This is a genomic window from Actinomycetospora sp. NBRC 106378 (assembly GCF_030269685.1).
Classification (GTDB): Bacteria; Actinomycetota; Actinomycetes; order Mycobacteriales; family Pseudonocardiaceae; genus Actinomycetospora.
This window is the reverse complement of record NZ_BSTT01000011.1, coordinates 1-55529: the sequence shown is the minus strand read 5'-3', so window position 1 is coordinate 55529 and position 55529 is coordinate 1. Positions and strand designations below refer to the sequence as shown.

Annotated in this window: 58 protein-coding genes and 1 tRNA gene (1 of these 59 running past the window's edge); 42 read left to right on the top strand and 17 right to left on the bottom strand. The window is 73.2% G+C overall.

All coding sequences use genetic code 11. From position 1 onward, the window contains the following. From QSK00_RS21950 to QSK00_RS21935, 4 genes are all read left to right on the top strand, one after another. Positions 1 to 598: the 3' portion of an MFS transporter gene (locus QSK00_RS21950; RefSeq protein WP_285594094.1), read on the top strand. It extends 755 nt beyond the left edge of the window; 598 of the gene's 1353 nt are visible here — the last part of the coding sequence; its start codon lies beyond the left edge, outside the window; the stop codon is at positions 596 to 598. 80 nt (positions 599 to 678) lie between these two features. Next, positions 679 to 1302, top strand: a complete 624-nt coding sequence (locus QSK00_RS21945) for a nucleoside/nucleotide kinase family protein (RefSeq protein ID WP_285594093.1) — start codon at positions 679 to 681, stop codon at positions 1300 to 1302. A 70-nt stretch (positions 1303 to 1372) separates the two neighbouring features. Next, positions 1373 to 1957 carry a hypothetical protein gene (locus QSK00_RS21940; protein WP_285594092.1) on the top strand — a complete coding sequence of 195 codons (585 nt, stop codon included), beginning with the start codon at positions 1373 to 1375 and terminating at the stop codon, positions 1955 to 1957. A gap of 62 nt (positions 1958 to 2019) precedes the next feature. After that, positions 2020 to 3270: a CoA transferase gene (locus QSK00_RS21935; RefSeq protein WP_285594090.1), complete on the top strand. Its 1251-nt coding sequence runs from the start codon at positions 2020 to 2022 to the stop codon at positions 3268 to 3270. Here the strand turns inward: QSK00_RS21935 and QSK00_RS30435 are convergent. Both QSK00_RS30435 and QSK00_RS21925 read right to left on the bottom strand, forming a co-directional pair. After that, entirely contained in the window at positions 3261 to 3740 is a 480-nt protein-coding gene (locus tag QSK00_RS30435; RefSeq protein WP_352231162.1) for a hypothetical protein, read from the bottom strand. The genes QSK00_RS21935 and QSK00_RS30435 overlap by 10 nt on opposite strands. Positions 3741 to 3853: 113 nt before the next feature. Further along, positions 3854 to 5719, bottom strand: coding sequence for a glycoside hydrolase family 15 protein (locus QSK00_RS21925; protein ID WP_285594088.1), 1866 nt, complete (start codon positions 5717 to 5719; stop codon positions 3854 to 3856). 66 nt (positions 5720 to 5785) lie between these two features. On the opposite strand from QSK00_RS21925, the gene QSK00_RS21920 reads away from it, so the two are divergent. Continuing rightward, positions 5786 to 6574, top strand: coding sequence for a siderophore-interacting protein (locus QSK00_RS21920; RefSeq protein ID WP_285594086.1), 789 nt, complete (start codon positions 5786 to 5788; stop codon positions 6572 to 6574). A gap of 461 nt (positions 6575 to 7035) precedes the next feature. Here the strand turns inward: QSK00_RS21920 and QSK00_RS21915 are convergent, their stop codons facing one another. Genes QSK00_RS21915 through QSK00_RS21905 form a run of 3 tightly spaced genes read right to left on the bottom strand, consistent with a single transcriptional unit; the run spans position 7036 to position 8662 of the window. Then, positions 7036 to 7887 (bottom strand): alpha/beta fold hydrolase, encoded by an 852-nt coding sequence (locus tag QSK00_RS21915; protein ID WP_285594084.1) that lies wholly within the window; start codon positions 7885 to 7887, stop codon positions 7036 to 7038. 12 nt (positions 7888 to 7899) lie between these two features. Continuing rightward, positions 7900 to 8289, bottom strand: a complete 390-nt coding sequence (locus QSK00_RS21910) for a hypothetical protein (protein WP_285594082.1) — start codon at positions 8287 to 8289, stop codon at positions 7900 to 7902. Position 8290: 1 nt separating this feature from the next. Beyond that, positions 8291 to 8662, bottom strand: coding sequence for a hypothetical protein (locus tag QSK00_RS21905; RefSeq protein WP_285594080.1), 372 nt, complete (start codon positions 8660 to 8662; stop codon positions 8291 to 8293). A 43-nt stretch (positions 8663 to 8705) separates the two neighbouring features. Between QSK00_RS21905 and QSK00_RS21900 the strand changes: the two genes are divergently transcribed. The 3 genes from QSK00_RS21900 (at position 8706) to QSK00_RS21890 (ending at position 11562) form a co-directional block, all read left to right on the top strand. After that, positions 8706 to 10379 carry an ABC-ATPase domain-containing protein gene (locus QSK00_RS21900; protein WP_285594078.1) on the top strand — a complete coding sequence of 558 codons (1674 nt, stop codon included), beginning with the start codon at positions 8706 to 8708 and terminating at the stop codon, positions 10377 to 10379. A gap of 121 nt (positions 10380 to 10500) precedes the next feature. Continuing rightward, positions 10501 to 10644 carry a hypothetical protein gene (locus tag QSK00_RS21895; protein WP_285594076.1) on the top strand — a complete coding sequence of 48 codons (144 nt, stop codon included), beginning with the start codon at positions 10501 to 10503 and terminating at the stop codon, positions 10642 to 10644. Between the two features lie 45 nt (positions 10645 to 10689). Continuing rightward, positions 10690 to 11562 carry an amidohydrolase family protein gene (locus QSK00_RS21890; RefSeq protein ID WP_285594074.1) on the top strand — a complete coding sequence of 291 codons (873 nt, stop codon included), beginning with the start codon at positions 10690 to 10692 and terminating at the stop codon, positions 11560 to 11562. A 16-nt stretch (positions 11563 to 11578) separates the two neighbouring features. Here the strand turns inward: QSK00_RS21890 and QSK00_RS21885 are convergent, their stop codons facing one another. Further along, positions 11579 to 12760, bottom strand: a complete 1182-nt coding sequence (locus tag QSK00_RS21885) for a CaiB/BaiF CoA transferase family protein (RefSeq protein WP_285594072.1) — start codon at positions 12758 to 12760, stop codon at positions 11579 to 11581. A gap of 18 nt (positions 12761 to 12778) precedes the next feature. Between QSK00_RS21885 and QSK00_RS21880 the strand changes: the two genes are divergently transcribed. From QSK00_RS21880 to QSK00_RS21870, 3 genes are all read left to right on the top strand, one after another. Next, complete coding sequence (locus tag QSK00_RS21880) at positions 12779 to 13792, top strand: CobW family GTP-binding protein (RefSeq protein WP_285594070.1); 1014 nt, start codon at positions 12779 to 12781, stop codon at positions 13790 to 13792. 294 nt (positions 13793 to 14086) lie between these two features. Next, on the top strand, positions 14087 to 15043 hold the full coding sequence (locus QSK00_RS21875; protein ID WP_285594067.1) for a DNA polymerase domain-containing protein: 957 nt from the start codon (positions 14087 to 14089) through the stop codon (positions 15041 to 15043). Between the two features lie 61 nt (positions 15044 to 15104). Further along, positions 15105 to 15296, top strand: coding sequence for a hypothetical protein (locus QSK00_RS21870; RefSeq protein ID WP_285594065.1), 192 nt, complete (start codon positions 15105 to 15107; stop codon positions 15294 to 15296). On the opposite strand, the gene QSK00_RS21865 is transcribed toward QSK00_RS21870, so the two are convergent. After that, positions 15297 to 16199 (bottom strand): SAM-dependent methyltransferase, encoded by a 903-nt coding sequence (locus QSK00_RS21865; protein WP_285594064.1) that lies wholly within the window; start codon positions 16197 to 16199, stop codon positions 15297 to 15299. A 61-nt stretch (positions 16200 to 16260) separates the two neighbouring features. Between QSK00_RS21865 and QSK00_RS21860 the strand changes: the two genes are divergently transcribed. Then, complete coding sequence (locus tag QSK00_RS21860) at positions 16261 to 17229, top strand: alpha/beta fold hydrolase (RefSeq protein WP_285594063.1); 969 nt, start codon at positions 16261 to 16263, stop codon at positions 17227 to 17229. Between the two features lie 28 nt (positions 17230 to 17257). Further along, positions 17258 to 17692, top strand: coding sequence for a PPOX class F420-dependent oxidoreductase (locus QSK00_RS21855; RefSeq protein WP_285594061.1), 435 nt, complete (start codon positions 17258 to 17260; stop codon positions 17690 to 17692). A gap of 36 nt (positions 17693 to 17728) precedes the next feature. Here the strand turns inward: QSK00_RS21855 and QSK00_RS21850 are convergent, their stop codons facing one another. From QSK00_RS21850 to QSK00_RS21830, 5 genes are all read right to left on the bottom strand, one after another. Continuing rightward, a complete protein-coding gene (locus QSK00_RS21850; RefSeq protein ID WP_285594057.1) occupies positions 17729 to 18625 on the bottom strand; it encodes a hypothetical protein in 897 nt (298 codons plus the stop codon). 131 nt (positions 18626 to 18756) lie between these two features. Then, the gene (locus QSK00_RS21845; protein ID WP_285594055.1) at positions 18757 to 20061 is read right to left on the bottom strand and encodes a glycosyltransferase; all 1305 of its coding nucleotides are present in this window, start codon (positions 20059 to 20061) and stop codon (positions 18757 to 18759) included. A 30-nt stretch (positions 20062 to 20091) separates the two neighbouring features. Beyond that, positions 20092 to 20163, bottom strand: a tRNA-Arg gene (locus tag QSK00_RS21840). A 120-nt stretch (positions 20164 to 20283) separates the two neighbouring features. After that, complete coding sequence (locus QSK00_RS21835; protein WP_285594053.1) at positions 20284 to 20988, bottom strand: DUF305 domain-containing protein; 705 nt, start codon at positions 20986 to 20988, stop codon at positions 20284 to 20286. Next, positions 20985 to 21815 carry a thioredoxin-like domain-containing protein gene (locus tag QSK00_RS21830; protein ID WP_285594050.1) on the bottom strand — a complete coding sequence of 277 codons (831 nt, stop codon included), beginning with the start codon at positions 21813 to 21815 and terminating at the stop codon, positions 20985 to 20987. The genes QSK00_RS21835 and QSK00_RS21830 overlap by 4 nt, the downstream gene beginning before the upstream one ends. Positions 21816 to 21918: 103 nt before the next feature. Between QSK00_RS21830 and argS the strand changes: the two genes are divergently transcribed. The 6 genes from argS to rho all read left to right on the top strand — a co-directional run bounded on the left by argS (position 21919) and on the right by rho (position 30909). After that, positions 21919 to 23571 (top strand): arginine--tRNA ligase, encoded by a 1653-nt coding sequence (argS, locus tag QSK00_RS21825; RefSeq protein ID WP_285594048.1) that lies wholly within the window; start codon positions 21919 to 21921, stop codon positions 23569 to 23571. A 4-nt stretch (positions 23572 to 23575) separates the two neighbouring features. Continuing rightward, the gene (lysA, locus tag QSK00_RS21820) at positions 23576 to 25033 is read left to right on the top strand and encodes a diaminopimelate decarboxylase (protein ID WP_285594045.1); all 1458 of its coding nucleotides are present in this window, start codon (positions 23576 to 23578) and stop codon (positions 25031 to 25033) included. Next, positions 25030 to 26382, top strand: coding sequence for a homoserine dehydrogenase (locus tag QSK00_RS21815; protein WP_285594043.1), 1353 nt, complete (start codon positions 25030 to 25032; stop codon positions 26380 to 26382). The genes lysA and QSK00_RS21815 overlap by 4 nt, the downstream gene beginning before the upstream one ends. Before the next feature lie 56 nt (positions 26383 to 26438). Next, positions 26439 to 27455, top strand: coding sequence for a threonine synthase (gene thrC / locus QSK00_RS21810; protein ID WP_285594311.1), 1017 nt, complete (start codon positions 26439 to 26441; stop codon positions 27453 to 27455). Next, complete coding sequence (gene thrB, locus QSK00_RS21805) at positions 27452 to 28369, top strand: homoserine kinase (protein ID WP_285594042.1); 918 nt, start codon at positions 27452 to 27454, stop codon at positions 28367 to 28369. Before thrC ends, thrB begins: the two co-directional genes overlap by 4 nt. Before the next feature lie 404 nt (positions 28370 to 28773). Next, positions 28774 to 30909 (top strand): transcription termination factor Rho, encoded by a 2136-nt coding sequence (gene rho, locus QSK00_RS21800; RefSeq protein WP_285594309.1) that lies wholly within the window; start codon positions 28774 to 28776, stop codon positions 30907 to 30909. 72 nt (positions 30910 to 30981) lie between these two features. Here rho and QSK00_RS21795 read toward each other — a convergent pair whose 3' ends face one another. Together QSK00_RS21795 and QSK00_RS21790 are read right to left on the bottom strand one after the other, a co-directional pair. Beyond that, positions 30982 to 31674, bottom strand: coding sequence for a class F sortase (locus tag QSK00_RS21795; protein WP_285594040.1), 693 nt, complete (start codon positions 31672 to 31674; stop codon positions 30982 to 30984). Between the two features lie 76 nt (positions 31675 to 31750). Then, positions 31751 to 32554 (bottom strand): GVDTG sorting domain-containing protein, encoded by an 804-nt coding sequence (locus QSK00_RS21790; RefSeq protein WP_285594038.1) that lies wholly within the window; start codon positions 32552 to 32554, stop codon positions 31751 to 31753. A gap of 304 nt (positions 32555 to 32858) precedes the next feature. Between QSK00_RS21790 and rpmE the strand changes: the two genes are divergently transcribed. The 20 genes from rpmE (at position 32859) to QSK00_RS21690 (ending at position 49943) form a co-directional block, all read left to right on the top strand. Next, complete coding sequence (rpmE, locus tag QSK00_RS21785; RefSeq protein ID WP_018335047.1) at positions 32859 to 33071, top strand: 50S ribosomal protein L31; 213 nt, start codon at positions 32859 to 32861, stop codon at positions 33069 to 33071. Positions 33072 to 33159: 88 nt separating this feature from the next. Continuing rightward, positions 33160 to 34257 carry a peptide chain release factor 1 gene (prfA, locus tag QSK00_RS21780; RefSeq protein WP_502872066.1) on the top strand — a complete coding sequence of 366 codons (1098 nt, stop codon included), beginning with the start codon at positions 33160 to 33162 and terminating at the stop codon, positions 34255 to 34257. Next, complete coding sequence (gene prmC / locus QSK00_RS21775; protein WP_502872065.1) at positions 34254 to 35105, top strand: peptide chain release factor N(5)-glutamine methyltransferase; 852 nt, start codon at positions 34254 to 34256, stop codon at positions 35103 to 35105. The genes prfA and prmC overlap by 4 nt, the downstream gene beginning before the upstream one ends. A 191-nt stretch (positions 35106 to 35296) precedes the next feature. Next, entirely contained in the window at positions 35297 to 35941 is a 645-nt protein-coding gene (locus QSK00_RS21770; protein ID WP_285594035.1) for an L-threonylcarbamoyladenylate synthase, read from the top strand. 38 nt (positions 35942 to 35979) lie between these two features. Continuing rightward, positions 35980 to 36441, top strand: a complete 462-nt coding sequence (gene tsaE / locus QSK00_RS21765; RefSeq protein WP_285594033.1) for a tRNA (adenosine(37)-N6)-threonylcarbamoyltransferase complex ATPase subunit type 1 TsaE — start codon at positions 35980 to 35982, stop codon at positions 36439 to 36441. Further along, positions 36438 to 37718, top strand: coding sequence for an L-threonylcarbamoyladenylate synthase (locus QSK00_RS21760; protein ID WP_285594031.1), 1281 nt, complete (start codon positions 36438 to 36440; stop codon positions 37716 to 37718). Before tsaE ends, QSK00_RS21760 begins: the two co-directional genes overlap by 4 nt. Further along, positions 37711 to 38721 (top strand): tRNA (adenosine(37)-N6)-threonylcarbamoyltransferase complex transferase subunit TsaD, encoded by a 1011-nt coding sequence (tsaD, locus tag QSK00_RS21755; protein WP_285594029.1) that lies wholly within the window; start codon positions 37711 to 37713, stop codon positions 38719 to 38721. The genes QSK00_RS21760 and tsaD overlap by 8 nt, the downstream gene beginning before the upstream one ends. Before the next feature lie 100 nt (positions 38722 to 38821). Then, complete coding sequence (gene glyA, locus QSK00_RS21750) at positions 38822 to 40108, top strand: serine hydroxymethyltransferase (RefSeq protein ID WP_285594027.1); 1287 nt, start codon at positions 38822 to 38824, stop codon at positions 40106 to 40108. A 14-nt stretch (positions 40109 to 40122) separates the two neighbouring features. Then, positions 40123 to 41277, top strand: a complete 1155-nt coding sequence (locus QSK00_RS21745) for a glycosyltransferase family 4 protein (protein ID WP_285594025.1) — start codon at positions 40123 to 40125, stop codon at positions 41275 to 41277. 15 nt (positions 41278 to 41292) lie between these two features. Beyond that, the gene (locus QSK00_RS21740; RefSeq protein ID WP_285594023.1) at positions 41293 to 41748 is read left to right on the top strand and encodes a Cg1360 family ATP-synthase-associated protein; all 456 of its coding nucleotides are present in this window, start codon (positions 41293 to 41295) and stop codon (positions 41746 to 41748) included. Between the two features lie 101 nt (positions 41749 to 41849). Continuing rightward, positions 41850 to 42167, top strand: coding sequence for an AtpZ/AtpI family protein (locus tag QSK00_RS21735; protein WP_285594021.1), 318 nt, complete (start codon positions 41850 to 41852; stop codon positions 42165 to 42167). Further along, entirely contained in the window at positions 42164 to 42985 is an 822-nt protein-coding gene (atpB, locus tag QSK00_RS21730) for a F0F1 ATP synthase subunit A (protein WP_285594018.1), read from the top strand. The genes QSK00_RS21735 and atpB overlap by 4 nt, the downstream gene beginning before the upstream one ends. 58 nt (positions 42986 to 43043) lie before the next feature. Next, positions 43044 to 43253 carry an ATP synthase F0 subunit C gene (gene atpE, locus QSK00_RS21725; protein ID WP_018335035.1) on the top strand — a complete coding sequence of 70 codons (210 nt, stop codon included), beginning with the start codon at positions 43044 to 43046 and terminating at the stop codon, positions 43251 to 43253. A gap of 50 nt (positions 43254 to 43303) precedes the next feature. Continuing rightward, on the top strand, positions 43304 to 43888 hold the full coding sequence (gene atpF / locus QSK00_RS21720) for a F0F1 ATP synthase subunit B (protein ID WP_285594015.1): 585 nt from the start codon (positions 43304 to 43306) through the stop codon (positions 43886 to 43888). Between the two features lie 28 nt (positions 43889 to 43916). Next, positions 43917 to 44771 (top strand): F0F1 ATP synthase subunit delta, encoded by an 855-nt coding sequence (locus tag QSK00_RS21715; RefSeq protein WP_285594013.1) that lies wholly within the window; start codon positions 43917 to 43919, stop codon positions 44769 to 44771. A gap of 47 nt (positions 44772 to 44818) precedes the next feature. Next, on the top strand, positions 44819 to 46519 hold the full coding sequence (atpA, locus tag QSK00_RS21710; protein ID WP_502872064.1) for a F0F1 ATP synthase subunit alpha: 1701 nt from the start codon (positions 44819 to 44821) through the stop codon (positions 46517 to 46519). Between the two features lie 9 nt (positions 46520 to 46528). Then, positions 46529 to 47548, top strand: a complete 1020-nt coding sequence (locus tag QSK00_RS21705) for a F0F1 ATP synthase subunit gamma (protein ID WP_285594011.1) — start codon at positions 46529 to 46531, stop codon at positions 47546 to 47548. A gap of 26 nt (positions 47549 to 47574) precedes the next feature. Then, the gene (atpD, locus tag QSK00_RS21700) at positions 47575 to 49029 is read left to right on the top strand and encodes a F0F1 ATP synthase subunit beta (RefSeq protein WP_285594009.1); all 1455 of its coding nucleotides are present in this window, start codon (positions 47575 to 47577) and stop codon (positions 49027 to 49029) included. A 2-nt stretch (positions 49030 to 49031) separates the two neighbouring features. Continuing rightward, positions 49032 to 49436: a F0F1 ATP synthase subunit epsilon gene (locus QSK00_RS21695; protein ID WP_179794488.1), complete on the top strand. Its 405-nt coding sequence runs from the start codon at positions 49032 to 49034 to the stop codon at positions 49434 to 49436. 42 nt (positions 49437 to 49478) lie between these two features. Beyond that, complete coding sequence (locus QSK00_RS21690; protein WP_285594003.1) at positions 49479 to 49943, top strand: DUF2550 domain-containing protein; 465 nt, start codon at positions 49479 to 49481, stop codon at positions 49941 to 49943. A gap of 86 nt (positions 49944 to 50029) precedes the next feature. Here QSK00_RS21690 and QSK00_RS21685 read toward each other — a convergent pair whose 3' ends face one another. Continuing rightward, a complete protein-coding gene (locus tag QSK00_RS21685) occupies positions 50030 to 50614 on the bottom strand; it encodes a cob(I)yrinic acid a,c-diamide adenosyltransferase (protein WP_285594001.1) in 585 nt (194 codons plus the stop codon). Positions 50615 to 50690: 76 nt separating this feature from the next. Between QSK00_RS21685 and murA the strand changes: the two genes are divergently transcribed. Continuing rightward, entirely contained in the window at positions 50691 to 51965 is a 1275-nt protein-coding gene (gene murA, locus QSK00_RS21680; RefSeq protein ID WP_285593999.1) for a UDP-N-acetylglucosamine 1-carboxyvinyltransferase, read from the top strand. Positions 51966 to 52002: 37 nt separating this feature from the next. Here murA and QSK00_RS21675 read toward each other — a convergent pair whose 3' ends face one another. Then, complete coding sequence (locus QSK00_RS21675) at positions 52003 to 52296, bottom strand: hypothetical protein (RefSeq protein ID WP_285593998.1); 294 nt, start codon at positions 52294 to 52296, stop codon at positions 52003 to 52005. Between the two features lie 111 nt (positions 52297 to 52407). Here QSK00_RS21675 and QSK00_RS21670 point away from each other — a divergent pair, with 111 nt between their 5' ends. Further along, positions 52408 to 54477 (top strand): ethylmalonyl-CoA mutase, encoded by a 2070-nt coding sequence (locus QSK00_RS21670; RefSeq protein ID WP_285593997.1) that lies wholly within the window; start codon positions 52408 to 52410, stop codon positions 54475 to 54477. Here QSK00_RS21670 and QSK00_RS21665 read toward each other — a convergent pair. Beyond that, positions 54474 to 55076, bottom strand: a complete 603-nt coding sequence (locus QSK00_RS21665) for a lipoprotein (RefSeq protein WP_285593994.1) — start codon at positions 55074 to 55076, stop codon at positions 54474 to 54476. The genes QSK00_RS21670 and QSK00_RS21665 overlap by 4 nt on opposite strands. A gap of 254 nt (positions 55077 to 55330) precedes the next feature. Between QSK00_RS21665 and QSK00_RS21660 the strand changes: the two genes are divergently transcribed. Then, positions 55331 to 55529: helix-turn-helix domain-containing protein (locus QSK00_RS21660; protein WP_285593991.1), on the top strand; the 199-nt coding region annotated here is incomplete at its 3' end.

The following is a 55529-nucleotide window of genomic DNA, read 5'->3' as shown; positions in this document are numbered from 1 at the left end:
CGCCGAGCAGGCGCCGTTCTACCTGTTCACCTCGTTCGTGCTGGTCTACGGCACGCAGCAGCTGAAGCTGGCGCGGGCGGACCTGCTGCTCTACCTCATCGTCGCGGCCCTGATCGGCATCGTCTCCGTGCCGTTCTTCGGCTGGCTCTCCGACGTGCTCGGCCGGCGGCTGGTCTACGGCGCGGGCGTGGTGCTCACCGGGCTCTACGCCTTCCCCTACTTCGCGCTGCTGGACACGCGCGTCGGGGGACTGGTGATCCTGGGGATGATCCTGGGCCTGGTCTTCCACGACATGATGTACGGCCCGCAGGCGGCGCTGATCTCCGAGTCGTTCGGCACCGGCGTCCGCTACACCGGCGCCGGCCTGGGCTACCAGCTCGCGTCGATCACCGCGGGCGGCCCGGCGCCGCTGATCGCGACCGCCGTGCTGGCCTCGACCGGCGGGACGTTCTGGATCTCGATGTACATCATCGCCTGCGCCGTGGTGTCGCTCATCGCGCTCGCCACGATGCACCCGCGCCCGCCGGACGAGTTCGACGAGCACTCCGAGGAGGACGCGGCGATGCCCGTGGCCGAGGGGGAGGGGGCGAAGGCCTGAGCCCGGGCGTCCGCCGTGTGCCACCGCTGACACCCGGCGTCAGCAGGTCGCCACGCCCGCGGGGTGGGATCCTGGGCGCGATGTCGATCGCTCCCCTCACCCCGGACGCCCTGCTCGACCGGCTCGCCGAGGCCGTGCACGCACGCAGGCCCGACGACGGGTCGGTGCGGGTGCTGCTCGACGGGGCGGCCGCGGCGCGGCCGGACCGGTGGGCCGACGGGCTCGTCGACCGGCTGCAGCGCTTGTCGCGGCCGGTCCTGCGGGTGTCGGCGTGGGACTTCCTGCGCCCGGCGTCGGTGCGGCTCGAACGCGGCCGCACCGATCCGGACGCCTTCTACGACGACTGGCTCGACGCCGGGGCCCTCGTGCGCGAGGTGCTGGCGCCGGCCGCCGTCGGGAAGCCGCTCCTGCCGCGGTTGTGGGACGTGGCGACCGACCGGGCCATCCGCGCCGAGCGGGTGCCGCTCGGGGCCGGCGGCGTGGTGATCGTCGACGGGCCGCTGCTGCTCGGGCGCGGGCTGCCGGCCGAGCTCGAGGTGCACGTGGCGATGTCGTCGGCGGCCCTCGCGAGGCGGACCCCCGACGACGAGGCGTGGACGCTCGCCGCCTACGCGCGCTACGACGAGGAGGTCGCGCCGCAGGACCTGGTGCCGTTCGTGATCCTGGCCGATCATCCGGACCGCCCGGCCCTGAAGACGCCCTGAGCCCCCGCCCCCGTGGCAGGAAAGCGTCGTTGCTTGCATCCAGTGGCAGGAAGGCCACATCGTCGTCGGCGTGCAGATCGCGTTCACCTTCACCCGCCTGGCCGTGATCGTGCGGCGGTGGTTCGAGATCGGGCCCGACGCGACGATGGAGCACGGGACCCGCGTGGAGTTGCGGCTGCTGGTGCCGCAGCCGCACCGGGGCACCGAGTCGGCCGCGCAACCGATGGTGGTCGACGACGCGGTGTGGCGCGCGGACCTGTTCGACCGGCTCGACCGCCCGCCCGGCTCCTTCTCGGCGGCACACCACCACCCGACGTTCGACGGGGTCGAGCCCTCCGACCGGGTCTGGTCCGACGCCCTGACCGCCGACCCGTGGGGGTGGCTCGCCGCGCAGCTCTCCGACGTCGGGTCCCTGCTGGACGTGGCGGGGTACGACCCCGCACTCGCCGACGACGACGCCGACGACCTCCGCGAGCAGGTGCCGCACATCGTCGCGACGGCCCGTCGGTTCGGCCCCGAGGACCCGCTGTCGCGCGACGAGGACTTCCGCCTCACCCGCGACGCCGCCGAGCGGGTCCGCCGCATGCTCGACCTGATCGACACGCCCGACCCGGAGGTCCGGGAGTACCTGCGCCCGTGGCTGGAGCAGGCCTGACGGCTCCGTGTCAGGACGTCGTTGCTTGCATCCAGTGGCAGGAAAGCCACATCGTCGCCCTCATGTGGGATGCGGCCCAGCACGACCTCTGGCGTCACCTCGACACCGACCTCCCCGCCCCGGAGCCGCGCTGGACCGGCCCGTCCACCGGCCTCGCCTGCCCGCTGCCGGTCGAGGCGCTCGCCCTCGGGGCCGTCGCCGCTGCAGCCGGTGCCGCCGGACACCGCGCACCGGAGATCGACCCGGCGCGCGTCGGCAGCTCGTTCCGCGCCGACCAGCTGCTGCGTGTCGACGCCACGACGCCGGGCGGCTTCGCCCCGCTCTCCGGCTTCTGGCCCGCCGCGGACGGCTGGGTCCGCACCCACGCGAACTACCCCCACCACCGCGCCCGGCTCCTCGCCGCGCTGGGCGTTCCCGACGACGGGCTCGCCGCGGCCATCGCCGCGCGGCCGGCCCACGAGGTGGAGGAGCTCGTCGTCGGGAACGGCGGGATCGCGGTGGCCGTCCGGGACCGTCCGACCTGGGCGGCGACCGACCAGGGCCGGGCCGTGGCGGCCGAGCCGCTGGTGGCCGTGCAGCGCGCGGAGAGACCGGGACCTGACGTCGTCGATCCGCGCGTGCTGGACCTGACCCGGGTGATCGCGGGGCCCGTGGCGACCCGGACGCTGGCGCTGACCGGCGCCGACGTGCTGCGCGTCGACCCGCCGTCGATGCCCGAACTGCCGGCGCAGCACGTCGACACCGGGCTCGGGAAGCGGACGACGGTCCTCGACGCGGCGGACCCGAGGCTCCGCGAACTGGCCGACACCGCCGACGTCGTCGTGACCGGATACCGGCCCGGAGCGCTCGCACGGTTCGGGCTCGCGCCGGCGGACCTGCTCGCGCGGCGGCCGGAGCTCGTCGTCGTGACGCTCGACGCGTGGGGCTGGACCGGGCCGTGGGCGGGTCGGCGCGGGTTCGACTCGATCGTCCAGGCCGCGTCCGGGATCGCCGTCGCCTGCGGGACCGGCGAGCGGCCGGGCGCCCTGCCCGCGCAGGCGCTCGACCACGCGACCGGCTACCTCGCCGCGGCGTCCGCGCTGCTCGGGCTCGCGGAGCGGTCGACGCGGGGCGGGTCGATCCGGTCGTTGTCGCTGGCCCGCACGGCGGAGTGGTTGTGGGCGCACCCGGAGCTGGTCACCGACGCGCCGCCGGTCGAACCCGTGCGCCAGACGCTCGGCACCGTGGAGGTCCCACCCCCGGTGTTCGGCGGGACGTGGGCGGCGCCGGCGCACGAGCTCGGCAGCGACCCGGCCGTGTGGCGTCAGGTGTAGAGCTCGGGCCGCAGCTCGTCGACCTTCACGAGCAGCCCGTCGGGCGTGGTGAGCCGCAGTTGGCGCCCGAACGCCTCGTCGGTCGGGTCGACGCCGAGCCGCCCGGCGAGGCCGTCGAGGTCGTCGGTCTGGAAGTTCAGCTCGACGGTGCCCTCGTCCTGCTCCGGGTTCGGCGGGTGCGCGAGCAGCCCGAGGCGCGAGCCGCCGAGCTCCAGCAACACCCAGTCCCCGTCCCGGCTGCCGTGCACCACGGTGGCGCCGAGCTGCTCGTAGAACGTCACCGACGCGGCCATGTCCTCGACGTGCACCATCGGCCGGACCTCCACCCCTTCCCGACGGCGGAGGCGGTCGCGCAGGGCCTCCGCGACCAGATCCGACAGGGACAGCTGGACGTCGACGGCGTGGTGCTTCACCGCGCGCACGAGGTCGCGGGGGAGCGTCACGTTGAACTGCTGGCGGTCGTCCGGCATCGCCTGAACCTAGACACCTAGGTCTTAAGATCGCCGGTGTCGAGCGCCCGGTGGCAGAAAAGCGTCGTTGCTGCCACCAGGTGACAGCAACGACGCTTTCCTGCCGACGGTCGTCAGCGCCGCGCCGCCCGCTTCTCCGCGCGCACGATGTTCATCACGGCCTGGATGAGCCCGAGGTGCGTGAAGGCCTGCGGGAAGTTGCCCAGGTGTCGTCCGGAGTGGGGGTCGATCTCCTCGGCGTAGAGGTGCAGCGAGGACGCGGCGCCGAGCAGCTTCTCGCACAGTGCGGTCGCCCGGTCGACCTCGCCGATCACGGCGAGCGCCGAGACGAGGGCGAACGAGCAGATCGTGAACGTGCCCTCCTCGCCGGAGAGCCCGTCGTCGGTGTCCTCGACGAGGTAGCGCAGCACCAGGTCGTCCTGGGTCAGCTCGTCGGCGATCGCGAGGACGGTCGCCCGGCAGCGCGGGTCGTCGGGGGAGAGGAACCCGACGATCGGCATCAGCAGCAGCGACGCGTCGAGCCCGGTGGTGGCGTAGTGCTGGCAGAGGACACCGCGGTCGTCGACGGCGTGCGTGAGCACGTCCTCCCGGATCTCCTCGGCCGCCCGGCGCCACCGGTCCTCCCGCTTCTCGTCGCCGCGCAGCGCCGCGAGCCGGGCCCCGCGATCGGCCGCGAGCCAGCACGCGATCTTCGACGTGGTGAAGTGCTGCGGCTCGCCACGGACCTCCCAGGGGCCGCGGTCGGGACCGCGCCAGTGCTCCAACGCCGCCTCGACCTGTGTGACCACGATCGACCACAGCCGGTCGTCGAGCCGGTCCCGGCTCCGGACGTACTGGTAGATCGCGCCGACCGCGGCACCCCAGACGTCGTGCTGCGCCTGGTCGTAGGCGCCGTTGCCGATCCGCACCGGGTAGGCGCCCTCGTACCCGTCGAGGTGGCCGAGGACCTCCTCGTCGAGCGTCGCCCGCCCGTCGACGCCGTACATGATCTGCAGGTGCCCGGCCGCCGCCTCGGCCGCCTCCGCGACGAAGTAGAAGAAGTCGTTGGCCTCCCAGTCGAAGCCCAGCGCGTACAGCGCCCACAGCGCGAGGGCCGAGTCGCGGATCCAGGAGTAGCGGTAGTCCCAGTTCCGCTCCCCGCCCGGCGTCTCGGGCAGCGACGTCGTCGCCGCGGCCGCGATGGCGCCGGTCGGGGCGAACGTCAGGCCCTTCAGGGTCAGGGCCGACCGCTGCAGGTACGGGAGCCACCGGTGGTCGGGGAAGTCGCCGCGGTCGAGCCAGTGCCGCCAGTGGTGCTCGGTCCAGGTGAGCCGCTCGAGCGCCTCGTCGACGTTCCCGGGCGGCGCGTGCTCGCTCCACGAGAGGGCGACGTAGCGCCACTCGCCCTCCTTGAGCAGCGTCCGCGACGTGGCGAGCGAGCCCTCGAAGCCGATGTTCGTGTCCGTGGTCAGCAGCAGGTCCGAGCCGCCGCCGGACGCGCGGGCCGCGCGGTACCCGCCGTCGGGATAGCTCCACCGCGCGGGTTCGCGGCCGTAGTCGAAGACCGGCGCGCACTCCATCCGCAGCTGCACCTGCCCCGAGAGGCAGCGGGCGACGCGGAGCAGGACGTGGTCGGCGTCGTAGTCGGTGGGGGCGCGGCGGTGCGAGCCGGAGCGCTCGGTCTCGTGGTGCCACGGCCCCATCAGCAGCACGTCGAGGACCTGCAGCCAGCCCGACCGCGTGCACCACGTCGTCTCCAGCACCATCGTGCCGGGGACGTAGCGGCGCGCGGCCGGCACGTCGGCGCCGTCGGGATGCAGCCGGAACGTCCCGGCGTCGCGGTCGAGGATCGCGCCGAAGACGCTCGGCGAGTCCATCCGCGGCAGGCACAGCCACTCGACGGCGCCGTTCGGCGCCACCAGCGCGGTGGTCTCGCAGTCGGAGAGGAACCCGTAGTCGGCGATCGGCGGGAACGGACTCCCGGTGCGCTCGTCGCTCATGGGCGAGGATCGTGCCGGAGGACCGCGACGGTCGGCGCGGGCAGTCACCGATTACGGTGACCCGACATGGTCGTTCGCAATGCCCCCGTGATCTCCGCGCAGGCCCACGACGACGTCGAACCGGTGCGGGTCGAGGTCGTCGACGTCTCCGAGGTCACCCCGCGGATGCGCCGGGTGCGGTTCGCCGGGGACGTCGACGGGCTCCCCGTCTCCGGCCCCACCGACCACGCCAAGCTCTTCTTCCCGACGTCGGGTGCTGCCGAGGCTTCCCGCCCCGAGATCGGCCCGCGGGGGCTGGTGGCCCCGTTGCCGGGGCGGCCCCGGCCGTACCGGGAGTACACGGTGCGGTCGGTGGCCGACGGGGTCGTCGAGATCGATTTCGTGCGGCACGGACACGGGCTCGCGGGCGCGTGGGTGGAGGACCCGGGCGGGGCCCTCTGGCTGTACGGCCCGCGCTCGTCGCTGCGGCACGATCCCCGCGACTGGTACCTGCTCGGCGGCGACGAGACCGCCCTGCCGGCCCTGGGGCGGTGGCTGCGGTCGCTGCCGTCGGACGCCGTGGGCACCGTGTTCATCGAGGTCGCGGACGCGGGCGAGGAGCAGACGTTGCCGGGACCGGCGGGGATGTCGGTGCAGTGGCTGCGTCGGGACGGCGCCGAGCCGGGGACGACGACGCTGCTCGGGGACGCGGTCGACGGCTGGTCGCGCCCCGAGGGCGACGGCCTCGTGTGGATGGGCGCCGAGGCGTCGGCGCTGCGCCCCGTCCGCCGGCGCCTGCGTGACCTGCTGCCCACGGAGTGGATCGACCTCGACGGCTACTGGCGCCGCGGGGTGGAGGGCACCGGGCTCGGCTGATGCGCTGCGCGTGGCGCACACAGTTCGGCCGGAGGGGCGGTCGGTTCTGGGGACCCCTGCGCGTGGCGCACACAGTTCGGTGGGTCGGCCCGTCGGAGCCGGCCACCCCTGCGCGTCGCGCACACGGTTCGGCGAGCAGGGCGACAGGTGCGGGCGTTCCCAGCGCGTGGCGCACACATCTCCGGGAGTCGGACGGTCGTGGCGTGCAACCCCTGCTCGTCGCACCTACTCCGAGGGCGGGACGGTGGCCGGCGCGAGCGCGAGTGGTACGTGGGGCAGGTTCGGTCGGCTGCAGACCTGCGTGGTGCGCACCTCGCGGCGGTGGCCGGGCGGAGTGTGTGCGTGACGCGTCGGGGTGGTGGGAGTCGACGGTCCAGCCCGGCGAAGTGTGTGCGTGACGCGTCGCGGGAGTCGGTGGTCCAGCCCGGCGGAGTGTGTGCGTGACGCGCACCGACCCGCCGTCAGGAGCCCAGGACCTCGCGGAGCCGCACGGCGAACGCCCTGGCCTGGCCGGGCCACGGCGCGTCCTCGGCCGCGAATCCACCGTGCCCGCCGGGGAAGACGACCACGTCCTGGCCCAGCTGTTCGGCCAACGCGCGGGTGGTGCGAGCGGTGAAGGTGTCGCCGGTCTCCTCCCCGACCGCGAGGAGCACGCGCGTGGGGGCGGCCGTCAGCGCCTGGAGGTCCGGCCGGTACCGGACGACCGCGAGCGCGCGGTCGCTGAGCAGCGGGTCGTTCCGGGAGCCGTCGTCGGAGGTGGGCATGCCGAACGCAGCCGGGTCGGGAGCGGGCTGCGCGAGGTACTCCTCGGTGTACTCGCCGGACCACGACGTGTACGCGATGAAGGCCGCCATGCCCGCGCCCCAACCGCGCTCGGCGTACACCTGGCGCCACCCGTCGAAGCCGCGTCCGGCGGCCTCGGCGTCGGGCAGGACGCCGATCAGCGGGGGTTCGTGGGCCACGAGGGTCGCGACGTCGTCCGGGTGGGCCGCCACCCACGCCAGGGCCGTCACCGCCCCGCCACTCGACGCGAACACGTCGACCGGACCGGCGCCCAGCGACGCCACCAGCGCGTGCAGGTCTTCCGCCTGGACCTCGGGCACCGAGGTGTCGTCGCCGTCGGAGCGGACCGACCGGCCGAGACCGCGGGGGTCGTACAGCACGACCCGCCGGTCGGGCAGGTGCGACGCCAGGGCGTGGAAGCCGTCCGCCGTCATCGGCTGGCCGATCATCACCAGGGGACGGCCGTGGTCGGCGCCCAGCACGTCGAAGACCAGCTCGACCCCGGGCAGCGGCAGCGTGTGCGTGCTCACACCAGTACGGTATCAGGACCGATCGGTGGATCGGAACAACCAGAGCAGGCCCAGGACCGGCAGGATCAGGGGGAAGAGGCCGTAGCCGATGCCGAAGTCGGTCCAGACGGTGTCGTCCGCGAAGTCCTGCGGCGCGAGCAGCGTGAAGAGCCCGATCCCGATGACGCCGACCAGCTCGATCCACACCGCGACCAGGGCCAACCGTCGCTTCCGGCGACCGATCGCGACCGCCGCGAGGATGTACACCGCCGCCGAGAACGCGGAGAGCAGGTAGGCGAGCGGGGCGACCGGGAACTGGGTCGCGATCTGGTAGAGCGCCCGGGCGCCCGCCGAGATCGCGAACAGCACGTAGACCGCGAGCAGCACCTTTCCCGGCCCGCTGTTGAGACGACGCTCGGTCACCTCAGACACCCGTCACCTCCCACACCTGCGTGGTCCGCAGCACCAGCACCGCGAACGTCACGCCCGCGATCGCCAGCACCACCGAGCCGTACCGGCTGCGCTCCCCGTATGCGAGGGCCGCCCCGATCGGCAGCACCACGAGCAGGGCGATGAGGTACCCGACGATCTCCGCCACCGCCCCGCCCGACCGGCCCGGCGCCACGACCAGCAGCACGACCGCGATGACCGCCTGGACCAGCGCGAGCACCTCGAGGCCCACCAGGGCGAGGCGGTGGTAGTACGTCGGCGCCTGGTCCAGCGCCGCGGCCACCCCGCACCACAGGGCCCATGCGAGGCCCGCCAGGCCGACGACCCAGGCGAGGGGAACGATCACGCTCCCAGTATGGCCGGGCCGCCCGCCGGGCACTCCCGCGCCCGTGTCCCGACGTGATCTCGCCGCCACCCTCCGCGACCTCGACGGGCAGAGCTACGCCCGATACCGCTCCGTGGTCGGCGAGTGGCCGCTCGAGCACGGCACGGTCGAGGTCGTCCGCGCCCAGGCCGACCCGTTCGCGCCGCCGTCGCGGGTCCGCGTCACGCTGCCCGGCGCCGCCCCGGAGGAGCTCACCACCACGGCGGACCGCCGCCGCGCCCACGCCACCTTCCTGCTCCGTCGTCTCCACCGGCAGCTGCGCGGCACGCCCCTGCAGCTCGACGCGGGCGGCCAGGAGGTGCTCGACCGGACGGCCGGGCGGGTGCTCGACGACGGGACGGTCGTGGTCGAGCTGGGCGCGCCGCTGCCCGGCCCGAAGCGGCGCATCCTCGGGCGCGAGGCGGCGACGCTGCTGGGGGAGACGCTCCCGGCCGCCGTCGCCACGCTGCGCTGGGAGGCCCTCTCCGACGACGAGCGTGGTGCCGCCCGGGCGTTCGCGGCCACCGTCGAGGACGCGGTCGCGCTCCGGGCCGCCCTGGCTGCCCGGGGCCTGGTCGCGTTCGTGGCCGACGGCGCGGTCCTGCCCCGCCGGTCCGGCGTCGACGACCGGCCCCTCGGGCGGGCCACGCCCTTCGCCGCGCCGGAGGGCCTCCGGGTGACGCTGGAGACGCCGAACGCGGGACCCGTCGTCGGGATGGGGATCCCGGAGGGCGTGACGCTGATCGTCGGTGGCGGCTACCACGGCAAGTCGACGCTGCTGCGGGCGATCGAGGCGGGCGTGCACGACCACGGGCCCGGCGACGGGCGCGAGCAGGTCGTCGCGCGGGCCGACGCGGTGAAGGTGCGCGCGGAGGACGGGCGCAGCGTGGTGCGCAGCGACGTGTCCGCGTTCGTCTCGCACCTGCCGTCGGGGGAGCCGACGGACGACTTCTCGACGACGAACGCGTCCGGCTCCACCAGCCAGGCGGCCTCGATGGTCGAGGCGATCGAGGCCGGCGCGGGCGTCCTGCTCGTCGACGAGGACACGTCCGCGACGAACATGATGATCCGCGACGCCCGCATGCAGCAGCTCATCGCGACCGAACCGCTCGTGCCGTACGTGGAACGCATCCGTCCGCTGCACGCCGAGCGCGGGGTGTCGTCGGTGCTGGTGATGGGCGGGTCGGGCGACTACCTCGGGGTGGCCGACACGGTGATCATGATGTCGTCGTACGTCGCGAGCGAGGTCACGGCACGGGCGCACGAGATCGCCGCCTCGACGCCGGGACGCGCGCAGGAGCACTCCGGGTTCCCGGCGGTCGCCGCGCGGGTCGTCGACCCGGGCTCGCTCGACCCGTCCGGGCGCCAGGGCAAGCGGCGCATCACCGCCCGCGGCACCGACACGCTGACCTTCGGCGAGGACGACGTGGACCTGTCGGCGGTCGAGCAGGTGGTCGACCGCTCGCAGGTCACGGGGATCGGGCGCGCGCTGGCGCTGCTCGGCGACCACGTGCTCGACGGGTCGGTCACCCTCGCCGAGGGGCTCGACCTCGTCGACGCGCAGATCGCCCGCGAGGGGATCGACGCGCTGCGCGACGGCCCGCGGGACCCGGCCGACCTGGCGCTGCCGCGCCGCCACGAGATCGCGGCGGCCGTGAACCGGCTCCGGTCGCTACGGGTGCACTCGCTCCGGCGATAGACGCTCCGTGGTCGATCGATGTGGCGAACGGGTGATGACTGCCCGGTAGGACGCAAGTCTGTGCGACGCTGCGCGATCACGGGGTCGAGGGGGAGCGCGAGGGGGGCGGGTCGTGGGCACGATGCCGACGGAGATCACGGACGACGAGCTGCGGTGGGAGTTCTACCGCGCGGCGATGATGGCCTGGGCGGAGGCGGCCGGGCGCGCGCCGGTCCCCGCGCCGCGCACCTCCCCGGAGGAGACCCGGGGGCACGTTCCGCGGTAGTCGCTCGGCCGACGCGCCGATCGGCCGACGTGGTGGGGTGGGGGCATGGACAGCTCCACCCTCGATGCGCTGGACGCGATCGACGTGCACGTCCACGTCGAGGCCGACGCGCACGGCCACTGCTCGCTGGACCCGGAACTGCTCGACGCGTCGGCCGGCTACTTCAAGGCGGGGGAGAACCGGACCCCGACCGTCGAGGACATCGCGGCCTACTACCGCGAGCGGAACACGGCGGCGGTCGTGTTCACCGTCGACGCCACCAGCGCGACCGGGCACCCGGCGCTGTCCAGCGAGGAGATCGCCGACCGCGCCGCGGCGCACGCCGACGTGCTCATCCCGTTCGGCTCGGTCGACCCGCACGGGGGTGCGGCCTCGGTGCGGCGCATCCGCTCGCTCGTCGCCGACCACGGCGTGCGCGGGTTCAAGTTCCACCCCAGCCTGCAGGGCTTCGAGCCGCACGACCGCCGGTACTACCCGCTCTACGAGGCGATCACCGAGCTCGGCGTCCCGGTCGTCTTCCACACCGGCCAGACCGGGATCGGAGCGGGCCTGCCCGGCGGGCGCGGGATCAAGCTGCGGTACTCCGACCCGATGCTGCTCGACGACGTCGCGGCCGACTTCGCCGAGCTGACGATCGTCATGGCCCACCCGAGCGTGCCCTGGCAGGACGCCGCCATCTCGGTCGCGACGCACAAGGCCAACGTGTTCATCGACCTCTCCGGGTGGTCCCCGACGTACTTCCCGCCCCAGCTGGTCCGGGCCGCCGGGCGGTGGCTGGCCGACAAGGTGTTGTTCGGGTCGGACTACCCGGTGCTCACCCCGGACCGCTGGCAGCGCGACTTCGCGGCGCTGGACCTCCCCGACGACGTGCGTCCGCGCATCCTCAAGGACAACGCCCGGCGGCTGCTGGGGCTCTGAGGGCCGCGCGCCCCGGTCAGAAGCGGGCGATCTCCTCGTCGGTGTAGCCGATCTCGCGCAGCACCTCGGCGGTGTGCTGGCCCATCGTCGGCGGCGGCCCGGACGGCGCGGCCGGGGTGTCGCTCGCGTGCACCGGGAAGCCCGTGCCGACGTAGGTGCCGACCCCGGGGTGGTCGAGCGTCACGTGGTGGCCGCGCTCGTACGACCACGGCGTGGCGTACAGGTCGTCGAGGGTGTTGATCGGCCCGCTGGGGACGCCCGCCGCCTCGAACGCCCCGGCCCACTGCTCGGCCGGCCCGGTCGTCATGACCTCCTCGACGAGCGCCATGAGCTCCTCGCGGTGCTGCGCCCGGTCGGCGTTGGTGGCGAACCGCGGGTCGTCGACCAGCGCGTCGAGCCCGAGCACACCGCAGAACCGCCGCCACAGCCGCTCGCTGCCCACCGCGACCACCAGCGGCCCGTCGGCGCACGCCATCGCCTGGTAGGGCACCACCGTGGGGTGGGCGACGCCGAGCCGACGGGCGCGCCGCTGGTCGTGGAAGACGGCCTGGGCCGCATAGGTGTGCCAGGCCGTCTGGGTGTCGAGCAGGGACACGTCGAGGTACTGGCCGCGCCCGGTGGTGTGCCGGGCGTGCAGGGCCATGAGGACCCCGACGATCGCCCACGTGCCCGCGTTGAGGTCGGCGATCGGCAGGCCGACCTTCGTCGGCGGCCCGTCGGGCTCGCCCGTCAGGCTCATCAGTCCGCCCATCGCCTGGGCGAGCACGTCGTAGCCGGGCTTGTCGCGGTAGGGCCCGGTCTGGCCGAAACCGGAGACCGCGAGGTGGATGAGCCCCTCGTTCCGCGCGCTCAACGTCGCGAAGTCCAGCCCCCAGCGCTCCAGCGTCCCGGGACGGAAGTTCTCGACGAGGACGTCGGCCCGGTCGGCGAGGCGGCGCGCGGCCTCCTGGCCCTGGTCGGTGGACAGGTCGAGCACGATGCCGCGCTTGTTGCGGTTCGTCGACAGGTAGTACAGCGACTGCCGGTGCTCGTCGTCGCCGAGGAAGGGCGGGCCCCAGCCCCGCGTGTCGTCGCCGGCCGGGGGCTCGACCTTGATCACGTCGGCGCCCATCTCGCCGAGCCACTGCGTGGCGAACGGGCCTGCCAGCACCCTCGACAGATCCAGGACGCGGATGCCTTCCAGGGGACGCACGATCACCGACCCTATGCTCGACCCGTGCGCACCGTGCCCGTGGTCCTCGTCGCAGGCCACCTCGGGGTCGGCAAGTCCTCGCTGGTCAACCATCTGCTCCGGCACGCCGACGGGACCCGGATCGGCGTCGTGGTGAACGACTTCGGCGCCCTCGGGATCGACGCGATGCTGGTGGCGGGGCAGGCGTCGTCGGTGACGGCGCTGTCGAACGGCTGCCTGTGCTGCGTCACCGACGCCGACGGGCTGTCCGCCGTGCTCGCCGACCTCGTCGCGCCCGCGACCGGGCTCGACCTCGTCGTCGTCGAGGCGAGCGGACTCGCCGAACCCCGGGAGCTGGTCCGCCTGCTGCTCGCCTCGCCCGACCCGCACGCGGTCTACGGCGGCCTCGTCGCCGTCCTCGACGCCTGCGCGCCGGACCTCGAGCACGCCCGCCTGGCCGACCTCGCCGTCGTGAACGGGCTGGACCGGTGCGGCGCCGCGGCGGTCGAGGAGGTGCGCGCGGTGGCGCCGGGGGCGGTGATCGGGACCTCGCACGGCGCGCTGGACCCGGCGCTGCTGGTCGACCCGGTGCATCGCCCGCAGCCCGCGCAGCTCACCCTCGACGCGCTGCTCCGCGAGGCCGACGGGGAGCACCCGCACGTGGCCGCGTCGAGCGTGTCCTTCACCTCGGAGCGCCCGCTCGACGCCGCGCGCCTCGCGGCGTTCCTCGAGTCCGGCCCTCCGGGCGTGGTGCGGATGAAGGGCATCGTGCGGCTTCCCGACGGCGGCGGTGAGGGCTTCGCCGAGACCCCGGACGTCTGGGAGGTGCAGACGGTCGGCACGGCGATCCGCGTCCGCCCGGCGCCCGGTCGACTGACCACCCGCGGCGCCCGTCTGGTGCTGATCGGGACCGACCTCGACGACTCGACGCTGCGCGGCGCGCTGGACGCCTGCGTGGTGGGCGACGACGAACCCGCCCCGTCCGAGCACGCGGCACTGGCGCTGACCCGGTACCGGATCGACCTGGCTCCTGCTCGGGGCGCACACACGTCGGTGTGAGCGGGGCAGGGCCCCGGTGACCCCTGCGCGTGGCGCATACAGCGCGGCGGGAAGAGCGCAGATCTGCGGTCCGCCCTGCGCGGGGCGCACACAGCGACGCGTGCGCAGTGCAGCGGGATCACCGCCCCTCGTCCCGCGACAGGTCCGCGGCCCCGTTCCGGTGGTGTGCGTGCCGCGTCGGGGTCGTGCGAGGTGTCGTGGTCGCCGGCCGGAGTGTGTGCGTGCCGCACACAGCGCCCCGACCACCCGTCACCCGGCTTGACCGGGTCGGCGGAGCCGTCCACCGTCAGCACGATGGCGAGCGAACCGGACGAGACGCGCGACGGCGTCGGGCTGACCCATCTCGACCAGGCGCTCCTGGCGGGCGACACGGTCACCAAGCGGCAGCTCGTCGACCACCTCGACGCGGTCGCGGACCGGATGCTGCCGCTCCTCGCGAACCGTCCGCTGTCGGTGGTGCGCGCCCGTGGCGACCAGCGGTTCATGCAGAAGAACCTGCCCAAGGGCGCGCCGGACTGGATCCGCTCGGTCACGTTCTGGTCCGACAGCTCCCAGCGCGACGTCCACTACGCCCTCGCCGAGGACCGGGCGACGCTGCTGTGGTTCGCCAACCAGCGCGCGATCGAGTACCACGTCCCGCTCACCACAGCCGACGAGCCGGGCACACCGACCCACCTCGTCATCGACCTGGACCCGCCGGAGGGCGCCGACCTCGCGCCCGTCGTGACGGCCGCCCGCGCCGTGCGCCGGGTGCTGCAGGAGGCCGGGTTCGAGCCGGCGGTGAAGACCTCGGGGGCGAAGGGTCTGCACGTCGTCACGCCGATCCGGCCCACGGCCATGGAGGACGTGCACGCGGCGACCCGGGCGGTCGCGGCACGCGCCGAGCAGCTCGAGCCCGACATCACGACGACGGCGTTCATCCGCGCCGACCGCGGGGGCAAGGTCTTCCTCGACGCCACGCGGGCCGGCGGGGCCACCGTCGTCGCGACCTACAGCCCCCGCGTGCGGCCCGGCCTCCCGGTGAGCTGTCCCGTCGACTGGGACGACCTCGACACCGTGGTGCCGCGGGAGATCACGGTCGGAACGCCGGAGCGGTTCCTCGACGGCCCGACCTGGACCGAACGGCTCGGTGACGCCCGCCCGATCCCGTCGGATCTGATCGACGAGGGCCACACCATCCCGGTCGCCCGGGTCGCCGCGATGCACGAGGGCAAGCGCCGCAAGCGGGCGGCCGAGAAGGGCGACGGCTGACGGAACCCGGAGTATCAGGTACCGTCGGTACCAACAAGCAACGTCGGACCGAGGAGGAACCGTGCTCGGAGACATCGCCGGGATCGGACCCGTCAAGGACGCGCTCACCGTCACCAACGCCCTGCTCGAGCGGGTGCTCGCGGAGCTCAAGGTCACCAACGTGACCCAGCTCGACGCGGTCGTCACCGAGCTGCGTGCCGTGCGCGAGTCGGTGGACCGTCTCGTCGCCCATCAGCAGACGACGGTGAGCTGATCAGCGGCGGGCGACGACGAACTCGCTGTCCAGCGTCGTCCCCGTCGACATCGTCTCGAGCGGACGCCCCCACCGCTGCGCCACGTCCCGCCCGGCCGTCACCTCGACCTGCCACCCGTCGCCACGCAGGGCCTCGGCGGGGTGCGGACGCTGCTCGGTCAGGTCGACCAGCCCCGTCATCTCGACGCCGAACGGGCGGCCGAACCGCGGTAGCGCCGGGTCGTGCTGCAGCTGCGCGAACGCGGCCGCGAAGTTCTCGACGACGAGCGTGCTCCCGGGTGCGGTCAGCGTCCCGACCAGGCGCAGCAGCTCGGACTCGGCCGCGGCCGGGAGGAACGGCAGGAGACCCTCGGCGAGGAAGGCCGAGGGCCGGTCCGCGTCGAACCCGGCGGCGCGCAGGGCACCGACCCAGTCGTCGCGCAGGTCCACGCCGACCGCCACCCGCCGGCAGCGCTGCGCGGCGCCCGCCGTCGTCAGGACCTCGTCCTTGAAGTCGAGGACCTGCTCCTGGTCGATCTCGAAGACGGTCGTGCCCGCCGGCCAGTCCAGCCGGTACGCGCGGGCGTCCAGTCCGACCGCGAGCAGGACCACCTGGTCGACACCGGCGTCGAGGAGGGCGCGGTCGAAGAACCGCGACCGCACCCCCTGGTAGGTCGACATGACCGTCCAGAACTCGTCGACGACGGTGCGCTCGCCGTCGACGCGCTCGGGGTCCGGCCACGGCTGGTCGGGGTGGGTCGGCAGCGGCTGCGGGGTGTCGGCCCGCCCCACGAAGTGCTCGGCCCACGGATCGTCCACCAGGGGGTCCGGCCGGTGCCGTTCGACGGCCCGCCCTGCCGCCACCATGAGCGCGGTCCAGCCCACGCTCGAGACGATGTCCCACCGGTCGCCCTCGGTCCGCATGATCGACGGGTACCCGGTACTTGCACAGCCTAACGACCCGTGCTCCTGGCAGGGTGGGTCGGTGCGGTGGCTGCGACGGGTCGGGATCGCGCTGGCGACCCTCGTCGTCGTGCTGCTGGTCGCCTCCGGGCTCTACCTCGCGTGGGACGACCTCGCGCCCGTGCGGGTGGCGGTCGACGTCCCGGGAGCCATGATCGACGCGGCGGGGGTGCCGACCCACGTCGAGCACTGGCCCGCCCTACGACCGTCGGGCCGACCGCCGCTGGTGCTCGTGCCGGGCTTCGCGGAGTCGACCTACGTGTTCTCCCGGCTCGGCCCGCGGCTCGCCGCCGACCGCGACGTCTACGCCTACGACGTGCGCGGCTACGGCTTCACCGCGCACGTCGGGCCCTACGACCTCGCCGCCGACACCGACCAGCTGGCGGGCGTCGTCGGAGCCCTGCACCTCGTGCGTCCGGTCGTGCTGGGGCACTCCTCGGGCGTCGCGATCGCCCTGGCCCTCGCCCTGCGCGACCCCGGCGCCCTGACCGGCGTGATCGCGGCGAACGGCGACGGCACGCCCTACTTCGGCGCCGACCGCTCCGGCTCCGGCGGGGGAGGAGGGGTGCGGTCGCTGGTGACCCTGCCGCCGGTCGGACCGGCCGTCGTCACGGCGATCGTGCGCCACCGCGGCCCGGTCCGGAGCCTCGTCGAGAGCCAGTGCGGGCCCGGCTGCCCCGTCGACGACGCCGCGATCGACCGCTGGCGCGCCCCCTTCCTGACGCCGGGTGGGGTCACGGCGCTGCTCGCGATCGCGCGGCAGCCGCTCATCGGGCTGACCGACGACGAGGAGCGTCGCCTCCGGGTGCCCGTCGCGATCGTGTTCTCGGAGCTGGACACGAGCTTCGACCGGGACGACGCCGCCGCGATGGCGGCCCGGGTGCGCGCCACCGCCGTCACCGAGCTCCCCGGCGCGCGCCACCTCGCGCTGCTCGGTGAGCCCGAGCGGTTCGCGGCCACCGTCACACCGTTGCTCGATCGGCTCGGGTGACCGGACCGGCTGATGGGCACCCGGGCGCATGGCTGACACCCGCAACGGTCCCGACCTGCACCCCATGACCGAGGAGCTCGCCAGCGGCGCGAACTTCGCCGCGGTCTCCACGATCCTGCCGAGCGGTCTGATCCAGTCCCAGATCCTCTGGGTCGGGCTCAAGGACGGCCGGCTCGTCCTCAACACCGAGACCCACCGCAAGCGCTACGAGAACCTGCAGCGCGACCCGCGGATCACCGTGCTCATCCGGGACGAGAAGGACCCCTACCGCTACGCCGAGGTCCGCGGCGAGGTCACCGAGTTCACCACCGGCGACGAGGCCCGCAAGCACGTCGACGAGGTGGCCCACAAGTACTTCGGCAAGGACTACCCGCCGGAGGCCATCAAGTCCGAGCGCGTCATCCTCTGGATCACCCCGCACCGGCAGACGATCATCGACCAGAACGTCGACACCAGCGACTGACCGGGACCGTCTCCTCGCCTGCGGGTCCCGCACGGATCACCGCGGGCGGGGCACGAGCCGGCTCCGTCCGCCGTCGTACCACCCGTCCGGATCCGGTGGGAGCGGCAGCTGCCACCACGACTTGGGGCGCGCCAGCATGCGCGGCGGGTCCCAGCGCTCCGTCAGCCGCTCCAGGCGGGCCGCCAGATGGTCGATCCCGTCGAGGCCGAGGTCGGGCCGCTCCAGCACCTCCCAGCCGAGCTCCCGGGCCGCCGTCTCGGCGCCACGGTGGCGAGCGAGTCCGGTCCGGGTCTCCGGCCAGGCGAGCGCGAGGGTCGCGACGGACCCGCGCGCGCCGCACAGCTCCTGCTCCACGAGCGGGACCGGGAAGTCCCGGGCCAGCAGGGCGACCCGGCACCGGCTGGCCGTGGGCCCCGGGCTCCGGGCGTCGACCCATGCAAGCGCGGGCTCGACGGCGGTCCGGTCGCGGTCGTCCGGGTGCGCGGCGAGCACGGCACGGACCGCGTCGAGGTCGAGCCCGGTGGCCCGGAACAGCGCGTCGAGGACGACGACGGCCTCACCCCGCGGCGACCAGCGGGCGAGGTCGTAGGCCGTCCGCGCGGGCGTGGTGACCCGGGTCCGGCCCACCCTCGTGATCTCGTCGGGCGTCAGGGTCAGCCGGCGTCGGCGGAGACCGGCGGCCTCCCGGACCCCGGCGACGTCCACGACGAGGTCGACGGTCGGGTCCAACGGTGCGACCTGCGCGCGGTGCAGCGCGGCGGCGGCGACCCCCGCGACGACGGCGCGTTCGTGGACCAAGCCGGCGGCCCGGGCGCGGACCTCCATCGTGAACGGCCGGTCCTGGCCGAGCGCGACGCGGGGGAACGGCTTGCGGAAGTAGGTCGACCGGGCCATGTCGCGGCTGACGGTGCCGTCGGCGAGGGCACGATCCATACGGAAGGGCTCGTTGATGTCCACACGGGCTCGGACTCGCGCGGAGGACGATCGGTTCCGTCGGGCCTAGGTCGCTGACCGGGGTGTGTGGTGCACAGGATTCCTGTGCACCACACACCCCACTGACCGACCTAGCGACCGGTGAGGCGGTCCACCTCGGCGAGCAGGTCCGACACCTGGCGGACGACGCTGAACTTCTCCCGGGCATACGCCGCGGCGCCCGGGCCCTTCGTCTGCTTCCAGTCCTCGTCCAGCGCGCGGTCGATCGCAGCCGCGAGGGAGTCGGCGAGTTCCTGCCGGTCGTCGGTCTCCGGCACGAGCACGCCGACCTCGGGGGTGACGAAGTCCCGCGGGCCGCCGGAGTCGGCGCCGATCACGGGCGTGCCGCACGCCATGCACTCGAGGAACACCAGGCCGAAGGGTTCGCGCCAGGACGGGAACACGCCGACGTCGGCCGCGGCGAACATCGTCGCCAGGTCCTCCTGCTGACGCGGTCCGAGGAACACGACCCGCTGCAGGTCGAGGTCGGCGACGAGGTCGCGCATCGCCCGCTGCTGCTCCTCGGGCCCGCCGCCGGCGACCACGGTGACGATGCGGCGGTCCTCCTGCTCGTACTGCGCGGCCGCGCGCAGCAGGGCGTCGAGCCGCTTCCAGTCGGCGAACTTGCCGCAGAAGGCCACCACGGCGTCGAAGTCGGGCACGTCGTCGGCGAGCTGGGACAGGGCCTCGGCGGGAGCGGTGTCCGACTCGCGGAAGACGCGGTCGTTGTAACCGTTGTGGGAGAGCACGACGCGCTCGCGGGGGAATTCCGGGAACACGTCGGAGAACGCCTCGATCTGTTCCGACGAGATGGACGCGACGACGTCCACCCCGCCCTCGAAGACCTTCTCGCGCCGCATGAACGGCAGGAAGCGCAGCGGGAACTCCTCGGGTTCCTGCCCGCTCTGCTCCTTGTGGAACATCTTCAGTTCGGTGCCGTGCACGAAGCAGACGAGCGGGATGCGGGGCTTCCCGGCCTCGACGCGCGCGGCGATGACGTCGCGCATGACGACCGGGTTCATGAAGGCGTGGTGGGCGATCGCCAGCGTGAACTCGTCGCCCGTCGAGGCCTCGACCTCGTCCATGAACGCCGTGACCTCGCGCGTGAGCCGGGCGCGGTAGGCGTCGACCTCGTCCTCGCTCATCGCGTGCCAGCGGTAGCTCGAGACGGGGGAGACGGACTCGCAGATCGGGATGTCGTGGTCGAGTTCGAAGACCCGGACGTCCTCCTCGCGGAAGCGCTGCACGCGCGAGGGATACATCGAGTAGGCGCGGACGCCGTCGATCTCGTTGTAGGCCCGGTGGTGCGCCTCGTGGAGAATGCCCGACCCGGGGGCGAACTCACCGCCGCGCTGCCAGTTGTTGGTGCCGAGCTGGAAGATCAACCGGTCCGCCATACGGCGAATCCTAGGGATGCCGTTCGTGGGTGCCCCCGGCAGGATTCGAACCTGCGCTCCCGCCTCCGGAGGGCGGTGCTCTATCCCCTGAGCTACGGGGGCGGTACCGCGGATGAGACTACTGCATCGGCTCCGTTGATCACGCGGGTGGGGCCCGCCCCGTCCGAGCGTGGCGCACGACTGACGTCCGGCGCCAGCCGTGTGCCACCGCTGACCCGCGATCTAGTTCATCGGCAGGGGTGCCGCTCCCCGGGCCGCGAGCATCTGCGTCATCGTCTGCGCCTCGGCCGTCTGCGTGGCCACCATCGACTGCGCGAGGGTCCGCACGGCCGGCACCGACGCCTGCGCGGCCGCCGCCTGCATCATCGACAGCCCACCCTGGTGGTGGCGCAGCATCAGCTGCAGGAACGCGACGTCGAGCGGCTGCCCGGTGGACGCCCGGAACCGCTGCAGGTCGGCCTCGGAGGCCATGCCCGGCATCGACGCCATCGGCATGCCCATCCAGGCCATGTACTGCCCCGGGGCGGTCTCGGTGGGCTGCTCCCAGAGCTGCAGCCAGCCCTGCATCATGCCGAGCTGCTGGGTCTGCGAGGACTCGATGTCGAACGCGGTCTGGCGCAGCGCCGGGTCGGTGGTGTTCGACCGCTCCCACACCGCCATCTGGATCGCCTGGCGGTGGTGCACGCTCATGTCCTGCAGGAACCCGACGTCGACCGAGCCCGCGGCGGGACCGTAGGTGGTCGCGGTGCGCTGTCCGACCAGGCCGCCGACGAGCCCGCCGACCAGCAGCAGGATCAGCACGAGGCCGCCGGCCAGGACGGCCCGGGCCCAGCCGGGGGAGTCGGACCACCAGCCGCCGCCGTCGTCGTCGAACTCGTCGTCGACGACGGGCGGCTCGGGGGGCGAGGTCACGGACGAGGCCGTCATCCCGTGCCTCCCATGCCGCCGGCGCCCGAGGTGCCCTGGTAGGTCATCGGCAGCGCGTCCCGGGGGTACGGCGGCGGGTCGAACGGGGGCGGGTTCGCCGGGTCGAAGGCGCCCGGGCCGAGGGCGTCGCAGCTGGCGCCGACCTCGGGGTACACGCCGTTGGGGTTGCCCTTGAGCGAGGTGATGAACTGGTCGATCCGCGGGTCGTTCGCGTCGCTCACCTTGAGCTGGTGGCCCCACGACTGCAGCGAGATCGGCTGGTCGAGGCCGGGGTAGGGCGACATCATCATCTGGTTCTGGCCCTGGACCTTCGCGGTGAGGGTGTCCAGTGCGGCGCCCTGCACCCGCGTCGGGTCGTAGGCGATCCAGACGGCGCCGTGCTCCAGCGAGTGGACCATGTTCTCGTTGCGCACCGGCTGGGGGTAGACCTGGCCGTTGCAGGCGGCCCAGTAACCGTCGTGCGGACCGCCGAACGGGGGGAACCGGTCGTAGGCGACCCGCTGCTGCGGCGTCACGTGGTGGCTGCCCTCGTAGGCCTGGGTGACGATCCCCGGGATGGCGAGGGACGGGTCCCGGTTGTCGCTGCTCGGGCGCCAGGGGCTGATCTGCGACGACCGGTCGAACAGGAAGAAGCCGATGCCGCCGACCAGGGCGAGCACGACGACGATCGCGCCGATCAGCAGCCAGGGCACCTGCCGGTTCTTCGGCGCCGCCCGACCGGCCGAGGAGGAGCGCTTCCGCGCTCCCGCGACCGGATTCTTGCCGCGTTGCGGCGGGCGGCCACCCTTGCCACGCTGCGGGGTCCCGGTGGAGCGTCCACTCGCCATGTCGCCCGATTCTAGGGATGAGCTGAGTGTGAGTTCCCCCTACCCGGGGTGATCGCGAGCCACCGGCATACCCGCTGGCACGGGCTCCCTAGACTTGGCGGACGTGACCCCCGCTGCGCTCGCCGATCTCCTGCACGCCGTCGCCGTCGACGTGCTGACCGAGCGCGGCCTCGACACGGCCGCGCTGCCCGACGAGGTCACCGTCGAGCGGCCGCGCAACCCCGAGCACGGCGACTACGCCACGAACCTCGCGATGCGCAGCGCCAAGAAGGCGGGCGTGAAGCCCGCCGACCTCGCCGGATGGCTCGCCGAGCGGCTGGAGAAGACCGACGGCGTCGCCGCCGCGGAGGTCGCGGGTCCCGGGTTCCTCAACCTGCGGCTGGCTGCCGACGCGCAGGCCGGCATCGTCGCCGAGATCCTCGAGCGGGGCGCGGGGTACGGCCACGGTGACGCGCTGACCGGGCAGGCGATCAACCTCGAGTTCGTCTCCGCCAACCCCACGGGCCCGATCCACCTCGGCGGCACGCGCTGGGCCGCCGTCGGCGACGCGCTCGGTCGGGTGCTCGAGGCCCAGGGTGCGGCCGTGACGCGGGAGTACTACGTCAACGACGCGGGCGCACAGATCGACCGGTTCGCGGAGTCGCTCATCGCCGCCGCCCAGGGCCGGCCGGTCCCGGAGAACGGCTACGGCGGCGCCTACGTCGCCGAGGTCGCCGCGAAGGTCGTCGAGACCGAGCCCGGGGTGCTCGACCAGCCCGAGGACCAGCAGCTCCAGGCGTTCAAGCGGCTCGGCGTCGCGGTGATGCTCGACGAGATGCGGACGTCGTTGGAGTCGTTCGGCACGCACTTCGACGTCTGGTCCTCCGAGCTCGCGCTGCACGCCTCCGGTGCGGTCGAGGACTCCGTGCAGAAGCTCAAGGACGACGACGCCCTGTACTTCGCCGACGGCGCCTGGTGGCTGCGCTCCACCGAGCACGGCGACGACAAGGACCGGGTCGTCATCAAGTCCGACGGCCGGCCCGCCTACATCGCGGGCGACATCGCCTACTACCGCGACAAGCGGGCCCGCGGCGCCGACCTGGCGATCTACATGCTCGGAGCCGACCACCACGGCTACATCCACCGCCTCAAGGCCGTGGCGGCCGCGTTCGGCGACGACCCGGCGACGGTCGAGGTGCTGATCGGGCAGCTGGTGAACCTGCTGCGCGACGGCGAGCCGGTGAAGATGTCCAAGCGCGCGGGCACGATCATCACGCTCGAGGACCTCGTCGACGCGGTCGGCGTGGACGCCGCCCGGTACACGCTGACCCGCTCGAGCGTGGACCAGGTGCTCGACATCGACCTGGACCTGATCAGCCGGCGCACCAACGAGAATCCCGTGTTCTACGTCCAGTACGCCCACGCCCGGCTCTCCGCCCTCGCCCGCAACGCCGCCGACCTGGGGGTCAGCCGGGAGAACCCGGATCTCGCGCTGCTGGTCGAGCCCCGCGAGGGCGACCTGATCCGCACCCTCGGCGAGTTCCCGCGGGTGCTGGCCTCGGCCGCCGCGCTGCGCGAGCCGCACCGCGTCGCCCGGTTCCTCGAGGAGCTGGCCGGCGCCTACCACCGCTTCTACGACACCTGCCGCGTGCTGCCGCAGGGTGACGAGGAGCCGGGCCCGCTGCACACGGCGCGTCTGGCCCTCTGCGAGGCGGCCCGCACGGTACTCGCCTCCGGCCTCGGTCTGCTCGGTGTCTCCGCCCCGGAACGGATGTAGAGAAATGACCCGCGCCCACCCCGCCGGGCCCCGGCACGCCGACGTGCTGCCGGCGCACGACGTCCCCGGCCCGCTCCCGCGCACCGGCGCGGACCTCGACGTGCTGCCCGAGGTCGTCTGGCCCCGCCACGCCGCCCGGCACGACGACGGCGTCGTCCGCCTCGCCGGCGTCGACGTCCGCGACCTCGCCGAGCGCCACGGCACCCCGCTGTTCGTGGTCGACGAGGCCGACTTCCGGTCCCGCTGCCGCGACCACGCGCAGGCCTACGGCGACCCGGCGCTCGTGCACTACGCGTCCAAGGCCTTCCTGACGACGGAGGTGGCCCGCTGGGTCGCCGACGAGGGCCTCGGCCTCGACGTCTGCAGCGAGGGCGAGCTCGCGACGGCGCTGCGGGCCGGCTTCCCGGTCGAGCGGATCACGATGCACGGCAACAACAAGTCGGTCGGCGAGCTCGACGCGGCCCTCGAGGCCGGCGTCGGGCGGGTCGTGGTCGACTCCTTCGCCGAGATCGCCCGCCTGGACGACCTCGCCCGTCGTCGGGACCGCGTCGCCGACGTGATGGTCCGCGTGACGGTGGGCGTCGAGGCGCACACCCACGAGTTCATCGCCACCGCGCACGAGGACCAGAAGTTCGGCTTCTCGCTGGCCGGTGGGGACGCCGCCGAGGCGGCGCGCCGGGTGCTGAAGTCCCGCGGCCTGCGCCTGGTGGGGCTCCATTCGCACATCGGCTCGCAGATCTTCGACGCCGGCGGGTTCGAGCTCGCCGCGCGGCGGGTCGTCGGGCTGCTGGCGGACATCCGCGCCGAGCACGGCGACCTGGCGGACACGGCGAGCGCGCTGGTCGACCTGGGCGGCGGGATGGGCATCGCCTACACCACGGCCGACCAGCCGCGGACGGCGTCGTGGCTGGCGGGGGAGCTGCACGCGATCGTCGGGCGCGAGTGCGCGCGGGCCGGGATCCCGGTGCCGCGGATCGCGGTCGAGCCGGGTCGCGCCATCGCCGGCCCGGGCACGGTCACGCTCTACACCGTCGGCACGATCAAGGACGTCGAGCTGGGCGGCGGCGCCCGTCGCCGCTACGTCTCGGTGGACGGCGGGATGAGCGACAACATCCGCACGGCCCTCTACGACGCCGCCTACGACTGCCGGCTCGTGTCGCGGTCCGCGGCGACGGCGGAGCCCGGTGCCGCGAACCCGGGCGGGGACACCCCGGTGCTCTGCCGGGTGGTCGGGAAGCACTGCGAGTCCGGCGACGTCGTGGTCCGCGACTGCTGGCTGCCCGCCGACCTCGCGCCCGGCGACCTGCTGGCCGTCGGGGCCACGGGGGCCTACTGCTACGCGATGGCGAGCGCGTACAACAAGGTGCCGCGGCCCGCCGTCGTCGTGGTCCGCGACGGCGCGGACCGGACGATGCTGCGCCGCGAGACCCTCGACGACCTGGCGCGCCTGGAGGTGCTGTGAGCGACTCGATCAAGGTCGCCCTGCTCGGCTGCGGGGTGGTGGGATCGCAGGTGGTGCGGCTGCTCGACGAGCAGGCCGAGGAGCTCGCGGCCCGCGTCGGCGCGCCCGTCGAGCTCGCCGGCATCGCGGTCCGCCGCCCGCAGCGCCACGCCGACGTGCCCACGGAGCTGCTGACGACGGACCCGGCCGAGCTCGTCGCGCGCCCCGACGTCGACGTCGTGGTCGAGCTGATGGGCGGCATCGAGCCGGCGCGGGACCTGCTCCTGGACGCGCTGAAGAACGGCCGCTCGGTGGTGAGCGCGAACAAGGCGCTGCTGGCCGAGGAGGGCGAGGCGCTCGCCGCCGCCGCCCGCGAGTCGGGCGCCGACCTCTACTACGAGGCCTCCGTCGCCGGCGCGATCCCGCTGCTGCGGCCGATCCAGCAGTCCCTGGCGGGCGACCGCATCCGCCGGGTCGCGGGCATCGTCAACGGCACCACGAACTTCATCCTCTCCGCGATGGAGTCGACCGGCGCGGGCTACGCGGACGCGCTGGAGGAGGCCGGGCGGCTGGGCTACGCCGAGGCCGACCCGACCGCCGACGTCGACGGGTACGACGCCGCCTCCAAGGCCGCCATCCTCGCGAGCCTCGCCTTCCACACCCGCGTGACCGCCGCGGACGTGTACCGCGAGGGCATCCGCGACGTGACCGCCTCCGACATCGCCTCCGCGCGGGCGCTCGGGTGCACCGTGAAGCTGCTGGCGATCTGCGAGCAGGTCGACACCGCCGACGGCGCCGTGGTCTCGGCGCGCGTGTACCCGGCGATGATCCCGCGCTCGCACCCCCTGGCCTCGGTCTCCGGCGCGTTCAACGCCGTCTTCGTCGAGGCCGACGCCGCGGGCCCGCTCATGTTCTACGGCCAGGGCGCGGGCGGCCCGCAGACCGCGAGCGCCGTGCTCGGCGACCTCGTCGCGGCGGCCCGCAACAAGGTGATCGGCGGCCGGGGTCCGCGCGACACCGCGTACGCGCACCTGCCCGTGCAGTCGATGGGTGACGTCCGCACCCGCTACCACGTCAACCTCGACGTCCACGACCGCGCGGGCGTGCTCGCCGCGGTGGCCGGGGTGTTCTCCGACCACGACGTGTCGATCGCGACCGTCAAGCAGGAGGGCGGGCAGCGCGACCCAGGTCATGGCGGTGAGGACGACGCGCCCGCCACACTGGTCGTCGTGACCCACGAGGCCCCCGACGCGGCCCTGCGGGCCACCGTGGAGGCCCTGTCGGGTCTGGAGTCCGTCCGCGGTGTCGCCAGCATCCTGCGCGTGGAGGACCTCGGCCGTCCCGTGAGCGCCCTCGGAGGAAGTCAGTGAGCCTGCTCGGTACCCGCGTCGAGTGGCCCGGCGTCATCCGCGCCTACCGGGACCGCATGCCGAACGTGCAGGACGGCTGGGACGTCGTCACCTTGCGCGAGGGCGGCACGCCGCTGCTGCCGGCGCCGCACCTGTCCGCGCTGACCGGCTGCGAGGTCCACCTCAAGATCGAGGGCGCGAACCCGACCGGGTCGTTCAAGGACCGCGGCATGACCGTCGCGATGACCGAGGCGGCCGCGAGCGGCGCGAAGGCCGTCATCTGCGCCTCGACCGGCAACACGTCCGCCTCGGCCGCCGCCTACGCCGCGCGCACCGACATGACCTGTGCCGTGCTCGTGCCGCAGGGCAAGATCGCGCTGGGCAAGCTCGCCCAGGCCACCGCCCACGGCGCCCGCATCCTGCAGCTCGAGGGCAACTTCGACGCGTGCCTCGAGCTCGCCCGCAAGGCGGCCGAGGAGCACCCGATCGCGCTGGTCAACTCCGTGAACCCCGCGCGCATCGAGGGCCAGAAGACGGCGTCGTTCGAGATCTGCGACCAGCTCGGCCGCGCGCCCGACCTGCACGTCCTGCCGGTCGGCAACGCCGGCAACATCACCGCCTACTGGCGGGGCTACGTCGAGTACCACCGCGACGGCATCGTGGAGGCCACCCCGGAGATGCACGGGGTGCAGGCCGCGGGTGCCTCGCCGCTGGTCTCCGGCGCGCCGGTGAAGCAGCCGGAGACGATCGCGACCGCCATCCGCATCGGCTCGCCCGCCTCGTGGGACGGCGCCATCGCGGCGCGCGACGAGTCCGGGGGCCGCATCACCGCGGTGGACGACGACGCGATCCTCGCCGCCTACCGGATGCTGGCGGCCCGCGAGGGCGTCTTCGTCGAGCCCGCCTCCGCCGCGTCGGTGGCGGGGCTGCTCGCACGGTCCGCCGCGGGTGAGCTCACCCCGGGCCGGCTCGTGGTCTGCACCGTCACCGGGCACGGACTGAAGGACCCGGGGACGGCGCTGGCCGACGTGCCCGAGCCCGTCGTCGTCCCGGAGCGGGTCGACGCCGTGGCCGAAGCACTCGGGCTCGGATGAGCTCCGTCCGCGTCCGTGTGCCGGCCACCTCGGCCAACCTGGGGCCGGGCTTCGACTCGCTCGGGCTCGCGCTCGGGCTGCACGACGAGATCGAGCTCACCGAGATCGACGGCGGCCCGAGCACCGTCGAGGTGCACGGCGAGGGCGCCGGCCGGGTGCCGCGCGACGAGCGGCACCTCGTGCTCAAGGCCGTCTGCGCGACCTACGAGCTGGCCGGCGTCGACCGGCCGTCGGTGCACCTGACCTGCCGCAACGTCATCCCGCACAGCCGCGGGCTGGGGTCGTCGGCCTCGGCCGCGGTGGCCGGCATCGTCGCCGCGTGCGGCCTGCTCGGTCCGGGGAAGGCTCCCGACGACGAGGCGGTCCTCGACCTGGCGGCCCGCTTCGACGGCCACGCCGACAACGTCGCCGCGTGCCTGTACGGCGGGCTGGTGGTCACGTGGTGCACCGGCGGGGGGAGACGGAGCGGAGCGGGGCTCGACCATCGACCCGGCTACCGGGCCGCGCACCTCGAGCCGCACCCGGACGTGGTGCCGGTCGCGTTCGTCTCCGAGCACTCCAGCTCGACCGAGGCCACCCGGGGGCTGCTGCCCGACCGGGTGCCGCACTCCGACGCGGCGTTCACCGCCTCCCGGTCGGCCCTCGTGGTGCACGCGCTCACCCGGGCACCGGAGCTGCTGCTCCCCGCGACCGAGGACCGGCTGCACCAGCCGTACCGCCGCCCGGCCTACCCGGCGACCGCGACCCTGGTGGACGCCCTGCGCGACGCGGGCGTACCGGCCGTGGTGTCGGGCGCCGGCCCGACGGTGCTCGCGCTGACGACCGGCGAGCCGTTGCCGGACGGCCTCCCCACCAGCGGATTCGACACGGTGCGCCTCCCGATCGACACCGCGGGCGCGGTCGTCACGGTCTGAGCGGACCCGGACCCCGGTCGCGCCACCCGGTTGTTGCCCACCTGTGCTGCTGGGGTTAGTCTGGCCACCGACAGCGACCAGCGTGATCCGCGCCGGTGCCACGCCCCGGGGATCCCGGGACGGTCTTCCCCGCTCCGGTTCTCGGACGGTCCCGCCCGGTCGTTGCCTCCCAGATGTTCCGCAACGTGCCCTGCTCCCGGGACGCCGATCCACCCGAACCTGCTTCCCGCGACGCGGCGTTGCAGTGGATTCGTGCGCCCGAATGCGCGCGGACACGTCCGCTGGCCCGGGATGAGGAGTCCCCGGCCGGTCCAGGAAGGACCTGCGTGACCGAAACCGACGTCATCACCCCCGACGCCGCTCCCGCCGGCACCGAACGTCGCCGCCGTGGAGGTGTGTCCGGGATGGTGCTCGCCGAGCTGCGCGAGCTCGCCGGGACACTCGGCGTCACCGACACCACCGGCATGCGCCGGGGTGACCTCATCGAGGAGATCAAGAAGCGGCAGTCCGGCGCCGCCCAGCTCCCGCTCGGGGAGGGCCCGGCCGAGGAGGCCGCGGCCGCCGAGGAGGCCGCCGAGGCGGCGGCCCCGGTCGAGGAGAAGCCCGCCCGCCGTCGCGCCAGCCGGCGCAAGGCCGTGACGCCCGACGCCGAGCAGTCCGCCGACGGCAGCGGCGACACCGGCGGCATCGCCGGGGCGGTCACCGCCGCCACCGACGCGCCCGCGGCGGACGCCGACGCGGCCGCGGGCGTGACGCCGGTCGAGCAGCCCGCCGGGCCGGGCACCGGCGAGAACACCGACGAGGACGCCTCGGCGGAGCGGCCTGCCCGCCGCCGTCGCAGCGCCCGCCGGGACGCCGGCCCCGGCGCCGACGACACCGCCACGCCGGCCGAGCCCGGGGCGAGCGCCGTCGCGGCGCCGGCCGAGGCGCCCGAGCAGGCGCCCCGCGAGGACGAGGGCCGGCCCGAGCGTCGCGCCGACCGCCAGGACTACGACCGCCAGGGCGGCCGTGACCGTCCGGCCCGCGGCGACCGCCAGGGCGGCCGGGACCAGCAGCAGGACCGCGACCAGGGCCGGGACCAGCAGGCGGACCCCGACGACGACTCCGACGGCGAGCGCGGGGGTCGTCGCCGCGGGAACGGCCAGGGCCGGGACCGCCAGCAGGGCCGTGACCAGCAGCAGGGCCGTGACCAGCAGCGGGACCAGCAGGGTCAGCGTGACCAGCAGCAGGGACAGCAGCGGGACCAGCAGGGCCAGCAGCGCGCGGACGACGACGACGACGAGGACGGCGGCGGCCGTCGGCGTGGTCGGCGGTTCCGCGACCGTCGCCGCAACCGCAACGAGCGCGGCGGCGGTCAGGAGGGCCCGCAGGACACCCGCGAGCCCGAGGTCCGCGACGACGACGTCCTGATCCCCGTCGCCGGCATCCTCGACGTGCTCGACAACTACGCGTTCGTGCGGACGTCGGGCTACATGGCCGGCCCGAACGACGTGTACGTCTCGCTCTCCCTCGTGCGCAAGTACGGGCTGCGGCGCGGCGACGCCGTCACCGGTCAGGTCCGGCAGCAGCGCGAGAACGAGCAGAACCGGCAGAAGTTCAACCCGCTGGTGCGGGTCGACTCGATCAACGGGCTGGACCCGGAGCAGGCCCGCCGCCGTCCGGAGTTCACGAAGCTCACGCCGCTCTACCCCAACGAGCGGCTGCGCCTCGAGACCGAGCCGCACCTGCTGTCGACCCGCGTGATCGACCTGGTCATGCCGGTCGGCAAGGGGCAGCGCGCGCTGATCGTCTCGCCCCCGAAGGCCGGCAAGACGATGGTGCTGCAGGCGATCGCCAACGCGATCACCACGAACAACCCCGAGGTCCACCTCATGGTCGTGCTCGTCGACGAGCGGCCGGAGGAGGTCACCGACATGCAGCGCACGGTGAAGGGCGAGGTCATCGCCTCGACCTTCGACCGGCCGCCGTCGGACCACACCTCGGTCGCCGAGCTCTCGATCGAGCGGGCGAAGCGTCTCGTCGAGCAGGGGCACGACGTCGTCGTGCTGCTCGACTCGATCACCCGCCTCGGCCGGGCCTACAACCTGGCCGCCCCCGCGTCGGGTCGCATCCTGTCCGGTGGTGTCGACTCGACGGCGCTCTACCCGCCGAAGCGGTTCCTCGGCGCGGCGCGCAACATCGAGGACGGCGGCTCGCTCACGATCTTCGCGACCGCGCTGGTCGAGACCGGCTCGACGATGGACACGGTGATCTTCGAGGAGTTCAAGGGCACCGGCAACGCCGAGCTCAAGCTCGACCGGAAGCTCGCCGACAAGCGCATCTTCCCGGCGATCGACCCCGACGCCTCGTCCACGCGCAAGGAGGAGCTCCTCCTCTCGCCCGACGAGCGGGCCGTGACCCACAAGCTGCGCCGGGTGCTCGCCGCGCTCGACTCGCAGCAGGCGATCGAGCTGATCCTCGACCGGCTGCGCAAGACGCGGACGAACATCGAGTTCCTGATGTCGGTCGCGAAGACGATGCCGACGAAGGACGACGAGTAGTCGCTCGATTCACGACGACGGGCCCTGCCGCAACTGCGGCAGGGCCCGTCGTCATGAAGGGGGATCAGCGGCTCACGGCGAAATCTGGTTCGCGTAGACCACCGTGTTGTCCCGGTAGGAGCGGGCGCTGTCGTCGAAGGGCCCGCCGCACGTGATCAGCCGCATCTCGGGTCGCGTGGTCGGTCCATACACGGCCTCGGAGGGGAAGGCGTTCTTCGGGTAGGTCTGCACCGAGTTCACCTTGTAGACGAGGGTCCGGCCGTCGGCGGCGGTCACGGTGAACTCGTCGAGCGGGCGGAGCTCGGAGAGCCGGTAGAACACCGAGGGCCCGTTCTTCGCCGAGTCGATGTGGCCGAGGATGACCGAGGGGCCGTCCTGTCCCGCCTTCGCCGACCCGGTGTACCAGGACGCCTCGTCGTACTGCGGCCCGGGCGCCGGGACCTCGATGCTGCCGTCCGGGTTGAGCCCGCTCGCGTTGACCACCGAGCGCACCCCGATCGCCGGGATGTCGATGCTCACGGGAGGGGACGGCGGCAGGCCCGGGGCGGCGGGCGCCGGCGTCGCCGACACGGTGACCGGGGGACGGGCGTCGGGGGCGGCGATCGGGGCGGCCGAGCGGGTCTCCCCGGCGCCCGCGAGTCCGAGCACCAGCAGGGCCACGCCCGCGACGACCAGGACGGCGATCCCGATCAGGAACGCCGCCCGACGGGACCGGCGGGGCGGCGTCGGGTCGGTGCCGGGCGGTTGCGCCGTCGGCGCTGTCATGCGGTACTCCTCGGAGGAGGGCGGAGACGAGGACGGGGGGTGCGCCGTCCGGCGCACCCCCCGTCACCGTGCTGGACTAGTTCTGGCCGGCCCGACGACGGACGACCACGAGCGCGCCACCCGCGAGGGCGAGGGCGAGGACACCGGCGCCGACGAGGGTCTCGTCGATGCCACCGGTGGCGGTGCTGCCGGCACCGGTCTCGGCGCCGCCCTTCGGCATGGTGCCGGGCATCGCGCTACCACCCTGGCCGGGCAGGTTCACGACGATCGTCGCGATGCCGACGGTGGTGCCGCCCTTGAGCGCGTCGGTGGAGAACGCCTTGTTGAGGGCGGTCGCCGCGTCGCTCGACAGCTTCACCGTGGTGCCGGTCAGCGTGGCGGTGCCCGCCGAGGCGTCCGTGGTGATCGGCTTCAGGGTCGAGCCGTCGAGGTCGAACAGCGTGACCGAGTCGGCCACGGTCTTGCCGTTGGCCGAGACCTTGCCCTTGAGCGTGGCGGGCTGGCCCGGGTCGATCACGAAGTTCTCGAGGGTGACCTTGGTGTCGCCCTTGGTCAGGGAGAGGCCCGACCCGTCGTGCATGATCGTGCCCTGGACGTAGGGCGTGACCTCACCGGGCTTGTAGACGGTGACGTTGCCGCCGGTGATCGGGAACTTCGCGGTGCCGTCGGTGACGGTCGCGTCGCCGGTCGGCGCCGGGGTGACGTCGAGCGACTTCAGCGCGTCGGTGAACCCGCTGTCGAGCTTCACCGACGTGCTCTGGCCGGTGAGGCTCGGGATGGTGGCGACCGGCGGCGGCGTCTGCGCCAGGGCCGAGCCCATGCCGATACCGGTCAGGGCGAGCGCGGCCACGCCGGCCACCGCCATCGTGCGCAGCTTCATGGAGGTGCTCCCTCGGATGTCGACCGGCGGAAGTGCCGGATGTGTTGCTACCTCCGTATGACGGCGCCCAACTGTTCGGACCAGTTTTTTTCACCCAACAGGGACTTCACACGCCGGGAGATGACGGACGCGTGACGGGGCCGTGACGGCGGGTGGGGCGGCCCGGGCGGGAACAACGCCGGGGGCGGGCCGGTTACACGGACCAGCGGGCAGTCCTGAGAGAATGCCCGGTGGCACAGATGCCTCCGGTTCACCCCACGAGCACGACGGGGACCCGGCGGCCCACGATGAGAGGACCAGCCACATGAAGTCCGGGATCCACCCCGAGTACGTCGACACCACCGTGCTCTGCAGCTGTGGCAGCTCGTTCACCACGCGCAGCACCAAGGCGGGCGGCAACATCACCGTCGAGACCTGTTCGGCGTGCCACCCGTTCTACACCGGCAAGCAGCGCATCCTGGACACCGGCGGCCGCATCGCCCGCTTCGAGGCGCGGTACGGCAAGCGCTCCAAGTAGCGACCCCGACGCCCGTCGTCGTCCGCCTCGTGCGGACGGCGGCGGGCGTTCGTGCGTCCGGGCGACCCTCAGGCAGCAGGAGACAACCATGACATCGGTGGCCGACAACTCGGTGCGGGCCCTCGTGGAGGAGCACGCCGGGCTGGAGGCGCGCCTGGCCGACCCCGACGTGCACGCCGACCAGTCCCTCGCCCGTCGGCTGGGCCGGCGCTACGCCGAGCTCGCCCCCATCGTCGCGACGGCGGGGGAGCTGGAGCGCACCGAGGCCGACCTCGCCGACGCCCGCGAGCTCGCCGGGGAGGACCCGGCCTTCGCCGCCGAGGCCGACTCGTTGAGCGCGACCGTCGGGACGCTGCGCGACCGCCTCTCCGAACTGCTCGTGCCGCGCGACCCGGCCGACTCGCACGACGTCGTCGTCGAGGTGAAGTCGGGGGAGGGCGGGGAGGAGTCCGCGCTGTTCGCGGGCGACCTCCTGCGGATGTACTCCCGCTACGCCGAGCGGCGCGGCTGGAAGGTCGCGGTGCTCTCGGCGACCGAGTCCGACCTCGGCGGGTTCAAGGACGTCACCGTCACGGTCACCGCGCCGGGCAACGACGCCGACGGTGTCTGGGCCTGGCTCAAGTACGAGGGTGGCGTGCACCGCGTGCAGCGGGTGCCGGTCACCGAGTCGCAGGGACGCATCCACACCTCCGCGGCCGGCGTGCTGGTCTACCCGGAGGCCGAGGAGGCCCCCGACGTCGAGATCGACGACAAGGACCTGCGCATCGACGTCTTCCGCTCCTCGGGCAAGGGCGGCCAGGGCGTCAACACCACCGACTCCGCCGTCCGGATCACCCACCTGCCGACCGGGGTCGTCGTGAGCTGCCAGAACGAGCGCTCGCAGCTGCAGAACAAGGCGCGTGCGATGGACGTGCTCCGGTCGCGGCTGCAGGCGATCGCGGACGAGCAGCAGGCCGAGGCGGCATCGGCCGACCGGCGCAGCCAGGTCCGCACCGTCGACCGCTCCGAGCGGGTGCGCACGTACAACTACCCGGAGAACCGCATCTCCGACCACCGCATCGGCTACAAGTCGCACGACCTGGACCGGGTTCTCGACGGCGAGCTGGGCGGCGTCCTCGAGGCGCTGCGGGCGGCCGACCGGGCGGAGCGGCTCGCCACCGCGGCGAGCGAGGAGGTACGGGGATGACGGCCATGGACACGACCCGGGTGACCCGTACGCGGGTGGCTGCGGCGGCGGTGACGCTGGCGGAGGCCGGGATCGGTAGCCCGCGCGTGGACGCCGAACTGCTGGCCGCCCACGTGCTCGGCATCCCGCGGACCCGGCTGGTCCTCGCGCCCGATCTCGACGACGAGGCCTCCCGCCGCCTCGACGAGCTCGTCGAGCGGCGCGCGGCCCGCGAGCCCCTGCAGCACCTCGTCGGGTCGGCGGTGCTCGGCCCGGTGGCGGTCGCCGTCGGGCCCGGGGTCTTCGTGCCCCGCCCGGAGACGGAACTGCTGCTCACCGAGGGCGTCGCGAACCTGCGGGGCACCGCGGCACCCGTCGTCGTCGACCTGTGCACGGGCTCCGGCGCGCTCGCCCTCGCGCTCGCCGTCGCCCGGCCGGACGCCACGGTGTGGGCCGTCGAGGCCGACCCGGCAGCCCTCGCCTGGGCCGGGCGCAACCTCGCCGGCTCCGCGGTCCGCCTCGTCGAGGGCGACGTCACGGTGGCGGAGACGCTGGCCGAGCTCGACGGCGCCGCGGACCTCGTGGTCGCGAACCCGCCGTACGTCCCGGCCGACACCCCCGTCTCGGCCGAGGTCGCCCACGACCCCGCCCGCGCCGTGTTCGCCGGGGCCGACGGGCTCGACGTGATCCGGCCGCTCGCCGGGACGGCCGCCCGGCTCCTGCGTCCCGGGGGACGGGTGGTCGTGGAGCACGACGAGTCGCACGCCGCGGAGGTGCTCGACCTCCTCGGGGCGGCGGGGTTCACCGGGCTCGGCACCCGCCTCGACCTCGCCGGCCGTCCGCGGGTCGCCGTCGGGACGCGCGCCTGACGTCAGCGGTGGCCCACGGCCGTCACCCGACGTCAGCCGTGGGCCACCGCTGACGGGCGGGCGGTCCGCCTCCCGTGATCAACGGTCCCTGAGGGGGCTGCGCGAGGGGGCCGAGCCCCGTCGAGGTCCGTCGATCACGGTCGGGGCGCCGGCCCACGCGGGTCCGCGCCGGTGATCGCTAGGGTCGCCCCGTGACCACGTTCGACTGCCGTGTCCCCGACACCCGTGCGGCCGGGCTCGCCGCCGCACAGTCGGCGGTGCGGGCCGGGCGTCTCGTCGTCGTCCCCACCGACACCTCCTACGGCGTCGGCGCGGACGCGTTCGACCAGAACGCCGTGCGCGAGCTGCTGGCCGCCAAGCGCCGTGGCCCGGAGACGCCGGTGCCGGTGCTGGTCGGCAGCTGGTCGACCGTCGACGGGCTCGTGTCCGTGGTGCCGAGCGCCGCCCGCGACCTCATCGAGGCGTTCTGGCCCGGCGGGCTGAGCCTGGTCCTGCCGCACTCGCCGTCGCTGGCCTGGGACCTCGGACGGACCCGCGGCACCGTGGTGCTGCGGATGCCGCTGCACCCCGTGGCGCTGGAACTGCTGCGCGAGTGCGGTCCGATGGCCATCACGGGGGCGAACGCCGCCGGCGGGTCGGTGCCCCACACCACGGCGGACGCCTACTCGCAGCTGGGCGACCTGGTGGAGGTCTACCTCGACGGCGGCCCCCTCACCTCCGACGCGGGCTCGACCATCGTCGACCTCACCGGGACCGATCCCGTCGTCCGGCGCGAGGGCGCGGTGAGCCTCGCGCAGATCGCCGAGGTGCTGGGGCGGCAGCCCGCGGTGGCCTGAGCGGGCCGGTCCTCGTGGGCTCCTATCATGGAGTCGCGATGAACGAGGTGACCCTGAACAGCGGCGGGCCGGACGACACGGCCCGCATCGCGGCCGCCGTCGCCCCCCACCTGCGGGCGGGCGACGCGCTGCTGCTGACCGGCGACCTGGCCGCCGGCAAGACGACCTTCACCCGCGCGCTGGTGGCCGCACTCGGCTCCGACGCCGCGGTGACCAGCCCGACGTTCTCCCTGGCGAACTTCTACGACACCCCCGGCCCGCGGGTGCTGCACGTCGACACCTACCGCCTCGACGACGTCGCCGAGTTCCGCGATCTCGGGCTCGACGAGTACCTCGACGAGGTGATCGCCGTGATCGAGTGGGCGGGCCTGGTCGCCTCGGAGTTCCCGGAGCCGCTGGCGCTCGCGTTCGCGAAGACCGGGGACGAGGGGCGCACGATCACGCTGTCCGGCACCGGCCGCTGGGACGCGGTCCTGACCGACCTGGCGGTGGACGCGTGACGCTCACCCTCGCCGTCGAGACCTCCTCCCGGACCTACGGCGCCGCCCTGGTCGACGACGACGTCGTCCTGGCGCAGGCGAGTGCCGACCGCTCGGACCCCGGCTTCGTCGACGTCGGCGTGCTCGCGAGCTCGGTCATCGCGGCCGGTGGGCGCACGGTCGCCGACCTCGACCGCCTCGCCGTCGACGTCGGCCCCGGCAACCTCGCGTCGGTGCGCGCCGGGATCGCCTACGTCAACGCGGTCGCCTTCGCGCGGGGCATCCCCGTCGTCGGGCTCGACGCCCTCGCCCTGCTGAGCCGCGGCGGACCGACGCTCGCCCTCCGCATGGCCGGCGGCACCGCCGTCTACGCGGCCCTGACCCGCGCGGACGGCACCGTCGCCACCCGCCACGGCGACCTCACGGTCGTCGTCAAGGACCTCTTCCCGACGCCGGGTGCGGTCACCTCGGGCACCTCCGCCGGCACCGGCGGGCCGTCGGTCCCGGAACCGGGGCCCGTCCTGCGCGTGGCCGGGGCGAAGCGGCCGCAGGCCCTGGCGCTGCTGGCCGACCTGGGCGTCGAGGCCACCGACGCAGGGATCGACGCCCCGCGGATCGACGACCTGGTCGCCGCGCTGCGCGCCGGTGACCACGAGCCGGCGGTGGTCAGCGCCGCCCCGCTCACCGAGTCGAGCGTCCGGTTCCGGGGCGACGCCTGGGCGGCGGCCCGCGAGGCCCTGCTCGCCGGCGGGGTCGCGCTGCTGCCGACCGACACGGTCTACGGGCTGGCCGTGCACCCGCGTCGTCGGGAGGCGATCGACGCCTTGTTCGCGCTCAAGGCCCGGCCGCGGACCCGCGAGCTGCCGATCATGGTGGCCACCCCCGACGAGCTGCCGAGCCTCGGCGTGCAGGTGCCCGACACCGCGCGCCGCCTGCTCGGCGCGTTCTCCCCGGGACCGATCACGGTGGCGCTCGGCATCGACGACACGGCCCCGGCGTGGCTCGCCGGGCGCGCGGAGGTCGGCGTGCGCGTGCCGTCCGACCCCGACCTACGGGCTCTGCTCTCCGACGTCGGCGCCCTGCTCGTGACCAGCGCGAACGCCCACGGCGAACCGACCGCCCAGGCGACCGGGCCGATCCTCGCGCAGCTCGCCGGACGTCCCGAGGCCGTCGTCGACGGCGGGGAGCGGACGGGCGTGCCGTCGACGGTCGTGAACTGCCACCTGGACGTCCCCCGCATCGAACGTGAGGGCGCGATCCCGGCGGCCGAGATCGAGAGAGTGCTGGACCATGGCTGACCTGATCGCCCCGGAAGAACTCATGCTGGGCATCGAGACCTCGTGCGACGACACCGGCGTCGCGATCGTCCGGCCCGACGGCACGGTCGTCGCCTCGGCCGTGGCGAGCCAGGTCGAGCTGCACGACCGCTACGGCGGTGTCTATCCGGAGATGGCGAGCCGCGCGCACGTCGACGCGATCCTGCCGACGGTGCGCAAGGTGCTCGACGACGCCGGTCTGACCCCCGCCGACCTCACCGCCATCGGCGTCACGCGCGGCCCGGGACTGATCGGCAGCCTCGTCGTCGGGACGAACTCGGCGGTCGGGCTGGCCGACGGGTGGGGGTTGCCGGTCTACGGCGTGAACCACCTGCGCGGGCACCTGCGCTCGGCCGACCTCGACGAACGCCGCGTGACGTACCCGGCGATGGTGCTGCTCGTCTCCGGCGGGCACACGCTGCTCGCGCACGTGCAGGAGAACGGGGACGTCGAGCTCGTCGGGTCGACCCGGGACGACTCGGTGGGGGAGGCCTACGACAAGGTCGCCCGCATGCTCGGCCTCGGCTACCCCGGGGGGCCGGCGATCGACCGGCTGGCGAAGACCGGCACCCCGGACGTCGACCTCCCCCGGCCGGGCCGGGATCTCGAGCTCGACTTCTCCTTCTCGGGGCTCAAGTCGGCGGTGTCGCGCTTCCTCGCGGCGCACCCGGACCACCCGCCGGAGAACGTGGCCGCGAGCTTCGTCGAGGCGTGCCTGGACGTGCTCCTGTCGAAGTGCCGCAAGGCGCTGGAGCAGTACCCGAGCCGGTGCCTCGTCGTCGTCGGGGGAGTGGCGGCGAGCCCGCAGCTGCGCGAGCGCGCCGCCGCGCTGTGCACCGCGACCGGCGTCGAGCTCTGCCTGCCGCCGCTGCGGTGGGCCACCGACAACGGCGCGATGATCGGGCTCGCGGCCTGGGACTACCGGGCCCGTGGCCTGCAGGAACGCCCCCGACCGAGCACGTCGTTGACGATCGCCGACTGGTGACCGACTGGTGACAGGGCGCACAAAGCACCCGGTCGGTCCGCCGAACGGCGGGTACCGTCGATTCACGCCGACATCCCGAATCTGAGTGAGGTATTGCGCTGTGGCAAGCACCGACCACTTCTGGGGCCCGGACTTCGGAGCCCTCGCCGCCGTCGACCCCGAGATCGCGCAGGTCCTCGACGACGAACTCGGTCGGCTCCGCGGCGGACTCCAGCTCATCGCGAGCGAGAACCTGACGAGCCCCGCCGTCCTCGCGGCGTTGGGCTCGACGCTGTCGAACAAGTACGCCGAGGGCTACCCCGGCCGCCGCTACTACGGTGGGTGCGAGGTCGTCGACCGCGCCGAGGAGATCGGCATCGAGCGGGCGAAGGCCCTGTTCGGCGCCGAGCACGCGAACCTGCAGCCGCACTCCGGCGCGAACGCGAACCTCGCGGTGTACGCGGCCTTCTGCCAGCCGGGCGACAAGGTCCTCGCGATGTCGCTGCCCCACGGCGGCCACCTCACGCACGGCGCCAAGGTCAGCTTCTCCGGCAAGTGGTTCGAGCCGGTGCCCTACACCGTGCGCGAGGACGACCACCTCATCGACTACGACCAGGTGCGCGACCTCGCCCTGGAGCACCGCCCGAAGATGATCGTCGCGGGCGCCACCGCCTACCCGCGCCTCATCGACTTCGCGCGCTTCCGCGAGATCGCCGACGAGGTCGGCGCGATCCTCTGGGTCGACGCGGCGCACTTCATCGGCCTCGTCGCCGGCCAGGCCATCCCCAGCCCGGTGCCCTACGCCGACGTCGTCACCTTCACCACGCACAAGGTCCTGCGCGGCCCGCGCGGCGGCATGCTCGTCTCGAAGGCCGAGCACGCGAAGGCGCTGGACAAGGCCGTGTTCCCGTTCCTGCAGGGCGGCCCGCTGATGCACGCGGTCGCCGGCAAGGCGGTGGCCCTCGCCGAGGCGGCGACGCCGGAGTACCAGCAGTACGCCCGCACCGTCATCGAGAACGCGCAGGCGCTCACCTCCGGCCTGGTGGAGCACGGGATGCGCGCCATCTCCGGCGGCACCGACACCCACCTCTCGCTGCTCGACCTGTCGCCCCTGGGTGTCACGGGCAAGGAGGCCGAGGCGCGGAGCGGGCTCGCGGGCATCACGCTCAACAAGAACGCGATCCCGTACGACACGCAGCCCCCGATGGTGGCCTCGGGCATCCGCGTCGGCTCCCCGTCGATCACCACGCAGGGGATGACGACGGCCGAGATGCCGGAGGTCGCGCGGCTCATCGCGGCCGCGGTCACCGCGGACGAGACCACCGAGGACGGCAAGCGCACGCTGGCCGACACCCGGGACGAGGTGTCGACCCTGGTGGGGCGCTTCCCGGCGTACCCGCGGGGCTGACCTAGTCTGGCGGCGTGGACCCGTCGCCACCGTTCGCCCCGCAGGGCCTCCCGATCCGGGAGTACCTGCTGGTGGCGCTCTGCGCGGCGGTGGTGACGTTCCTGGTCACCGGCGTCGTCCGGCGGCTCGCGATCCGCGGCGGGGCCATCGCGGTCCCCCGCGGCCGCGACGTCCACACCGTGCCCGTGCCGCGCCTCGGCGGGGTCGCCATGTACATCGGCGTCCTCGCCGGGGTGTTCGTCGCCTCGCAGCTGCCCGTCCTGCGCCGTGCCTTCGACTACTCCTCGGAGACGCGGGCGGTCATCGTCGCGGGCGGGCTGATCTGCCTGGTGGGCGCGCTGGACGACCGGTTCGGCGTCGACGCGCTCACCAAGCTCGCCGGGCAGGCGACCTCGGCCGGCGTGATGGTCCTGCTCGGCGTGCAGTGGCTCATCCTGCCCGTTCCCGACGGCGGGTCGGGCACGTTGCTCATCCTCGGTCCCGACCAGGGCGTCATCCTCACGGTCTTCCTCACCGTGGTGCTGGTCAACGCCATCAACTTCGTCGACGGCCTGGACGGGCTGGCCGCGGGCATCGGGCTGATCGCCTCGGGGGCGGTGCTGGCCTACTCGCTGGGGCTGCTCGACCAGCGCGACGGCGACGTCACCGCCTACCCGCCCGCCCTGATCGCGGCGGTGCTCGCCGGGGCGTGCGCGGGGTTCCTGCCGCACAACTTCCAGCCGGCGCGCATCTTCATGGGCGACTCCGGCTCGATGCTGATCGGTCTCATGCTGGCCGCCGCGACCACGACGGCGTCCGGGCGGATCACCTACTCCGACTCCGCGCCCCGCAACGCCGTCGCGCTGCTCGCGCCGATCGTGGTGGTCGCCGCCGTGGTCCTCGTGCCGCTGGTCGACCTGCTGCTCGCGGTGGTCCGCCGCACGCGGGCCGGACGCAGCCCGTTCGCGCCCGACAAGATGCACCTGCACCACCGCCTGCTCGAGATCGGACACTCCCAGCGGCGCGCGGTGCTGCTGATCTACCTGTGGGCCGGGGTGTTCGCCTTCGGCGCGGTCGCCCTCGCCCTCATCACCGACGTCTTCCTCGTGGTCTGGCTGGTCGCCCTCGGGCTGCTGGTGGCCGTGCTCGCCTCGGCGGTGCCGCGCCTGCGCTGGACCGCCCGGACCTGATCACCGGAGTCCCACATGAACGAACCCGTCGCCGACGCGACCGCGGAGGACCGCCTCAACGAGGCCGTCGGCGTCCAGGTCAAGCAGGTCAGCGGCGCCATGCTGCGCGGCGGCCTGGTCCCGGCGTCGGTGGTGGCCGTCGTCGTCGTGGTCCTCGCCGGTGTCCTGGCGGGCGGTGCCGCGATCGGCACCGCGGTGTTCGGCGCCGTCGTCGCCCTCGTCGTGTGTGCGCTGGGTCCGCTGGTGATGCGCTGGACGGCGAGCTCCGCGCCCGTCGTCGTCATGGGCATCGCGATGATCAGCCTCGTGACGAAGCTGGCGGTACTCGCGGTGCTGCTGATCGTGCTCGACCGGCTCGAGCTCGTCGACACCCGGATCTTCGCGCTGGCGCTCGGACCGGTGGCGCTCGTCTTCGTGCTGGGCGAGACCGTGGCGTTCGCGCGGGCCAAGATCCCGACGATCGCTGCGTGACCGGAGTGTCCGGTTCGTCCCGTTGCTCACCTGATGGTGCGACGTGTGACCTCCGACAGTCCGTAGTGGAACGTCGTGATCGCCCTGATATGGTGCGCGCGATGGCGCAGGACAGCCGCCGCAGTGATGCGGGTCGCACCTCTGGAGGTGCTGCCGCGCACCCTCCGGTGGCCGAAGGTTGGACCGTCCTGTCGCACCTCCTCGCCGGTTTCCTCCTCCTCGGTGGTATCGGGTGGGGGATCGACCTTCTGTTGGGTACACGCTGGGTGCTTCTCGTCGGGCTGCTGCTCGGCGGGGTTGCGTCCTTCGCGCTGATCTACATCCGCTACCTTTACCTCCCGCCGGACACCCGTCCGGCCCAATCACCCTCGCGTTCCGGTGAACAGACCGGGCAGCAGGACCGGAAGGAGCCCGGGTGATCTCGTCGTTGCCGACGTGGCTGTCGCAGGCCCCTGAGCCGCCGGCCCCCGGCTTCAAGGCCCCGAGCGGCGAGGACTTCAACATCCCCCCGATGTTCGAGGGGGTGCCGGTCCTCGAGTACGTCGACAAGCCCGTCATCCAGCTGATCTTCAGCGTCGTCCTGATCCTGGGCTTCTTCGCGATCGCCACGCGCTCCGCGCAATTGCTGCCGGGCCGCACGCAGTGGATCGCCGAGAAGTTCCACGTGTTGGTGCGGGACTCGATCGCCCGCGACAACATCGGGCCGGAGTTCCGCAAGTACGTGCCCTACCTGGTGGCGCTGTTCGCGTTCCTCCTGGTGAACAACCTCTTCGGGATCATCCCGTTGATCCAGTTCCCCACGTTCTCCCACCCGGGCATGGCCTACGCGCTCGCGATCCTGACGTGGCTGATCTACAACATCGTCGGCATCCGCAAGCAGGGGTTCGGGGGCTACATCCGCCTCATGACCTGGCCGCCCGGCGTGCCGGGCTGGGTCCGCATCATCCTCACCCCGATCGAATTCCTCTCGAACATCCTCCTGCGTCCCGTGACGCTGGCGTTCCGGTTGTTCGGGAACATGTTCGCGGGCCACCTCGTGCTGCTGCTGTTCGTGTTCGGCGCCGAGTACATGCTGCTCATCGCCGACTCGGTGCTGCTGAACGTGCTCTCCGTGGGCTCGTTCGCGATGGCCCTGGTCTTCACCGGGTTCGAGGCGTTCATCCAGCTGGTGCAGGCCTACATCTTCACGATCCTCACGGCGTCCTACATCGGCGCCTCCCTGGCCGACGAGCACTAGCTCGCAGGCCACACCGCCACACCCACGAACCTCCCGCACACCGCGAAAGGACGCTGGAATGCTCTCCGGAAACCTGAACGTCGTCGGTTACGGTCTCTCGGCCATCGGCCCGGGTATCGGCGTCGGCATCGTCTTCGCCGCCTTCATCAACGGCGTCGCCCGCCAGCCCGAGGCCCGCGGCCAGCTGCAGTCGATCGCCTTCATCGGCTTCGCGCTCTCCGAGGCCCTCGCCATCCTGGGCCTGGTCCTCGCCTTCGCCCTCCAGTGAGCCGACCCCCGCGCACCGCGGGCTGACTCCCTGACAGGCGGAGGAAGCACATGAACGTCATCGAGGTGGTGGCGCAGGAGGCCGGCGAGCCCGGTGCCGCGCTGCCCCACCTGGCCGAGATCGTCGTCGGCTTCATCGCGTTCGCCGTCCTCGTCTTCATCATCGGCAAGTACGTCTGGCCGACGCTCGTCCGGTCCCACGACCAGGACGTGACCCGGCTGCGTGACGGGATGGAGCGGGCGCAGTCCGAGTACGACGACGCCCAGGCCCAGCTCGGGCGCTCGCGCGCCCGGTTGGCGGAGGTCGACAACGAGGCCGCGCGGATCCGGGACGACGCCCGGGCCGACGCCGAACGCATCAAGTCCGACCTCGCGGAGAAGGCCTCCGAGGAGGCCGAGCGCATCAAGGCGCAGGGCCGGCAGAGCGTCGACGCCTCCCGGGCGCGCACGGTCTCCGAGCTCCGCACCGAGGTCGGTGCGGGCTCCGTTGAACTGGCGCGGCGCATCGTCGCCGCGTCGCTGTCCGACGACACCGCGAAGTCCCGGTCGGTCGACTCGTTCCTCGACAACCTGGAGTCGATGTCGGGCCGGTCCAACGGATCGGCCGCGCCGTCGGGGAACGGAGTCAGCTCATGAGCGGGGCGAGCGAAGCGAAGGGGGACGCATGACCGCGGCGACGGGCACGGCCGGCGTCATCGCCGACTTCCGCGCCACCAGCCGGGACTCCCTGCAGGGCGTCCGCCGTCGGTTCGACGAGATCACCGGGAACGCCTCCTCGGCCGACCTGGTGACCGTCGGCGAGCAGCTCGACGCGGTGGCCGACCTGCTCGACCGCGAGGCCGTCCTGCGACGCACCCTGGCCGACGCGTCGACCGACCCGCAGGCCCGGGAGGGTCTCGCGGGCCGCGTGTTCGACAACCAGGTCGAGGGCTCCGTGGCCGACGTCGTCAAGGCGGCGGCGAAGGCGTCCTGGTCGAAGCCGGCCGACCTGGTGCAGGCCCTGCGGGTGGTCGCCCGCGAGTCGCTCCTGGCCGCCGCGGAGGCCGACGGCCGTCTGGACGCGGTGGAGGACGAGCTCTTCCGCCTCGGCCGCATCGTCGGCGGCCAGCCCGACCTCGAGCGCCTCCTCGGCAGCCCGTCCGCCGACGCGCAGGGCAAGCAGAAGGTGCTCGACGACCTGCTGGAGAACAAGGCGGAACCGATCACGCGTCGGCTCGCCGCGCAGCTGGTCGCGCACCCCCTCACCCACCACGTCTCCACGGGGCTGGAGCGGCTGGCCGAACTGGCCGCCGACCGGCGCCAGCGGTCCGTCGCCACCGTGCGCTCGGCGGTCGAACTCTCCGACGAGCAGCAGGAGCGGCTGGCCGGGGTGCTCGCGCGCATCTACGGGCGCGAGATCACCGTGCACCTCGAGGTCGACCCCGACCTGCTCGGCGGCCTGGTGATCCAGGTCGGCGACGAGGTCATCGACGGCAGCGCGGCGGGACACCTCGACGACCTGAACCGCCGGCTCGGCTAGCCGGCACCTTCATCTTTTCTCTAGGACATCAAGCGAGAGCGGGAACCATGGCCGAGTTGACCATCTCCTCCGACGAGGTCCGCAGTGCGATCGAGGACTACGTGTCCTCCTACTCCGCGGACGCCTCCCGTCAGGAGGTCGGCATCGTCACCTCGACGGGTGACGGCATCGCGTACGTCGAGGGCCTGCCCTCGACGATGACCAACGAGCTGCTCGAGTTCCCCGGGGGTGTGCTGGGCCTGGCCCAGAACCTCGAGGAGCGCGAGATCGGCGTCGTGATCCTGGGCGAGTACGAGACGATCGAGGAGGGGCAGCAGGTCACGCGGACCGGTCGCGTCCTCTCGGTCCCGGTGGGCGACGGCTTCCTCGGCCGCGTCGTGAACCCGCTCGGCCAGCCCATGGACGGCCTCGGTGACATCGAGTCCGAGGAGAACCGGGTCATGGAGCTGCAGGCCGCTACGGTCGTGCAGCGCAAGGAGGTCAAGCAGCCCCTGCAGACCGGCATCAAGGCGATCGACGCCATGACGCCGATCGGCCGCGGCCAGCGTCAGCTGATCATCGGCGACCGCAAGACCGGCAAGACGGCGGTCTGCACCGACACGATCATCAACCAGCGCGAGGCCTGGGAGACCGGCGACCCGGAGCAGCAGGTCCGCTGCGTCTACGTCGCCGTCGGTCAGAAGGGCACCACGATCGCCGGTGTGCGGCAGGCCCTCGAGGAGGCCGGCGCGCTGGAGTACACGACCATCGTCGCGGCCCCGGCCTCCGACCCGGCGGGCTTCAAGTACATCGCCCCGTACGCCGGCTCGGCCATCGCCCAGCACTGGATGTACCAGGGCAAGCACTGCCTGATCATCTTCGACGACCTGTCGAAGCAGGCCGAGGCCTACCGCGCGATCTCCCTGCTGCTGCGTCGCCCGCCGGGCCGCGAGGCCTACCCGGGCGACGTCTTCTACCTGCACTCGCGGCTGCTCGAGCGTTGCGCGAAGCTCTCCGACGACCTCGGGGGCGGCTCGCTGACCGGCCTGCCGATCGTGGAGACCAAGGGCAACGACATCGCGGCCTACATCCCCACGAACGTCATCTCGATCACCGACGGCCAGTGCTTCCTCGAGTCCGACCTGTTCAACCAGGGCCAGCGGCCCGCGCTGAACGTCGGGAACTCGGTGTCGCGCGTCGGTGGTTCCGCGCAGATCAAGGCCATGCGCTCGGTCGCCGGCCGCCTGCGCGTGGAGCTGGCGCAGTACCGCGAGCTGGAGTCGTTCGCGGCCTTCGGCTCGGACCTCGACGCCACGTCGCAGGCCCAGCTCGACCGCGGTGCCCGCCTCATGGAGCTGCTCAAGCAGGGCCAGGGCGAGCCGTACCCGGTCGAGGAGGAGGTCGTCGGCATCTTCCTCGGCACCCGTGGCCACCTGGACTCGGTGCCGGTCGAGGACGTCGCGCGCTTCGAGACGGAGTTCCTCGAGTTCGTCCGTCGCGACGGCGGCGTGCTCGCGGAGATCCGCGACACCGGCCAGCTCTCGGACGAGAACGAGGACCGCCTGAACAAGGCCGTGTCCGAGTTCAAGGACCAGTTCGAGACCAAGGACGGCGAGAACCCGCCCGACGACGGCGGCACCGGCGAGCTCGCCGGCGCCGAGGACTCCTCGGAGGACAGCGGTTCGGACGACTCCGGCGATGGCTCCGACGAGAGCTCCGACGAGTCCTCCGAGCAGTCCTCCGGCGGGTCGTCGAAGGCAGAGAGCTAGGGCCGACGCATGGCAGCCAACCTCCGCGTCCTGAGACGACGCATCAAGTCGACCAAGAACATCGCCCAGATCACCAAGGCGATGGAGATGGTCGCGGCGTCGCGCATCTCGAAGGCGCAGGCCCGTGTCGAGGCGTCGCGGCCCTACGCCGACGAGTTCACGCACGTCCTCAAGACGGCGGCGAAGGCGGGTGCGAGCGACCACCCGCTGCTGACGCCCCGCGAGGAGCCGAAGCGGGCCGCGATCGTCGTCGTGACGAGCGACCGCGGCCTCTGCGGCGGCTACAACGCCAACGTCCTGCGCGAGACCGAGCGGCTCATCCGACGGCTCTCCGACGAGGGCAAGGAATCGACGCTCTACGTCATCGGCGGCAAGGGCACGGCGTACTTCCGGTTCCGCAACCGCGAGATGTCGGGGCAGTTCACCGGCTTCTCCGAGGTGCCGGACTACGCCAACGCCGCCCACGCGGCCGACCACCTCACCGCGGCGTTCCTCGCCGGTGGTGAGAACGAGGTGACGGTCGACTGGGACTCCGACGACGAGGCCGACTCCGGCGCCGAGCGCAAGGTCATGTTCCGCGCGCCGCAGGACGCCGAGGGCAAGCCGGGCGTCGACGAGATCCACGTCGTCTTCACCCAGTTCCAGTCGATGATGACCCAGACCGCGACCGCGCTGCAGGTGGCGCCGCTGGACCTGGAGTCGGAGGAGGACGACGAGGGCTCGGAGTCGAGCTCGTCGTCGGACGACTCCGACGGCTCGGACCGGGAGGCGGAGTACGCCTTCGAGCCCGAGCCCGAGGTCCTGTTCGACAGTCTGCTGCCCAAGTACGTGCGGGCCCGGGTGTTCGCCGCGATGCTCGACGCGGCGGCCTCGGAGTCCGCGGCACGGCAGCGGGCGATGAAGGCCGCGACCGACAACGCGAACGACCTGGTCGACAACCTGGTCCGCGAGTCGAACCAGGCCCGGCAGGCCCAGATCACGCAGGAAATCAGCGAGATCGTCGGTGGCTCCGACGCGCTCGCCCAGTGAGCGAGCAGATCCCACCAGGAGTGACCATGACCCAGTCCACCGCCTCGGCCGAGACCGGCCGTGACGAGCAGCAGTCCGGGGCCACCGGCCGGATCACCCGCATCCTGGGCCCCGTCGTCGACGTGGAGTTCCCGCGTGGCGAGGTGCCGGACCTGTTCAACGCCCTCAAGCTCCCGCTGGAGCTGAACGGCGAGACGAAGACCCTGACCCTCGAGGTCGCGCAGCACCTGGGCGACAACCAGGTCCGCACGATCTCGATGCAGCCCACCGACGGTGTCGTCCGCGGCACCGAGGTCCAGGACAGCGGCAAGCCGATCTCGGTGCCGGTCGGTGACGTCGTCAAGGGCCACCTGTTCAACGCCCTCGGCGACTGCATGGACGAGCCGGGCTACGCCGAAGACGCCGAGCACTGGGGCATCCACCGGCCGCCGCCCCCCTTCGAGCAGCTCGAGGGCAAGACCTCGGTGCTCTGGACGGGCCTCAAGGTCGTCGACCTGCTGACCCCCTACGTCGAGGGCGGCAAGATCGGCCTGTTCGGCGGTGCGGGCGTCGGCAAGACGGTGCTCATCCAGGAGATGATCCAGCGCATCGCCCGGAACTTCGGTGGCACCTCGGTGTTCGCCGGCGTCGGCGAGCGCACCCGTGAGGGCAACGACCTCTGGGTCGAGCTCGACGAGGCGAACGTCCTCAAGGACACCGCCCTCGTCTTCGGGCAGATGGACGAGCCGCCGGGCACCCGCATGCGCGTGGCGCTGTCGGCCCTCACGATGGCGGAGTACTTCCGCGACGTGCAGGAGCAGGACGTGCTGCTCTTCATCGACAACATCTTCCGGTTCACGCAGGCCGGCCAGGAGGTCTCGACGCTGCTGGGCCGCATGCCCTCGGCGGTGGGCTACCAGCCGACCCTCGCGGACGAGATGGGTGAGCTCCAGGAGCGCATCACCTCGACCCGTGGCCGCTCGATCACCTCGATGCAGGCGATCTACGTGCCCGCCGACGACTACACCGACCCGGCGCCGGCCACCACGTTCGCCCACCTCGACGCGACCACGGAGCTCTCCCGTGGCGTGTTCGCGAAGGGCATCTTCCCCGCGGTGGACCCGCTGACGTCGACCTCGACGATCCTCGACGCGCAGTACATCGGCGAGGAGCACTACCGCGTGGCCCGCGAGGTCATCCGCATCCTGCAGCGGTACAACGACCTCCAGGACATCATCGCCATCCTCGGCATCGACGAGCTCTCCGAGGAGGACCGGCTCACCGTCGGTCGTGCCCGTCGTATCGAGCGGTTCCTCGGCCAGAACATGTACGCCGCGGAGCAGTTCACCGGCGAGCCCGGCTCGACCGTGGACGTCAAGGACACCGTCGAGGCCTTCGACAAGATCGCGAAGGGCGAGTACGACAACGCCCCGGAGCAGGCCTTCCAGATGTGCGGTGGCCTCGACGACGTCGAGGCGAACATCAAGAAGTACTCGGAGTAGTCGTGGCCGAGATGCAGGTCGACGTCGTCGGCGTGGAGAAGAAGATCTGGTCCGGTGAGGCCAGCTTCGTCTCCGCCCGCACGGTCGAGGGGTCGATCGGAATCCTTCCCGGCCACGAGCCGCTGATCGCGCAGCTGCGCGAGGCGGGCGTGGTCCGGGTGGACCCGACCGACGGCGAGTCCTTCCACGTGGCGGCCTTCGGTGGCTTCCTCTCGGTGACCGCGGAGTCGGTCACGGTGCTCGCGGAGCTCGCGGAACTGGCCTCCGAGATCGACGTGGCGCAGGCCAAGGACGATCTCCGGGAGGCCGAGCACTACATCGGCGAGTCCGACGACCAGGAGTGGCGCGTCGCGCGCGACCGGGCCCGAGCCCGCCTCCAGGCCGCGGGCGAGTCGGTGGAGCAGTAGGAGCGCGCAGAGGGTGCAGGACCGCACGCAGGACGACGGCGCATGACGACCACCGAGATGTCGGTCGAGATCGCGCTCGTCGTCGTGGCGGCGGTCCTGCTCCTGCTCGCCCTCGTCGCGTTGCGCCGCCTCCAGTCGCTGCGCCGCGGCGGGGTGGACGTGGCCCTACGGAAGGCCCTGCCGCCCGACGCGGTGACGGCGGCCGACGACCAGCGCGGCTGGCACTCGGGGATCGCCCGCTACCGCGGTGACCAGTTCCGCTGGTACCGGGTGAGCGGGCTGCGGTCCGGCCCGAACGTCGTGCTCGACCGGTTCGACGTCGAGATCGTCGACCGCCGGGCCCCGCGCCCGACCGAGCTGCACGCCCCCGGGTCGACGGTGCTGCGATGTCGGACCGCCGAGGGCACGTTCGAGCTCGCGATGGGCGCCGACGTCGTCACCGGGTTCTCGTCCTGGCTCGAGTCGACGCCGCCCGGCCGGTCGACCGGGTACCGCCAGGCGTCGTGACCCCCCTTCTCGAACGAACGGCACTCTCGCGCACGTAGATGCTGCGGGAGTGCCGTTCGCTCGGTGCGGGGGTGCCGCCGCACGGGCTAGTCCTGCTGGGCCTCCGGGCCACCCGGCACCCACAGCACGTCCCCGTCCGGGTTGGCGACGCGCCCGAGGATGAAGAGCAGGTCCGAGAGTCGGTTGAGGTAGCGCGCCGGCAGCGGGCCGGTCCGCTCCGGGTCGGCCTCGAGCACCGCCCACGTGCTGCGCTCCGCGCGACGGCACACCACGCGGGCCACGTGCAGGTACGCGGCGCCGGGCGTCCCGCCGGGCAGGATGAAGGAGTCGAGCTTCCCCAGCTCCTCGTTGAACTCGTCGCACCAGCCCTCGAGCCGCTCGACCTGCGCCTCGGTCACCCGCAGCGGCGGGTACTCCGGGTTCTCGACGACGGGGGTGGCCAGGTCGGCGCCCACGTCGAACAGGTCGTTCTGGATCTGGCGCAGCGGGCCGACCAGGCGCTCGGGGAGGTTCCCGACGGCGAGCGCCACGCCGATCGCGGCGTTGGTCTCCTCGGAGTCCGCGTAGGCCCCCAGCCGGGGGTGGGTCTTGGGCACCCGGGAGAAGTCCGACAGGCCGGTCGTCCCGTCGTCCCCGGTGCGCGTGTAGATGCGGGTCAGGTGCACGGCCATGGCGCGGAGTCTAGGCGGCGACGCGGCCCCCGCCCCGCCGTCGTGCGTCCGGGCCCGGCCGGTAGCGTCGCGGGACGTGAACGAGCACTTCGTCGTGCGCCCGGCCGACTCCCTCGCGGGGACGGTGGACGTGGTCGGCGCCAAGAACAGCGTGCTCAAGCTGATGGCCGCGGCGCTGCTCGCCGAGGGCCGGACGACGATCACGAACTGTCCGCAGATCCTCGACGTCCCGCTCATGGGCGACGTGCTGCGCAGCCTGGGCTGCGAGGTCGCGATCGACGGCGACACGGTGGACATCGACGTGCCCGCGGAGCTGAACCCCGAGGCCGACTACCGCTCGGTGTCGCGGCTGCGGGCCTCCGTGTGCGTGCTGGGGCCGCTGGTCGGGCGGTGCCGCCGGGCCGTCGTGCCGCTGCCCGGGGGCGACGCGATCGGCTCCCGGCCGCTGGACATGCACCAGGCGGGCCTGCGGTTGCTCGGCGCCCGGTCGGAGATCTCGCACGGGTGCGTGATCGCGGAGGCCTCGGGCGAGACGCTGCAGGGCGCGCAGATCTGGCTCGACTTCCCCTCGGTCGGGGCCACCGAGAACATCCTCATGGCGGCGGTCTTCGCCGAGGGCACCACGGTGATCGACAACGCCGCTCGGGAGCCCGAGATCGTCGACCTGGTGCGGATGCTGCAGGAGATGGGCGCGAAGATCTCCGGTGGCGGCACGTCGACGCTCACCGTGCAGGGCGGGGCCGAACTCACCCCCACCGCCCACCGCGTCATCGGGGACCGGATCGTCGGAGCCACCTGGGCGTTCGCGGCGGTGATGACCGGCGGCGACGTCACGGTGCGCGGCGTCGACCCGCACCACCTCGACCTCGTGCTGGACAAGCTGAGCCAGTCCGGGGCCACCACTGAGATCGTGCCCGAGGGGTTCCGGGTCCGGGGCCACGGCCGACCGAACTCGGTCGACTGGGTGACGCTGCCCTACCCCGGCTTCGCGACCGACCTGCAGCCCATGGCGATCGCCCTGTCCGCCGTGTCGTCGGGCACCTCGATGATCACCGAGAACATCTTCGAGGGCCGGTTCCGGTTCGTCGAGGAGATGGTGCGGCTCGGGGCGGACGCCCGCACCGACGGCCACCACGCGGTGGTGCGCGGCGTGGAGCGGCTCTCCAGCGCCCCCGTCTGGGCCTCCGACATCCGCGCGGGGGCGGGCCTGGTGCTCGCCGGCCTCGTGGCGGACGGCGAGACCGAGGTGTGGGACGTCGCGCACATCGACCGCGGCTATCCGCTGTTCGTCGAGAACCTGCGGGCCCTCGGCGGCGACGTGGAGCGGGTGAACGCGCCGCCGGTGCGCTGACGCGCCCGTGCGCAGAAGTCGCGACGGCGACTTCTGCTCACATACGCAGCACCACGCGGGCGTCGTCGGCGTCCTGCGGGAACACGAGCAGGTCCCAGCCCTGGGAACCGTGCGCGATCGTGGCCCGCACCTTCTCCCGGGCCAGGCGCGCGGCCAGGACCTCGGCGGCCTCGCGCGTCGGCACCGTCGCGACCGTCTCGAGCAGGCCGACGTCGCCACCCCTGCTCGGCAGGGCCCCCGTCGGGCCGGAACCGAACGTGTAGCGCAGGAAGCCCGCCAGCAGGATGACGGCAGCGATCGCCGTCAGGATCTCGCCGATGGAACCGACCATGTGATGCCTCCTCGGCCCATCGTGACCGATCCTGTGAAAAGCAGCATGTGCAGCGACGACGCGACCCGCCGGTAACCTCGGCGGGTCCGGTTCCTGCTCGGAGGTTCACCCATGCCGTACCCGACCGACGACTCGCGTGACCGTCCCTGGGTCATGCGGACCTACGCGGGGCACTCGTCCGCGAAGGCGTCGAACGAGCTCTACCGACGGAACCTGTCCAAGGGCCAGACGGGGCTGTCGGTCGCCTTCGACCTGCCGACGCAGACCGGCTACGACCCGGACGACGAGCTCGCCCGCGGTGAGGTCGGCAAGGTGGGCGTCCCGGTGTCGCACATCGGGGACATGCGCGCGCTGTTCGACCGGATTCCGCTGCACGAGGCGAACACCTCGATGACGATCAACGCGACCGCCATGTGGCTGCTCGCGCTCTACGTCTCGGTGGCCGACGAGCAGGCGGTCGCGGACGGGAAGGACCCCGAGGCCGAGCGCGGCAGGCTCGCCGGGACCACCCAGAACGACATCGTCAAGGAGTACCTCTCGCGCGGGACCTACGCGTTCCCGCCCGGGCCGAGCGTCCGACTGATCACCGACATGATCGCGTGGACGGTCTCGAACGTCCCGAAGTGGAACCCCATCAACATCTGCAGCTACCACCTGCAGGAGGCCGGGGCGACGCCGACACAGGAGGTCGCCTACACGATCTCCACCGCGATTGCGGTGCTCGACGCCGTGCGCGACTCCGGCCAGGTGCCCGAGGCCGACTTCGGGAAGGTCGTCGGGCGCATCTCGTTCTTCGTCAACGCCGGGCTGCACGTCATCGAGGAGATCTGCAAGCTCCGCGCGTTCGCGCAGCTCTGGGACGAGCTCTGCCGGGAGCGCTACGGCGTCACCGACGAGAAGATGCGCCGCTTCCGCTACGGCGTGCAGGTCAACTCGCTGGGCCTGACCGAGGCGCAGCCGGAGAACAACGTCCAGCGCATCGTGCTCGAGATGCTCGCGGTGACGCTGTCGAAGGACGCCCGTGCCCGTGCCGTGCAGCTGCCGGCCTGGAACGAGGCGCTCGGCCTGCCGCGGCCCTGGGACCAGCAGTGGGCGCTGCGCATGCAGCAGGTGCTGGCCTACGAGACCGACCTGCTCGACTACGACGACATCTTCGAGGGCTCCCACGTCATCGAGGCGAAGACGGCGTCGATCATCGAGGGCGCGCGCGCCGAGATCGCGAAGGTCGCGGAGATGGGCGGGGCGGTCGCCGCCGTCGACTCCGGCTACATGAAGTCCCAGCTGGTCAGCTCGCTCGCCGCCCGGCGGATGCGGCTGGAGTCGGGCGAGGACACGGTCGTCGGGGTCAACAAGTTCACCTCCACCGAGCCCAGCCCCCTGCAGGCCGAGGGCGCCGACGCGATCTTCGTCGTCGACAAGGAGGTCGAGGAGCAGGCCCGGGAGGCCCTCGCCGCCTGGCGGGCCGACCGGGACGACGACGCCGTGAAGGCCGCCCTGGAGGCGCTCACCACCGCCGCGGGCGGCACCGACAACCTCATGGACGCCACGCTCGCCTGCGCCAAGGTCGGCGTGACGACGGGGGAGTGGGCCGGGGCGCTGCGCTCGGTCTACGGCTCCTACCGGGCCCCGACCGGGGTGACCGCGGCATCGTCGTCGGGATCGGCCGCGCCGGGCTCGGAGACCGCCGACGGCGAGCCCACCGAGCTCGAGCAGGTGCGCGAGCGGGTGCGGCAGACCGCCGCCGACCTGGGCGTGTCCGCGCTGCGCATGCTGGTCGGCAAGCCGGGCCTCGACGGGCACTCGAACGGCGCCGAGCAGATCGCCGTGCGGGCGCGCGACGCCGGCTTCGAGGTCATCTACCAGGGCATCCGCCTCACCCCGGCCGAGATCGTGGCGGCCGCGGTGCAGGAGGGCGTGCACGTCGTGGGGCTCTCGATCCTGTCGGGCTCGCACCTCGAGGTGATCCCGGCGGTGCTCGACGGGCTCGCCCGGGCCGACGCCGCCGACATCCCGGTGGTCGCCGGCGGCATCATCCCGCCGAAGGACGCCGAGCAGCTGCAGCGCCTGGGTGTGCACCGCGTGGTGACGCCGAAGACCTACTCGCTGACCGGGATCATGGGCGAGTTCGTCGACGTCATCCGCGAGGTGCACGGGCTGGACCGGCAGGCCGCCCAGGCCTAGCCGGCCATGCGGAAGGTGTCCCGCGCCGTCGTCAGGAACCCGGCGTCGCGGAGCGGGTCGTCGGTCGAGGCCGTGAGCAGGCAGGCCCGGCCCGGCCCGGCGAGCCCGGACACCTGCTGCACGGTGAGCACGCGGCCGCTCGAGACGGTCTGGTAGGTCCCCGAGACGCGGGGGCCCGCCGGACCCGTCGCGGGCAGGACCGTGAACTCGGCGTTCCCGCTCGGGCTGCCGCTGCGCTCGATCGCCTGCCGGGCCTCGGCGGCGAGCTGGGTGAGGTCCTGGGCCTGCACGAGCGTGCAGTAACCGCCGGCGGTGGGGGAGTAGCCCTGGCGGCGGTCGATCGCGAGGACCCCGACCCCGCGCTGCAGGGCCTCCCCGAGCGCCGGGACCGCGGTGGCCTCCGGTGACGTGGCGGGCACATCGACGAACCGCGCCGGCACCTCGACGGTGAAGAGCCCGCGAGCCGGGGTGAGCACGCGGGTGTCCGTCGGGTCGGGGGTCGCGGCCGGGGTGCTGCTCGCCGGCGCGGCGGTCGGCTGCCCGGCGGAGCAGCCGGCCACGGCGAGAACGGCGACGAGGGCGAGCAGCAGGCGACGCATCGGGCGATCGTGACGGGCGACCCGTGGTCGTGGTGGCCGTTTAGTCCAACTCGTTCCCGACGACGGGTCCGGGCGTCGCTCTCGTCGACCGGCTGCGGGTCGGTGGTCGAGGTGTCACCCATCGGTCCGGAGGGGGTGGGCGGAGCCTTGTCGTAGCCGGGGACATGCTGGACACGCCGTACCGGGGAGATACCTGACAGGTCGGGGTGGCTGCGCTGTGGTGGGCCATGCCGCTGAGGGCGATGGTGAGCGCGGTGGAACAACGCCTCGAGGTGCTGCGCGAAGCCCAGCTACCTGGGCGGTCGGTGGCCCAGGTGTGTGCTCGACACGGCATCAGCCGGCAAACGTTCTACAACTGGAAAAAGGCCCACGACGCCGAGGGCCTGCCCGGGTTGCTGCCCGCCTCGCGGCGTCCGCACCGCAGTCCCCACCAGCTCGACCCGGTCCTCGAGG

What these genes read in the sequence shown, in the direction of transcription:
- QSK00_RS21945 (WP_285594093.1), top strand. Translation starts at nt 679, where the DNA reads ATGTCGATCGCTCCCCTCACCCCGGACGCCCTGCTCGACCGGCTCGCC.
- QSK00_RS21935 (WP_285594090.1), top strand. Translation starts at nt 2,020, where the DNA reads ATGTGGGATGCGGCCCAGCACGACCTCTGGCGTCACCTCGACACCGAC.
- QSK00_RS30435 (WP_352231162.1), bottom strand. Translation starts at nt 3,740, where the DNA reads ATGCCGGACGACCGCCAGCAGTTCAACGTGACGCTCCCCCGCGACCTC.
- QSK00_RS21925 (WP_285594088.1), bottom strand. Translation starts at nt 5,719, where the DNA reads ATGAGCGACGAGCGCACCGGGAGTCCGTTCCCGCCGATCGCCGACTAC.
- QSK00_RS21920 (WP_285594086.1), top strand. Translation starts at nt 5,786, where the DNA reads ATGGTCGTTCGCAATGCCCCCGTGATCTCCGCGCAGGCCCACGACGAC.
- QSK00_RS21895 (WP_285594076.1), top strand. Translation starts at nt 10,501, where the DNA reads ATGCCGACGGAGATCACGGACGACGAGCTGCGGTGGGAGTTCTACCGC.
- QSK00_RS21890 (WP_285594074.1), top strand. Translation starts at nt 10,690, where the DNA reads ATGGACAGCTCCACCCTCGATGCGCTGGACGCGATCGACGTGCACGTC.
- QSK00_RS21875 (WP_285594067.1), top strand. Translation starts at nt 14,087, where the DNA reads ATGGCGAGCGAACCGGACGAGACGCGCGACGGCGTCGGGCTGACCCAT.
- QSK00_RS21865 (WP_285594064.1), bottom strand. Translation starts at nt 16,199, where the DNA reads ATGCGGACCGAGGGCGACCGGTGGGACATCGTCTCGAGCGTGGGCTGG.
- QSK00_RS21855 (WP_285594061.1), top strand. Translation starts at nt 17,258, where the DNA reads ATGGCTGACACCCGCAACGGTCCCGACCTGCACCCCATGACCGAGGAG.
- QSK00_RS21850 (WP_285594057.1), bottom strand. Translation starts at nt 18,625, where the DNA reads ATGGATCGTGCCCTCGCCGACGGCACCGTCAGCCGCGACATGGCCCGG.
- QSK00_RS21845 (WP_285594055.1), bottom strand. Translation starts at nt 20,061, where the DNA reads ATGGCGGACCGGTTGATCTTCCAGCTCGGCACCAACAACTGGCAGCGC.
- QSK00_RS21835 (WP_285594053.1), bottom strand. Translation starts at nt 20,988, where the DNA reads ATGACGGCCTCGTCCGTGACCTCGCCCCCCGAGCCGCCCGTCGTCGAC.
- QSK00_RS21830 (WP_285594050.1), bottom strand. Translation starts at nt 21,815, where the DNA reads ATGGCGAGTGGACGCTCCACCGGGACCCCGCAGCGTGGCAAGGGTGGC.
- lysA (WP_285594045.1), top strand. Translation starts at nt 23,576, where the DNA reads ATGACCCGCGCCCACCCCGCCGGGCCCCGGCACGCCGACGTGCTGCCG.
- thrC (WP_285594311.1), top strand. Translation starts at nt 26,439, where the DNA reads ATGCCGAACGTGCAGGACGGCTGGGACGTCGTCACCTTGCGCGAGGGC.
- thrB (WP_285594042.1), top strand. Translation starts at nt 27,452, where the DNA reads ATGAGCTCCGTCCGCGTCCGTGTGCCGGCCACCTCGGCCAACCTGGGG.
- rho (WP_285594309.1), top strand. Translation starts at nt 28,774, where the DNA reads ATGGTGCTCGCCGAGCTGCGCGAGCTCGCCGGGACACTCGGCGTCACC.
- QSK00_RS21795 (WP_285594040.1), bottom strand. Translation starts at nt 31,674, where the DNA reads ATGACAGCGCCGACGGCGCAACCGCCCGGCACCGACCCGACGCCGCCC.
- QSK00_RS21790 (WP_285594038.1), bottom strand. Translation starts at nt 32,554, where the DNA reads ATGAAGCTGCGCACGATGGCGGTGGCCGGCGTGGCCGCGCTCGCCCTG.
- rpmE (WP_018335047.1), top strand. Translation starts at nt 32,859, where the DNA reads ATGAAGTCCGGGATCCACCCCGAGTACGTCGACACCACCGTGCTCTGC.
- prfA (WP_502872066.1), top strand. Translation starts at nt 33,160, where the DNA reads ATGACATCGGTGGCCGACAACTCGGTGCGGGCCCTCGTGGAGGAGCAC.
- prmC (WP_502872065.1), top strand. Translation starts at nt 34,254, where the DNA reads ATGACGGCCATGGACACGACCCGGGTGACCCGTACGCGGGTGGCTGCG.
- tsaE (WP_285594033.1), top strand. Translation starts at nt 35,980, where the DNA reads ATGAACGAGGTGACCCTGAACAGCGGCGGGCCGGACGACACGGCCCGC.
- tsaD (WP_285594029.1), top strand. Translation starts at nt 37,711, where the DNA reads ATGGCTGACCTGATCGCCCCGGAAGAACTCATGCTGGGCATCGAGACC.
- QSK00_RS21740 (WP_285594023.1), top strand. Translation starts at nt 41,293, where the DNA reads ATGAACGAACCCGTCGCCGACGCGACCGCGGAGGACCGCCTCAACGAG.
- QSK00_RS21735 (WP_285594021.1), top strand. Translation starts at nt 41,850, where the DNA reads ATGGCGCAGGACAGCCGCCGCAGTGATGCGGGTCGCACCTCTGGAGGT.
- atpE (WP_018335035.1), top strand. Translation starts at nt 43,044, where the DNA reads ATGCTCTCCGGAAACCTGAACGTCGTCGGTTACGGTCTCTCGGCCATC.
- atpF (WP_285594015.1), top strand. Translation starts at nt 43,304, where the DNA reads ATGAACGTCATCGAGGTGGTGGCGCAGGAGGCCGGCGAGCCCGGTGCC.
- QSK00_RS21715 (WP_285594013.1), top strand. Translation starts at nt 43,917, where the DNA reads ATGACCGCGGCGACGGGCACGGCCGGCGTCATCGCCGACTTCCGCGCC.
- atpA (WP_502872064.1), top strand. Translation starts at nt 44,819, where the DNA reads ATGGCCGAGTTGACCATCTCCTCCGACGAGGTCCGCAGTGCGATCGAG.
- QSK00_RS21705 (WP_285594011.1), top strand. Translation starts at nt 46,529, where the DNA reads ATGGCAGCCAACCTCCGCGTCCTGAGACGACGCATCAAGTCGACCAAG.
- atpD (WP_285594009.1), top strand. Translation starts at nt 47,575, where the DNA reads ATGACCCAGTCCACCGCCTCGGCCGAGACCGGCCGTGACGAGCAGCAG.
- QSK00_RS21690 (WP_285594003.1), top strand. Translation starts at nt 49,479, where the DNA reads ATGACGACCACCGAGATGTCGGTCGAGATCGCGCTCGTCGTCGTGGCG.
- QSK00_RS21685 (WP_285594001.1), bottom strand. Translation starts at nt 50,614, where the DNA reads ATGGCCGTGCACCTGACCCGCATCTACACGCGCACCGGGGACGACGGG.
- QSK00_RS21675 (WP_285593998.1), bottom strand. Translation starts at nt 52,296, where the DNA reads ATGGTCGGTTCCATCGGCGAGATCCTGACGGCGATCGCTGCCGTCATC.
- QSK00_RS21670 (WP_285593997.1), top strand. Translation starts at nt 52,408, where the DNA reads ATGCCGTACCCGACCGACGACTCGCGTGACCGTCCCTGGGTCATGCGG.
- QSK00_RS21665 (WP_285593994.1), bottom strand. Translation starts at nt 55,076, where the DNA reads ATGCGTCGCCTGCTGCTCGCCCTCGTCGCCGTTCTCGCCGTGGCCGGC.